Annotated in this window: 58 protein-coding genes (2 of these 58 cut by a window edge); 14 read left to right on the forward strand and 44 right to left on the reverse strand. The window is 42.9% G+C overall.

Annotation, left to right across the window (positions count from 1 at the left end; translation table 11 throughout):
- On the forward strand, nt 1–286 hold the 3' end of the coding sequence (locus BLS16_RS11710) for an MFS transporter (RefSeq protein ID WP_092333412.1). It extends 974 nt beyond the left edge of the window; only the last 286 of its 1,260 coding nucleotides appear in the window; its start codon lies off the left edge, out of view; its stop codon occupies nt 284–286.
- Between the two features lie 349 nt (nt 287–635).
- Here the strand turns inward: BLS16_RS11710 and BLS16_RS11715 are convergent, their stop codons facing one another.
- Nucleotides 636–857, reverse strand: a complete 222-nt coding sequence (locus tag BLS16_RS11715) for a hypothetical protein (protein WP_092333414.1) — start codon at nt 855–857, stop codon at nt 636–638.
- A gap of 189 nt (nt 858–1,046) precedes the next feature.
- Here BLS16_RS11715 and BLS16_RS11720 point away from each other — a divergent pair, with 189 nt between their 5' ends.
- Nucleotides 1,047–2,039 (forward strand): polyprenyl synthetase family protein, encoded by a 993-nt coding sequence (locus tag BLS16_RS11720; protein ID WP_092333416.1) that lies wholly within the window; start codon nt 1,047–1,049, stop codon nt 2,037–2,039.
- 82 nt (nt 2,040–2,121) lie between these two features.
- Here the strand turns inward: BLS16_RS11720 and BLS16_RS11725 are convergent, their stop codons facing one another.
- Nucleotides 2,122–3,192: a tetraprenyl-beta-curcumene synthase family protein gene (locus BLS16_RS11725; protein WP_092333418.1), complete on the reverse strand. Its 1,071-nt coding sequence runs from the start codon at nt 3,190–3,192 to the stop codon at nt 2,122–2,124.
- 237 nt (nt 3,193–3,429) lie between these two features.
- Between BLS16_RS11725 and BLS16_RS11730 the strand changes: the two genes are divergently transcribed.
- Complete coding sequence (locus BLS16_RS11730) at nt 3,430–3,636, forward strand: ferritin family protein (protein ID WP_034597007.1); 207 nt, start codon at nt 3,430–3,432, stop codon at nt 3,634–3,636.
- A 27-nt stretch (nt 3,637–3,663) separates the two neighbouring features.
- Nucleotides 3,664–3,930: a spore coat protein gene (locus BLS16_RS11735; RefSeq protein ID WP_092333420.1), complete on the forward strand. Its 267-nt coding sequence runs from the start codon at nt 3,664–3,666 to the stop codon at nt 3,928–3,930.
- Between the two features lie 56 nt (nt 3,931–3,986).
- Here BLS16_RS11735 and tatA read toward each other — a convergent pair whose 3' ends face one another.
- From tatA to BLS16_RS11775, 8 genes are all read right to left on the reverse strand, one after another.
- Nucleotides 3,987–4,178 (reverse strand): twin-arginine translocase TatA/TatE family subunit, encoded by a 192-nt coding sequence (tatA, locus tag BLS16_RS11740; protein WP_092333422.1) that lies wholly within the window; start codon nt 4,176–4,178, stop codon nt 3,987–3,989.
- Between the two features lie 166 nt (nt 4,179–4,344).
- On the reverse strand, nt 4,345–5,127 hold the full coding sequence (locus tag BLS16_RS11745; RefSeq protein WP_092333424.1) for an SDH family Clp fold serine proteinase: 783 nt from the start codon (nt 5,125–5,127) through the stop codon (nt 4,345–4,347).
- A 191-nt stretch (nt 5,128–5,318) separates the two neighbouring features.
- Nucleotides 5,319–6,194 (reverse strand): ATP-binding protein, encoded by an 876-nt coding sequence (locus tag BLS16_RS11750; RefSeq protein ID WP_092333426.1) that lies wholly within the window; start codon nt 6,192–6,194, stop codon nt 5,319–5,321.
- Nucleotides 6,172–7,029, reverse strand: a complete 858-nt coding sequence (locus BLS16_RS11755; protein ID WP_092333428.1) for a nucleotide-binding protein — start codon at nt 7,027–7,029, stop codon at nt 6,172–6,174. The genes BLS16_RS11750 and BLS16_RS11755 overlap by 23 nt, the downstream gene beginning before the upstream one ends.
- Before the next feature lies 1 nt (nt 7,030).
- Nucleotides 7,031–7,399: a NifB/NifX family molybdenum-iron cluster-binding protein gene (locus BLS16_RS11760; protein WP_092333430.1), complete on the reverse strand. Its 369-nt coding sequence runs from the start codon at nt 7,397–7,399 to the stop codon at nt 7,031–7,033.
- A complete protein-coding gene (locus BLS16_RS11765; RefSeq protein ID WP_282433739.1) occupies nt 7,396–7,788 on the reverse strand; it encodes an iron-sulfur cluster assembly scaffold protein in 393 nt (130 codons plus the stop codon). Before BLS16_RS11765 ends, BLS16_RS11760 begins: the two co-directional genes overlap by 4 nt.
- A gap of 1 nt (nt 7,789) precedes the next feature.
- Nucleotides 7,790–8,170: a DUF134 domain-containing protein gene (locus tag BLS16_RS11770; protein WP_092333432.1), complete on the reverse strand. Its 381-nt coding sequence runs from the start codon at nt 8,168–8,170 to the stop codon at nt 7,790–7,792.
- Between the two features lie 130 nt (nt 8,171–8,300).
- Nucleotides 8,301–8,510, reverse strand: a complete 210-nt coding sequence (locus BLS16_RS11775) for a hypothetical protein (protein WP_014902156.1) — start codon at nt 8,508–8,510, stop codon at nt 8,301–8,303.
- Between the two features lie 300 nt (nt 8,511–8,810).
- Between BLS16_RS11775 and BLS16_RS11780 the strand changes: the two genes are divergently transcribed.
- Nucleotides 8,811–10,427 carry a (Fe-S)-binding protein gene (locus BLS16_RS11780; protein WP_092333434.1) on the forward strand — a complete coding sequence of 539 codons (1,617 nt, stop codon included), beginning with the start codon at nt 8,811–8,813 and terminating at the stop codon, nt 10,425–10,427.
- A 281-nt stretch (nt 10,428–10,708) separates the two neighbouring features.
- Complete coding sequence (locus tag BLS16_RS11785) at nt 10,709–11,881, forward strand: TraB/GumN family protein (protein WP_092333436.1); 1,173 nt, start codon at nt 10,709–10,711, stop codon at nt 11,879–11,881.
- A 76-nt stretch (nt 11,882–11,957) separates the two neighbouring features.
- Here the strand turns inward: BLS16_RS11785 and BLS16_RS11790 are convergent, their stop codons facing one another.
- A complete protein-coding gene (locus tag BLS16_RS11790) occupies nt 11,958–12,956 on the reverse strand; it encodes a DUF4434 domain-containing protein (RefSeq protein WP_092333438.1) in 999 nt (332 codons plus the stop codon).
- A gap of 248 nt (nt 12,957–13,204) precedes the next feature.
- On the opposite strand from BLS16_RS11790, the gene BLS16_RS11795 reads away from it, so the two are divergent.
- Nucleotides 13,205–14,191: an MBL fold metallo-hydrolase gene (locus tag BLS16_RS11795; protein WP_092333440.1), complete on the forward strand. Its 987-nt coding sequence runs from the start codon at nt 13,205–13,207 to the stop codon at nt 14,189–14,191.
- 922 nt (nt 14,192–15,113) lie between these two features.
- On the forward strand, nt 15,114–16,808 hold the full coding sequence (locus BLS16_RS11800; RefSeq protein WP_092333442.1) for a M3 family oligoendopeptidase: 1,695 nt from the start codon (nt 15,114–15,116) through the stop codon (nt 16,806–16,808).
- A gap of 285 nt (nt 16,809–17,093) precedes the next feature.
- On the opposite strand, the gene BLS16_RS11805 is transcribed toward BLS16_RS11800, so the two are convergent.
- The 21 genes from BLS16_RS11805 to speD all read right to left on the reverse strand — a co-directional run bounded on the left by BLS16_RS11805 (nt 17,094) and on the right by speD (nt 36,354).
- A complete protein-coding gene (locus BLS16_RS11805) occupies nt 17,094–17,396 on the reverse strand; it encodes a hypothetical protein (protein ID WP_092333444.1) in 303 nt (100 codons plus the stop codon).
- A 116-nt stretch (nt 17,397–17,512) separates the two neighbouring features.
- The gene (gene hemL / locus BLS16_RS11810) at nt 17,513–18,802 is read right to left on the reverse strand and encodes a glutamate-1-semialdehyde 2,1-aminomutase (protein WP_092333446.1); all 1,290 of its coding nucleotides are present in this window, start codon (nt 18,800–18,802) and stop codon (nt 17,513–17,515) included.
- A 198-nt stretch (nt 18,803–19,000) separates the two neighbouring features.
- Nucleotides 19,001–20,020: a siroheme decarboxylase subunit beta gene (gene ahbB, locus BLS16_RS11815; protein ID WP_092333448.1), complete on the reverse strand. Its 1,020-nt coding sequence runs from the start codon at nt 20,018–20,020 to the stop codon at nt 19,001–19,003.
- Nucleotide 20,021: 1 nt separating this feature from the next.
- Entirely contained in the window at nt 20,022–20,156 is a 135-nt protein-coding gene (locus BLS16_RS24585; RefSeq protein WP_282433740.1) for a hypothetical protein, read from the reverse strand.
- A 2-nt stretch (nt 20,157–20,158) separates the two neighbouring features.
- Nucleotides 20,159–21,136: a porphobilinogen synthase gene (gene hemB / locus BLS16_RS11820; RefSeq protein WP_092333450.1), complete on the reverse strand. Its 978-nt coding sequence runs from the start codon at nt 21,134–21,136 to the stop codon at nt 20,159–20,161.
- A gap of 57 nt (nt 21,137–21,193) precedes the next feature.
- On the reverse strand, nt 21,194–22,369 hold the full coding sequence (gene nirJ1, locus BLS16_RS11825) for a putative heme d1 biosynthesis radical SAM protein NirJ1 (RefSeq protein WP_092333452.1): 1,176 nt from the start codon (nt 22,367–22,369) through the stop codon (nt 21,194–21,196).
- A 4-nt stretch (nt 22,370–22,373) separates the two neighbouring features.
- Entirely contained in the window at nt 22,374–23,879 is a 1,506-nt protein-coding gene (cobA, locus tag BLS16_RS11830; protein ID WP_092333454.1) for a uroporphyrinogen-III C-methyltransferase, read from the reverse strand.
- 246 nt (nt 23,880–24,125) lie between these two features.
- Nucleotides 24,126–25,037, reverse strand: coding sequence for a hydroxymethylbilane synthase (gene hemC, locus BLS16_RS11835; RefSeq protein ID WP_092333456.1), 912 nt, complete (start codon nt 25,035–25,037; stop codon nt 24,126–24,128).
- Nucleotides 25,034–26,368 (reverse strand): glutamyl-tRNA reductase, encoded by a 1,335-nt coding sequence (hemA, locus tag BLS16_RS11840; RefSeq protein ID WP_092333458.1) that lies wholly within the window; start codon nt 26,366–26,368, stop codon nt 25,034–25,036. The genes hemC and hemA overlap by 4 nt, the downstream gene beginning before the upstream one ends.
- Entirely contained in the window at nt 26,344–26,982 is a 639-nt protein-coding gene (locus BLS16_RS11845) for a precorrin-2 dehydrogenase/sirohydrochlorin ferrochelatase family protein (RefSeq protein ID WP_092333460.1), read from the reverse strand. Before BLS16_RS11845 ends, hemA begins: the two co-directional genes overlap by 25 nt.
- A gap of 109 nt (nt 26,983–27,091) precedes the next feature.
- The gene (ccsB, locus tag BLS16_RS11850; RefSeq protein ID WP_092333462.1) at nt 27,092–27,979 is read right to left on the reverse strand and encodes a c-type cytochrome biogenesis protein CcsB; all 888 of its coding nucleotides are present in this window, start codon (nt 27,977–27,979) and stop codon (nt 27,092–27,094) included.
- Complete coding sequence (locus BLS16_RS11855) at nt 27,976–29,295, reverse strand: cytochrome c biogenesis ResB family protein (protein WP_092333464.1); 1,320 nt, start codon at nt 29,293–29,295, stop codon at nt 27,976–27,978. Before BLS16_RS11855 ends, ccsB begins: the two co-directional genes overlap by 4 nt.
- 108 nt (nt 29,296–29,403) lie before the next feature.
- Nucleotides 29,404–30,000 carry a TetR/AcrR family transcriptional regulator gene (locus BLS16_RS11860; protein WP_092333466.1) on the reverse strand — a complete coding sequence of 199 codons (597 nt, stop codon included), beginning with the start codon at nt 29,998–30,000 and terminating at the stop codon, nt 29,404–29,406.
- A gap of 168 nt (nt 30,001–30,168) precedes the next feature.
- Nucleotides 30,169–31,137, reverse strand: coding sequence for a polyprenyl synthetase family protein (locus BLS16_RS11865; RefSeq protein WP_092333468.1), 969 nt, complete (start codon nt 31,135–31,137; stop codon nt 30,169–30,171).
- Nucleotides 31,138–31,144: 7 nt separating this feature from the next.
- Nucleotides 31,145–31,510 (reverse strand): twin-arginine translocase TatA/TatE family subunit, encoded by a 366-nt coding sequence (locus tag BLS16_RS11870; RefSeq protein WP_014902137.1) that lies wholly within the window; start codon nt 31,508–31,510, stop codon nt 31,145–31,147.
- Nucleotides 31,511–31,522: 12 nt separating this feature from the next.
- Nucleotides 31,523–32,290 (reverse strand): twin-arginine translocase subunit TatC, encoded by a 768-nt coding sequence (gene tatC, locus BLS16_RS11875; RefSeq protein WP_092333470.1) that lies wholly within the window; start codon nt 32,288–32,290, stop codon nt 31,523–31,525.
- Nucleotides 32,291–32,293: 3 nt separating this feature from the next.
- Nucleotides 32,294–33,376, reverse strand: a complete 1,083-nt coding sequence (mqnC, locus tag BLS16_RS11880) for a cyclic dehypoxanthinyl futalosine synthase (protein WP_092333472.1) — start codon at nt 33,374–33,376, stop codon at nt 32,294–32,296.
- Between the two features lie 23 nt (nt 33,377–33,399).
- Nucleotides 33,400–34,062, reverse strand: coding sequence for an FO synthase (locus tag BLS16_RS11885; protein ID WP_092333474.1), 663 nt, complete (start codon nt 34,060–34,062; stop codon nt 33,400–33,402).
- A gap of 19 nt (nt 34,063–34,081) precedes the next feature.
- On the reverse strand, nt 34,082–34,936 hold the full coding sequence (locus BLS16_RS11890) for a UbiA-like polyprenyltransferase (RefSeq protein ID WP_092333476.1): 855 nt from the start codon (nt 34,934–34,936) through the stop codon (nt 34,082–34,084).
- A gap of 15 nt (nt 34,937–34,951) precedes the next feature.
- Entirely contained in the window at nt 34,952–35,719 is a 768-nt protein-coding gene (locus tag BLS16_RS11895) for a polyprenyl synthetase family protein (RefSeq protein WP_092333478.1), read from the reverse strand.
- A gap of 257 nt (nt 35,720–35,976) precedes the next feature.
- A complete protein-coding gene (speD, locus tag BLS16_RS11900) occupies nt 35,977–36,354 on the reverse strand; it encodes an adenosylmethionine decarboxylase (RefSeq protein ID WP_092333480.1) in 378 nt (125 codons plus the stop codon).
- A gap of 367 nt (nt 36,355–36,721) precedes the next feature.
- On the opposite strand from speD, the gene BLS16_RS11905 reads away from it, so the two are divergent.
- From BLS16_RS11905 to BLS16_RS11920, 4 genes are all read left to right on the forward strand, one after another.
- The gene (locus tag BLS16_RS11905) at nt 36,722–37,639 is read left to right on the forward strand and encodes a substrate-binding domain-containing protein (protein WP_092333482.1); all 918 of its coding nucleotides are present in this window, start codon (nt 36,722–36,724) and stop codon (nt 37,637–37,639) included.
- 302 nt (nt 37,640–37,941) lie between these two features.
- Nucleotides 37,942–38,832: an ABC transporter substrate-binding protein gene (locus BLS16_RS11910; RefSeq protein WP_092333484.1), complete on the forward strand. Its 891-nt coding sequence runs from the start codon at nt 37,942–37,944 to the stop codon at nt 38,830–38,832.
- Nucleotides 38,833–38,943: 111 nt separating this feature from the next.
- Nucleotides 38,944–39,645, forward strand: a complete 702-nt coding sequence (locus tag BLS16_RS11915; RefSeq protein WP_014902128.1) for an ABC transporter permease — start codon at nt 38,944–38,946, stop codon at nt 39,643–39,645.
- A gap of 1 nt (nt 39,646) precedes the next feature.
- Nucleotides 39,647–40,363, forward strand: coding sequence for an energy-coupling factor ABC transporter ATP-binding protein (locus tag BLS16_RS11920; protein ID WP_092333486.1), 717 nt, complete (start codon nt 39,647–39,649; stop codon nt 40,361–40,363).
- A gap of 205 nt (nt 40,364–40,568) precedes the next feature.
- On the opposite strand, the gene BLS16_RS11925 is transcribed toward BLS16_RS11920, so the two are convergent.
- A complete protein-coding gene (locus BLS16_RS11925) occupies nt 40,569–40,772 on the reverse strand; it encodes a small acid-soluble spore protein Tlp (protein ID WP_092333488.1) in 204 nt (67 codons plus the stop codon).
- A gap of 60 nt (nt 40,773–40,832) precedes the next feature.
- The gene (locus BLS16_RS11930; protein WP_092333490.1) at nt 40,833–41,927 is read right to left on the reverse strand and encodes an XdhC family protein; all 1,095 of its coding nucleotides are present in this window, start codon (nt 41,925–41,927) and stop codon (nt 40,833–40,835) included.
- A 356-nt stretch (nt 41,928–42,283) separates the two neighbouring features.
- Here BLS16_RS11930 and BLS16_RS11935 point away from each other — a divergent pair, with 356 nt between their 5' ends.
- Nucleotides 42,284–43,306: a molybdopterin-binding protein gene (locus BLS16_RS11935; protein ID WP_092333492.1), complete on the forward strand. Its 1,023-nt coding sequence runs from the start codon at nt 42,284–42,286 to the stop codon at nt 43,304–43,306.
- 180 nt (nt 43,307–43,486) lie between these two features.
- Here the strand turns inward: BLS16_RS11935 and BLS16_RS11940 are convergent, their stop codons facing one another.
- From BLS16_RS11940 to BLS16_RS11965, 6 genes are all read right to left on the reverse strand, one after another.
- Complete coding sequence (locus BLS16_RS11940) at nt 43,487–44,647, reverse strand: iron-containing alcohol dehydrogenase (protein ID WP_092333494.1); 1,161 nt, start codon at nt 44,645–44,647, stop codon at nt 43,487–43,489.
- Nucleotides 44,648–44,987: 340 nt separating this feature from the next.
- The gene (locus BLS16_RS11945; RefSeq protein WP_092333496.1) at nt 44,988–46,895 is read right to left on the reverse strand and encodes a molybdopterin biosynthesis protein; all 1,908 of its coding nucleotides are present in this window, start codon (nt 46,893–46,895) and stop codon (nt 44,988–44,990) included.
- Nucleotides 46,896–46,927: 32 nt separating this feature from the next.
- Nucleotides 46,928–48,169: a molybdopterin molybdotransferase MoeA gene (locus BLS16_RS11950; protein ID WP_092333498.1), complete on the reverse strand. Its 1,242-nt coding sequence runs from the start codon at nt 48,167–48,169 to the stop codon at nt 46,928–46,930.
- A 110-nt stretch (nt 48,170–48,279) separates the two neighbouring features.
- Nucleotides 48,280–48,978 (reverse strand): HesA/MoeB/ThiF family protein, encoded by a 699-nt coding sequence (locus tag BLS16_RS11955; RefSeq protein WP_092333500.1) that lies wholly within the window; start codon nt 48,976–48,978, stop codon nt 48,280–48,282.
- Nucleotides 48,979–48,980: 2 nt separating this feature from the next.
- Nucleotides 48,981–49,205, reverse strand: a complete 225-nt coding sequence (locus tag BLS16_RS11960; protein ID WP_092333502.1) for a MoaD/ThiS family protein — start codon at nt 49,203–49,205, stop codon at nt 48,981–48,983.
- 202 nt (nt 49,206–49,407) lie between these two features.
- Nucleotides 49,408–51,201 carry an aldehyde ferredoxin oxidoreductase family protein gene (locus BLS16_RS11965; RefSeq protein ID WP_092333504.1) on the reverse strand — a complete coding sequence of 598 codons (1,794 nt, stop codon included), beginning with the start codon at nt 51,199–51,201 and terminating at the stop codon, nt 49,408–49,410.
- A gap of 426 nt (nt 51,202–51,627) precedes the next feature.
- Here BLS16_RS11965 and BLS16_RS11970 point away from each other — a divergent pair, with 426 nt between their 5' ends.
- The gene (locus BLS16_RS11970) at nt 51,628–53,514 is read left to right on the forward strand and encodes a sigma-54-dependent Fis family transcriptional regulator (protein ID WP_092333506.1); all 1,887 of its coding nucleotides are present in this window, start codon (nt 51,628–51,630) and stop codon (nt 53,512–53,514) included.
- Nucleotides 53,515–53,623: 109 nt separating this feature from the next.
- On the opposite strand, the gene cobC is transcribed toward BLS16_RS11970, so the two are convergent.
- The 4 genes in view from cobC to BLS16_RS11990 are tightly spaced (at most 27 nt apart) and all read right to left on the reverse strand, a layout consistent with a single transcriptional unit that may run on beyond the window.
- Nucleotides 53,624–54,238 carry an alpha-ribazole phosphatase gene (gene cobC, locus BLS16_RS11975; RefSeq protein WP_092333508.1) on the reverse strand — a complete coding sequence of 205 codons (615 nt, stop codon included), beginning with the start codon at nt 54,236–54,238 and terminating at the stop codon, nt 53,624–53,626.
- Between the two features lie 27 nt (nt 54,239–54,265).
- The gene (locus BLS16_RS11980; protein ID WP_092333510.1) at nt 54,266–55,363 is read right to left on the reverse strand and encodes an XdhC family protein; all 1,098 of its coding nucleotides are present in this window, start codon (nt 55,361–55,363) and stop codon (nt 54,266–54,268) included.
- Nucleotides 55,363–56,484 carry a DVU_1551 family NTP transferase gene (locus BLS16_RS11985; RefSeq protein ID WP_092333512.1) on the reverse strand — a complete coding sequence of 374 codons (1,122 nt, stop codon included), beginning with the start codon at nt 56,482–56,484 and terminating at the stop codon, nt 55,363–55,365. Before BLS16_RS11985 ends, BLS16_RS11980 begins: the two co-directional genes overlap by 1 nt.
- A protein-coding gene (locus BLS16_RS11990; RefSeq protein ID WP_092333514.1) for a DVU_1553 family AMP-dependent CoA ligase crosses the window boundary here: on the reverse strand, nt 56,485–57,671 show its 3' portion. Its footprint extends 157 nt past the window's final position; the window shows 1,187 of its 1,344 coding nt (coding positions 158–1,344); its start codon lies off the right edge, out of view; its stop codon occupies nt 56,485–56,487.

The raw sequence follows: 57,671 nt of genomic DNA on the forward strand, positions 1-57,671 counted from the left end.
AATCGTCACAGGAATTTTTAATATTTGGTTTAGTACAACAGCAAACTCCACTCTCCAAATCCATGCTAAAGATGAGTATCGAGGAAGAGTAATGAGCGTTTACTCACTTGTCTTTGCTGGGGCAACCCCCCTTGGGAATATGTTCGCAGGTTATATTGCGGATAGATTTGGAGCTCAAACAGCGTTTTTTCTTACCGGAGCACTATGCCTGTCTTCAATTTTATTACTAACAACCATATTTAAGGTTAGGAGTTATCGCCATAAATCCTCGCCAAAGACAACCTAAGGTAATCACCGCGTTCAGCTAAAGTTGACATCGAGACTTCCGTATTTGGACTCTACACAACCGAAGCAGAATTAGGAACATCCCTTTATAAGAAGTGGGTGTCTCGGGTTTGATTAAAAAAAGATGCTATATAGATAATATACTCCCGCAATACTGGCAGGGATTGCACACGCAATAGTGAAGGCAATAATGGTCGGCTTAATCAGTTCGTTCCAGATTGTTTTTATGATGAATTCACCCCAGAATCAGTTTTCGATTATGCTTCTTATTAAGTGATCCGATATTAAACTCCGACTTGAGTTTATCTGATAAACACAAGTCGGAGTTTATCATTGCTAAATGGTTTGTTTTAGTTAATCTCAGGATTTGAGTTCTTTTGCCCCTGCATAAGCCCTTTGTTATGAAAGACCTCTTTAACTTCTAATGTCAGCATTCCTCCTTTAGCATTCTTAAAGCTATCCTTACCGTACTTTGGTTTTTTATCATCTTCCACTACACTCACTACGCCAGCCGGTTCCCAAGTCTGACGATTTAATTGTGATGCATGTTCTTTGTCATTTTCAATAGTCATTGATTTGCCTCCTCAATGTTTTCTGTTTTACTAATCCTTTTTAGAATCCCCATAGAATTTATTATTAGTCATTTTCCCAATGAATCTGTTCGCATCTTCATTTTTTTACACTTATGGGTATCCAATCATTGCCTTTTAGACATAATATAAAAGCTTAACATTTAAAACTTGAGAACAGAGGCAAATGCAATGAGTATACAACAGAGTTATGTCAATACCGAAACATCTTTTCCAAAGCTCCAATTCACGGAACTGCTCTTTGTCGAGGATCAACTACAGACTGTACTCCAACAAGCCGACGGTCTCATTCGCCAAACCTGTATTAGTTTGCTGGAATCCGGCGGTAAACGAATTCGACCTCTTCTCACACTCTATAGCGGTATGTGCTTTGCTCCCTTAAATCCATTAATGATTGATGCAGCAGTTGCGTCAGAGCTTATTCACATGGCTTCCTTAATTCATGATGATGTCATTGATGAATCAGAAACAAGGCGTGGTAAACCAACCATTGTCTCTGAATATGGTAACCATGCAGCTATATTAACTGGGGATTACCTGTTTGCCGAAGCCTTCAATATCCTTTCACGATCGGAATTATTGACCAGTATGAATTTTCTAGTTAAGGCCATCCAAGCAATGTGCCATGGGGAAGTTCATCAAGCAGACGAACAATTCTCGAGTCAAGTTAGTTTTGAGGAATATTATAAGCGAATTGCTAATAAAACCGGTATTCTTCTTGCCGCCAGCTGTCAATCAGGTGCGGTTCTAGCAGGCGCATCTGCAGCAGAGTTGTCTCTGATGCGAGAATATGGAATGAATCTGGGATATGCCTACCAAATAACCGATGACATCTTAGATATTGAAGGGGATGCTGATTCTCTGGGAAAACCTATTGGGGCTGATCTGGTTAACGGTAATATTACTCTTCCCATGCTTTATCTCTTGGATAAGCCGATCTATGGAAATTGGTTAAGGGAAATTATCAACGTTCGTAGTATTACCCCGCAGGGAGCACTGAGCATTAGAGAGGCTCTCCTTAACACCGGGTGTATTGAAGAGGCTTACCAGACTGCTACCCACTGTATCAATAAGGCAAAAGCGTGTCTTGACAATATTCCAGCCAGCACCTATAAAACCACTCTCCTAGATTTGGCAAATACCATTTTGCATCGTAAAGCCTAACCCCTAAATGAGGTAGAAGGGATCACTTATGTCAATCTAAGTGATCCCTTCTAATATTAAAAAGCTATTCAAACTATCGTCTCTAAATAATTTTTCGTTTTCGCAACTGACGACAGACCCAATAAAGAAGCTTTACTCCTATGCCGCACTTCTCGATAAGCCTCTTCACAATCGACCGAATCTCACCATTCATACTCTTTTCATCGGAGAGATACATTGCTAAAAGTCCCTGAACGACAACTTGATGAAACTTAGCGTATTCCAAGCGTTCTGCTTGCTTTAAGGAGTTCTCCACAAACAATTGTAAACGTTTAAAAACTATTTCTGGGTTTTCATAATAGGCTACAAAATTCAGCTGATTGGTCTCCCGGTCTTCACGGAGATCGATAAAATAGTCTAATAAAATATGGAGACCACAGATCCAAGGAAAATATGTCTGACTTATGGTTTCAACCTGTTTCAGCGCCAATTTAGGATCATGGGCCACGGAAAACAGACAAAAGATCCCCAAGGTCGATCCTGAGGCAGCTGCAAACTCCCAAATTGTTATTTCGGAATCGGCGGCTAAATGCGTGGTAATCCAATCTACCATTTTCCCTTCTCGTTCACTGACGGCCAAATGTTTATAGGTTTGTAAGGAGGCATACAGCTCCGCCAACTTAATGGCTTCTCCTTGAACTGTCTGATAAGACGGTAAATTCCTGAGACTTTCTTGGCAGGTTTGAACTAAATTTTTTAAATACCCGCCATCCTCACGATATGGATAATACAAATAATAATCTGACAGATCCGCCTCTGGATTTAGAGCTTCTTGCATTGCTAAATGCAACTGTGCAAAGGCTTTTTCATCCTGAACTTCAAGACTGTCCACTAAATTATCCAGATAATCGCTCATAGTCTGATAAGCAACAATAAACCGGATTGTTGCTTCTCTTGGAACACCCGGATAAAGGGCATAAATACTCCCTCCTTGACAGTGAAAGGCTTTCCAGCGAATACTCTCTAAGGCTTGTTGACACAAGCGTGCATCAGGCGCTTCTCTGGCCTTTTGTCTCCATTCGTTTAGTTCTCTTTTCACAATCGGAAAGACTTTTGCCACAAATAAATATATCAGCTTTATGCTGTTATAGGTTCTCAAACTTGATCTATTCATTTACTTATTCTCCTTAGAATGAAGACTATTATATGACTCTAGGAAGTATTTTGTAGCTAGAGAGGAATAACCATATTGTAATCGCCTTAACTATTATTACCAAAAAAGGCAAGTTAAAGCCCTTAACCATAGCTATTAAACTTTCATTTCAGCTCTTAAAAACTTAATAAACGTACATAGGTTTTTGTACAATGTGACATCCTAAGTAAGGATAAAATTTTCGAGAGGAGAATGTACATGAATACTGCAAATCCAGAATTAACCTCAAAAAATTTAGCCATTTTGAATGATCAGCTTGGGTCCGAGGCTCTGCTGGTTCATAAGTTCACACAAGCGGCTCAAACCGTTCAAGACCAAGCGATCAGTGCACAGCTTAATTCCTTTGCCCAACAACACCGTAAACACTATGATACCTTGCTCAACTATTTAAATTCCCATCAATAATTTAAGGAAAGGGTGATAAAATTGAACATGCAAAACACCACCATGACTGAACAGGATATTATCACGGATCTGTTAACTTCAGAGAAGCATCATACAAACACTATTAATACTTTTATCACTGAATCGACCTGCGCTAATTTAAGGCAAAACTTAAAGACTATCCTGACGGAAGAACATAGTATTCATGAAAATCTGTATAATGTCATGAACCAAAAGGGATGGTACCCGACGAGTGATGCTCCTTCCCAAGAAGTGCAGAAAACCAAGGATAGGTTTAACTCTCTACAAGTTTAAGGATAGTTTTTAATGAAAAAGACGGAGCTCCTGCTCCGTCTTTAATATACACTTATTTACTCTTTATCAACTTTTACCGTCTTAACTTCTTCTACTTTGTCGTCTTCAGTTGCAGATTTAAATTCTTTGATCCCTTTGCCGAGTGCTTTTCCTAAGTCAGGTAATTTACCGGGGCCAAAAATTACTAATGCTATTACAAGGATAATCCCCGCGGTCATAGGTGTGACAAAGCCAAATGTTGTAAGCATAATAAGCACCTCCAAAACTATCTACTCATTCTCTAATCATATACTTAAAACTATTCAATTGCAAAACCAAGCAATATGATTATCCTACCCTATTAAACGAAATAGCGCAATATGTTTTCAATGGAAAACTGATTAACCCTATTAAATGAAAAAAGACCGAACTCTGTCAGTCTTTTTGTTGTTCTTCGTTGTCCTTTTCCTTAAATAGTTTTTCATACCCCAGATACAGATTCCAAATAACGTCCCACAGCTCTCCATGAGCTTCGGTTACCTTTATTCCTAATTCTTTGGCTTCTCGTCGTCCGATTGGATATCCATGAGAATAGTATCCTTCTGTCAAAGCGTGAGTGACAATCTGAATCTTTTCCGGATTATCTTTAAGCATATATAACGATAATAGGGTTTCGGCATATTGTCTGGAAGCCTTAATTGTTTTTTCATAGTCTCCAATGAGCCATGGGTCAAGTTTACTAAGCATTTGGGCAGCAATCATCGATGAAACTTCCGGGTTGTTACTATTAACAATCGACCTTTGAAAGAAATCCAAGCAATGCCAAACTGCTTGAACCGGTACTAAAACGTCTTTATAGGTTGGATGCTTAACCAACGGATCGATAGGGCCCAGCTCGGAAATCGGTCCCATAACGACTTCATCGGCCCCTAGAACAAGCATGGATGCCGCCGATTTTGCCACAAACGGAACAATAACTGCAAATTCTTCACAGAATTCTCGAATTAGCATTACTACTTTATAAGGTGTATCTACGGCTCCTCCATAACTGTGTAGAACTAAATCGATTTTTTGCGTATGCCCGATTTCCTTTAACTGTTTATAAAGGGGGACTAAAATAGAGTCATCTAATGGTGTATAAGAAAAATAGATTAGAACTTTAGATTTTCTCAATTCTTCAAGTCGCTCAATGTAACCGGCCCGTTCTTCTGCTTTCAACACAATCCCCCCACGCTCTTCCTCGCATTCCATATTATTCCTGTTGGAAGCGCATTGTGATTCAAGAAGGGATATATTTCCATTTTTAATGGTAAATTGCAAACTTTAGAAACGGGGTTCCAGTAGATAACAATTACAATCGCAATTTCTGTAGTTCGTCCTCCATTTTATTAATTAATTCAGAACTTTCATCACAAGACTAAACTCTCATTAAATAGTATTGTAATTGCCTTATCAAAAACCTTCTTTATGGCATACGCTGCTGCTGTGTCAACGTCTACGATACTCTGACCTTTATTGATGGCTTTTATTACTTCTGAATCATAAGGTATTTTTCCAACACAAGGGAGGTAGCTTTGCCGACAAAATGATTCAATCTTTTTGGTGTTTTCAATATTTGTATCGTATTTGTTAATACAAACCGCAGTTCTGGTGTGAAACTTTTCTGCAGTCTTAATAATCCGTTCCATATCACTAATACCGGAAATAGATGGTTCGGCGACGATTAAAACCATATCTACACCACTTAGAGAAGCGATGACCGGACATCCTATCCCCGGAGAACCGTCAATGATGGCCAGACCTGTGTCTATAGGCGCTGACTTCATCTGTTTTTTCACTTCAGTGACAAGTTTTCCGGATGTACCGCTCCCCATTTTTAGCTCTGCTGTTGAGAACACTGAATCATTAACATACAGCATCAAATCTCCGGCTTTAGCAGGTTTAAGAGATATAGCTCCTACCGGACAGACAGCTTCACAAACACCACAACCTTCGCAAGCATATGTATCCACCGTATACTTAACTGTTTCTTCAATTGCTTCAAAGCGGCAGCTTTGTCTGCATAAGTCACATTGGTTACATATATCCGGATCTATCTCTGCCTTAGGCATACCATAATAGTCTGATTGTATAGGTGTAGATGCTTGATTCATGATCAAATGCAAATTTGGTGCATCAACATCACAATCTGCATACATTTTAGCATTTGATAACTTAATAAATGCGCTAACAAGCGTTGTTTTCCCTGTACCGCCTTTGCCACTAAGGATTAGTAACTGTTTCATAAGATCCCTCCTTAGTCACAACCTGCAGGATTGAAGCAAACAGATCATGGTACTTTTTATTCTCTCTGACAGAGATCAGAGCATTAGAATTAAGAGTTCCGAGGCCACCGTCAAAGGGAATCTTGCCTATAACTTTAATATCCTTTTCCAAACAAAATTTTTCGGCAGGATTTTCCCCCTCCACACATTTGTTCAGTATCACACCATGAGGTTTTTTAAACAACTTGACCAGTTCATAAACCAAATTAAGATTGTGAACTCCGAATAAGGTTGGCTCGGCTACTAAAATACAATAATCTGCATCTTTGATACTCTCCATGACAATACAGGCACTGCCGGGTGGACAATCGATAATGATGAGTTCCGGCCCGCTTACAATGTCTTGTAAAAGCTTCTTAATTATGGGTACTCCCGACGATTCTCCAGGATTTAATACTCCTGTCATGACAGTAACATTTTCTGAAACACCGTACTGAACCTTGCCAATCAGCTTGTCTTTTTCCGCAAAAGCTTGCTCCGGACAAAGCAAGATACACCCTCCGCAGGAATGACAAACGTTATCAAAGACGATTACTTTATTGATAATAAAGGCTAAGGCATTGAACTTGCAGAATTCGACACATTTACGGCAGCCACTACACAGCTTTTCATCGGAGAAAGGAATTTTGACCTCAATGCTTTCCGAGGCATAATTCTTCGGCTTGAAAAACAGATGCCCATTGGGCTCTTCTACGTCACAGTCTATATAGAGGGATTCCTTAGCTACTGAGGCCAGATTTACTGATACTAGTGTTTTTCCTGTGCCACCCTTGCCACTTAGCACAGCTACCTTCATACTAGTTGCCTCCATGACCATGAAATCCAGGATGAATATCTTCTAAAATCGGAAGTTTTCCGTCATTTAAGGCACAAATGTTATCTTGAACAGAGAAATTAATGGTCTTATACAATTTTATATTAGCTGTCTTAAGAACTTCTGCGGCATTTTCTCCGCATTGAGGAGTAATTATGGCATTAATATTACTGTCAACAATTGTTTGCGCGGCTTTAATACCTGCCCCGCCCTGGCTGGCTATTGCGCTATTATCTAAAAAAACACTCTTCTTGGAATCGGTATCGTAAATAAGATAATAGGGTGTACGTCCGAAGGATTGAGAGACATTTGTTGACATAGATTTATCATCAACGGGTATGGCAACTTTCATTGAGAATCCTCCTTTAAGCCTATTTTTTGACTTTCATAGAAATTATTAATGGCATTGCGCAATGCACTAACTCCTAGGTTTGAGCAATGTACTTTATTCTCGGGTAAACCATCCAGAGCCCGGACGATATCTTCTTCCGTAATACTTAAAGCATCCTCTAAGCTTTTACCTTTAGCTAATACTGATGTCATACTGGAGGTTGCAATCGATGCACAACAGCCAAAGACTAAATAGCTGATCTCTTGAATGGTATTATCCTGTACCTTAAGGAAAATGATCAGTGCATCTCCGCAAGCAGGATCTCCGTAGACTCCTTGAGCATTGGCATCCGGCATGCTATAGGAATTTTGTGGACACGTAAAGTGTTCCATTACTTTTTCGGAATAAATATTATTCACCCCCATTATCATTTGGCGTAAAACCTCTGTCACATTTATGTCTGAGGCAACCGCCACAACCGCAAGATTTTTCTAATCCGTCACACAGCTGATAATCCCCACCTTCAATTCTCAACACTTTCCCATTTACTAAGGATTCTGCAAGTTTCCTTCGAGCATCATTGTAGATTCGTTGAACAGTGGTACGGGCAATCTTCATTTGGTCAGCACTCTCTTCTTGAGTAAAGCCTTCTAGATCGATAAGCCTTATTGTTTCATATTCATCCACAGTCATAACTACGAAGTGCTCTTGATTTATTTGGTTATTGAGTGGCCCAAAACGGTTACTTTCCGGTAAACAACAGACTTTTCTCCATTTTCTTGGTCTTGGCATTATCCTACTCCTCATTACTCATTATTTCTAATCCTTAACTATCTCCTACTTAGCACAGAAGTCGTGCAGTTATGAAACTGTCATGACTAGTACTAAAAGTAACAGGAGAATTCTCCTGCCACTTTCACTGCTAATTTTGACTCATAATTTGCTTGTTAAGGTCATCAAGTTTTCTTTCCAGCAGCTCTTTTTGCTTTTGTAGCAACTCCTTTTTCTTTTTTGGCTCAATTAGATCATTGGCAAAATTCTTCCCCGGACCTCGTCGGTAGCCTGACCCTAATCCTAAGCCAGTACCATTACCTGATGAGCTGATTGGTCCTGTTCCATCTCTTCTTGGCATTAGCTATTACCTCCTTAGTTATTGACATATGCCCTTAATAACTTGAATTATACTCTGTTTTGAACATATGTCAATAACCACCATGTTCTATTATTCGAATAAATTTGTAATTGACATATGTCCGGTACATAGTATAATTAAATCGAATATGGCATATGTCAATAACTATTTGTACCTATTTTCTTAAATTATAGCATAGTTAAGTTTTTCATTTAAATTCTTTTATCATCGAAACGGGCGTATCCCAAGGAATAACTAACATAATTTTGAAAGTTAACTTGTGGAAGAGGAGAGCTAAATATGATCAATGAAAAAGATTTGCGTCCCCAAGATATGGGACGACGGGATGAACAACTGATTAAACTCGAAACAGACAAACTCATGCCTTTACTGCCCCCTTATAATAAGCCCGGAATGGAACCCCCTCTAACTGATCCTAAGCCCGCTTGGCAAGAAAAATTCTGTACATCTCTAGATGGCTATGTTGGTATTGATACCTTAATTCGTCCGAAAACCCAGGACGAAGAAGATGAGTTCGTACGCAAATTCATATTTGGCCTAGAAAAAAGCTTTTCGGATGCCAACAATGGAGTGCTCCAACCCTTCCTGTTATCCTTCGAATACTGCGCAAAATGTGATACTTGTTCTGCCGCCTGCCATATCTACGAAGCGTCCGGAAAAAACGAATTATATCGTCCTATTTTCCGCTCGGAAGTCCTCAGGAAAATTGCTAAGAAGTACTTCACTCTAAGCGGAAAACTGCTGGGTGGTTTCGTCGGAGCTGATATCGATGTGAACTGGGAGACCATAGCCCGGCTCGGGGAATTAGCATATCGCTGTAATCTATGTCGGCGTTGTGCCCAGACTTGCCCCTTAGGCTTAGACAATGCTATCCTCACTAAAGAGATTCGTAAGATCTTCAGCCAAGAAATGGGCATAGCCCCTCTTCCCTTACATACCAAAGGTACCGTTCTTCAACTAAAGACAGGATCCTCGACAGGCATTACCAAACCGGCTTTTCTGGACACGATTGAGTTTTTGGAAGAGGAAATCGAAGAGAAATATGGTCGGAAGATTAAGTTCCCGATTGATAAAAAAGGCGCAGATATTCTGCTCTTACATAATGCCGGCGAGTACATGGCTTGGCCTGAAAACCCCATTGCTTTTGCAATTCTTTTCGAAGAAGCTGGTCTAGACTGGACTCTTAGCAGTGAAATCACCGGCTATGATAATGTCAATTATGGCATCTGGTACGATGATTTCCAAGCCAAGACCCTGGCCGTTAAGCAAATGAAGGTGGCCAAAGAATTAGGAGTCAATCGTATAGTTATTGCAGAGTGCGGTCATGCCCACAAAGCTTCGGCGATTGTAGGAGATCGGATGGTTTATGGGGATGCAAAAGTTCCCGTTGAAAGTTGTCTCCCTCTCCTTTGGGATATGGTTAGGGATAAACGGTTAAGGCTAGATCCCAGTAAGAATAATTTTCCCGTAACCCTTCACGATCCTTGCAATTATGTCCGAGGGATGGGAATCGTCGAACCACAGCGCAATGTACTAAAAGTGATTAGTCCTCAATTTAGAGAAATGACACCTCATGGAGTTGACAATTACTGTTGCGGCGGAGGCGGCGGTTTCGCCATTACGAATTCGATGAATTTCTCCGAATGGAGAAATAAGATAAGCACTCGGATGAAGTTTAACCAGATCCTTGGAGCCTTCCAGGACAGCATGGAAAATATTTCAATCCCCAAATATGTTTGTGCACCTTGTTCAAATTGTAAAGGAGCTATTCGTGATATTCTGGAGTTCTATGAAGCAACCGAGAAATTTAATGTTCAATATGGTGGTTTAGTAGAACTAATGGTCAACGCACTAGTTGGTATGGATAAACCTTTCCTGGAGTTTTTAGAAGATTAGATTTAATGTTATTGGTTTATTCTCCAAGGCGGTTAAAATGTTGGAAGTGCCTTCTTTAAACAGTATCCTCCGGCTGTTTGAGAAGAAAACCTCCATAATATAATCATGAAAGCACGTTGAACTGGACACTCAACGTGCTTTCACTGTTTTGGCTCCCCTGGGGAGCTTTTTTCCAAAGTTTTTCTGCCGGAACAAATTTGTAGTACAGGGGGAAATTAGAGTACAATAAACTTTGAGAAAAGATGTCAAGGCAGTAAGATTAAAGCTAAAGGAAGGTAATTATGTTCGAAGAAAACGAAAGCATTTCTAGAATCGATCTATATGGTAAAGAGTTCATTTTAATCGGAACTGCTCACGTATCCAAGCAAAGTGCGGAACTTGTGAAGGAAGTTATTGAAGCGGAAAGGCCTGACTCGGTTTGTATAGAATTAGACGAGCCTCGCTATCAAACAATCATCGAAGGTAATAAGTGGAAGGAAACTGATATTTTTAAGATTATTAAAGAAAAGAAGGCTACTTTACTGCTAATAAATCTTGTGATCTCTTCTTTTCAAAAGCGTCTCGCCAAACAATTTGGAATTAATGCCGGTCAAGAGATGATTCAAGGGGCTGAGTCCGCCAAAGAAATAGGTGCCAACCTTGTACTGGCAGATAGAAACATTCAAATTACCTTTTCACGGATTTGGCAAGGTGTAGGGTTCTGGGGAAAAGTTAAGCTGCTCACGGGCATTTTCTTTAGTATTTTTGATGATGAAGACATTTCTGAAGAGGATCTGGAGAAGATGAAATCACAGGATATGCTTAATTCGATACTTAATGAATTTACCGTAAGCTTCCCAAAGTTAAAACTTCCTTTGATAGATGAGCGAGATCAGTATTTAGCGCAAAAAATTAAAGATGCTCCGGGAAGCAAAGTTGTGGCAGTCTTAGGTGCTGCCCACGTCCCCGGAATCAAAGAAGAACTAAAAAGGGAGCACGATTTAGCAAAGCTCTCTGAAGTACCGGCACAATCAAAAACCCTCAAAATTATTGGTTGGTCTATTCCCCTTCTAATCCTGGCAGTTATGGTGTATACCTTTATTGCCAATCCTGCCGCTGGAATTCAGCAAACTATAAGTTGGGTACTATGGACAGGATCCTTTGCTGCCTTGGGAACAGCACTTGCTTTTGGTCATCCTCTGACAATTCTTACATCCTTTGTCGTAGCCCCCATAACTACCTTACACCCTCTGATTGCAGCCGGATGGTTTGCCGGAATTGTTCAAGCCTATCTCCGCCGCCCCAGTGTTAGAGATTTTGAGAATCTTTCCGAGGATGTTTTTAGCCTTAAAGGTTTTTGGAATAATAAGGTAACTAGAATTCTGATTATTGTTACCTTAGCCAACTTAGGCGGCACGATTGGAACTATAATTGGCGGAGCGGATGTTGTCCGTCTATTCCTCGAGAACTTATAGTATTAGAGGCCATAAGTGAACACGTGGAAATCACAACATTCACTTACAAGAAGTGGGTGTTGCGGAATTTATAATCTTACTGTTTGTGTTCGAGATAGTAGTTATAGTAATCCTTATAACCAGTTGCCTTGGCAGCCTCTTTAGGATTCTGATAGTGGTTGATGCTAAAAGCTACGAACCCTCTTACATAAGCAGATTCTCTGGCCAGTTGCTCACTAATTCGATGTTGTTGAGCCGGTAAATATTCCGTGTCATTGACCTCAAAAGTTTCTGTGACGGCATAGAGAGTCATTCCGATCTCGTCGGTAGCCTTTCTTGTATAGGCATAAATTTCATCTAAATGATTCAGGGAGTTAAACCCTGCCCCAATACTATCCTGCAAGGCAAGAATATCGATCCCTGTATCATATAGAATATGATGCACACTGTAGGCCCAAGATGCCAAGGTAATATTCCAGGTCAACTGAGCTTTATAATAGGGGGCAACCATGATATCTTGGGAACTGTTAGCCTTGATAGTGTTGGCAATCTCTTTAAAAAACCTATTCAGATCTGCCTGTTGGACAATACTCAGGGCTGTTAGCGGATGAAACTCATAAGGAATATACCAACCTTTTAGTGCTTTATGTCCCCCATACATCCTAACAATCTCTATTACAATTTGCTTGTTGACTTCAGCCTCATCCTCCAGCCAGGCATGCTCGTAAATTTCGTTAGACCACCAGTCTTGGCTATACCCTAGACCAATACGCACATTCATGCCTATACTATCGGCGGCACTCAAGGCAGTTTCAACCATATCGATACTATTACAGGTGTATCCTTCCATCTTCGTTGGATAAACCGCGTACTGGGATTTAGTATCAGCAATGTTCTGAAGGATTATTTCACTAATTCCTATCTTTTGCAACATTTGATACTCTTCCAGCCAACGATCAAAGTCCCAGTTTTGACAGTACCAATATTGAATAAACGTGCTGCCAAAGGCTGGTTGAATTTTAGCTTTCTTAGGGGATCTTCGGCAAAAGTAGTAAATCCACTTCCACCAATTACAAAGCACCCGCCATATTCTCATAGGTCACGCCCCTTTTTGCTTGGATTCTTTTTGTTGTTCCCTCTTTTTGTTTGTTCTCTTTTCACTTGCTCTCTTTTTGCTTCACCGGCGTACAGTATATTCCATCTACATAGTTTATGAAATCTTTCTATGGATTTCTCAGAAAACCAGATAATTGCATTTGGATATATTCACCAAATACTAAATATAATCTTAAAATGTAAAGTGGAGCTTCTAATATTCCTGAAGGTTCATACAGGGGTGATAGTTTGAAAGATAAGGACGATTTGTTGGACTCAGAGTTACCTAGGGCCCCCCAGAATCAATATACACGGCGTAGATTTATTAGCCTTGGACTGTTAGGTACTCTTGGCTTGACTGGAGGTTATATTGCCATTAATAATGTCGTAGCTGCCGAAGATCAGAACAAATTAATAATACCGAAGCATATCCCAACTCCACAAAAATGGTCAAACTCTGAAGTTACTGTAGCCTGGCTGGGTCATGCCAGTTTTTTGATTAACTTTTTCGGAACAAGAATTCTTATTGACCCCGCTTTATATTCACACATTGGTATTACTCCTGTAGGGAACCTGACAATAGGCCCCAGTCGTTACATCGCTTCGCCTTTGAGCAGTGATGAAGTTGGTCCAATAGATTTGATGCTGGTATCCCACGCTCATACAGACCACTTTGATTATCCAACTTTACGCAAGTTCCAATCAGCAAATACTTTTGCTGTTACTGCCAAAAACACTCTCCCCTTGTGGAACGGTATGAAGTACAAATCTATTGAAGAACTACACTGGCAAGAAACTACCTGCTTGGCTGGAGTCACCGTTAAGGCCATCGAAGGTAAACACTGGGGAGCCAGAATACCCTGGAAGAAAGGTATGGAAGCCAACAGTCTCTTGTTATCTAAAAACGGTATAAATATTTTCTTCGGAGCCGACACAGGTTATACGGAATTAATCAAACAACAACTGAATGGGATTCCCATCGACTTAGCGATCCTGGGTATTGGGGCATATTCACCAAAGTCTTTTGAGGATAAGCATGCTACTCCTGAACAGGCCTGGAAAATGGGCGAAGAGATGTCAGCAAAATGGGTTATCCCCATGCATTGGGGGGCTTTCAAACTGTCCAGAGAGCCCATGGATGAACCTATCCTGCGTTTCCGCCAAGCGGCAGCGGGACAAATTGAAAAAGTGGCTATCCAAGAGACAGGAGTGACTTGGGTATTGCCTCGTTCGTAGAGTAACCACCCGGCCACTGAATCTTGGGTCGCTTGGGGCAGGGCGGCTTCGTCCACATCCTGCAAGAAAGCTAATTCGTGCGAAGACAGTGTCTTCGGCACCCAGCACTCCGAGGCTCGCCTACTCGCTTGCGTGGGAGCTCCACCAAACCTCTGGGCAATACCTGGAGTGAACCGTGGCTCCGCTTTCCCACGCAAGCTTTGTAGGCCTTACCGCCTCTCCATGCAATGGGTTCACTCCTGTTGGACGAAGCCGCCCTGTCTTTCGGGTCTTTATTCTTTAAGAATGATTTGGAGCTTTTACAGGGTTGCCTTTCATACCGCTACCGCAGCACCAGCTAAGGATGAAAATAGGGTCACTCGGGTCAGTGAGGCTTCGCTAAACCTCCGAGGAATACCTGAAGTAAACCCGTGGCACCGTTTCCACACTTAGCCTTTGGAGGCTTAACCGCCTCTCCATTCAATGAGTCCACTTCTGTGGATCGATGCCGCTTGTCTTTCGGGTCATTATTGTTAAGAATGCTTTGGGGATGTTTTCAGAGTGGCCTCCCTTGCCGCTATGTAGCACCAGTAGACGATGTAAACTAAAGGTCTGTCTTCCTAACACGCTAAAGGTTCTGCGAAGCCTTAAACTGAGTCCCCCGAAGCACTGCTTACACTCCCAACAAACTGGCAGAAGGAGCGCTTGTCTGCTAAGCGGATGCGTCAGTGGAGCCGCGCTAAGGCGAGTGCCGACGGTTCGCGTCCTCGTAGCGCGCCGCAGGTTCACATGCAGAAATACCCGGAGGTTCGGACGCGCTCGCGAACCGTCCAGCGAGCCAGCGGCGGAACTCGCAGACGCGTGCAGACAAGCGCTCCGCCTCAAATGCAGACAGAAGAATCGACCCCAAGCGCTCAAAAAACTTTAATAGAGGTGACTCTCAATGAAATTCAAAGAATATCCCTACGTAAGACCCAACATTACCGAACTGCAGTCAGAATTTAATACCCTTCTCGATAAGTTTCGCCAAGCTCCTTCATACTCGGAACAAAATACCGCCCTGACCCAGATCAACCTCTTGCGAAGCCAGTTCGATTCAATGTCCCAACTCGTCTCAATCCGCCATTCCGTGGATACGACAGATTCCTATTACGAAAAAGAGCAGGAATACTTCGATGACACAACACCCATCTATCAAGGATTGATTTCCGAATTCTACCAAGCACTGCTTGCTTCCCCTTACCGTGAAGAGTTAGAAGGACAATGGGGCAAACAATTGTTTAATATCGCGGAATTAACCCTTAAAACCTTTAAGCCTGAGATTGTTGAAGAGCTGCAGTTGGAAAACAAATTGTCCACGGAGTACACGAAGCTGATTGCTTCTGCCAGAATTCTGTTCGAAGGAGAAGAACGCAATCTTTCAGGCTTAGGGCCCTTCTTACAGTCCGAAAATCGTGAGCTGCGAAAGCGCGCCAACGAGGCAAAATATGGCTTCTACAAAGAACAGGAAGCAAAGCTTGACCAGATCTTTGCAGAGCTTGTCGAGGTTAGAACTAAAATCGCCCAGAAACTAGGCTTTTCCAATTATATCGAGCTAGGATATGCTCGTATGCTTCGTTCCGATTACACCCCGGAGATGGTTGCTAATTTCAGAAAGCAAGTGGAAGAGCAGATTGTTCCTGTAGCAACGAAGCTTCGAGAACGGCAACAAAACCGCCTCGGTTTGGCTGAACTCTTATATTATGATGAGAAGTTTAGCTTCCTTAGCGGCAATGCTAAGCCTCAAGGAGATGCGGACTGGATCATTGGAAATGGGCGTCGTATGTACCAAGAACTTTCTCCGGAGACTCATGAGTTTTTCAGCTATATGCTGGAAAATGATCTGATGGATCTGGTCACTAAAAAGGGCAAGGCCGGGGGCGGGTATTGTACCTATATCAGCAAATACCAAGCACCCTTTATCTTTTCCAATTTTAATGGGACTTCCGGAGATGTTGACGTACTTACCCATGAAGCAGGGCACGCCTTTCAGGTTTATTCCAGCAGAAGTCATACCTTACCGGAATATCAATGGCCGACTTATGAATCCTGTGAAATTCACTCTATGAGCATGGAATTCTTTGCCTGGCCATGGATGGAGCTATTCTTCAAAGATGCTGCCAACAAATATCGCTTTACTCACCTAAGTGAAGCTCTCCTCTTTATCCCTTATGGTGTGACTGTCGATGAGTATCAGCATTATGTATACTCTCATCCCCAAGCGTCACCTTCTGAAAGGAAAGCCGCCTGGCGTTCAATTGAGAGAAAGTATCTGCCCCACCGCAACTACTCAGATAATGAGTACTTAGAACAGGGCGGTTACTGGCATCAGCAAGGGCATATCTTTAACGCTCCCTTTTATTATATTGACTATACTTTAGCTCAACTTTGTGCCTTCCAGTTTTGGAAAAGGTCTCAAGAAGAGCGGGAGAGCGCTTGGCAGGATTATCTAACTCTTTGTAAAGCGGGTGGCTGCAAGTCCTTTCTTGAATTAGTCAAACTTGCCCACTTAATTTCTCCCTTTGAAGAGGGAGCAGTACAATCGGTTATTGGTGAGATAGAAGGATGGCTGGCTGGGATCGATGATTCAAAGCTTTAGTAATTTCTCATGTAATATGCTCAGGTAGCGAACATCGTCCAGATTAACAATCATAGTATTTACCTTCATCGATAAAAAAACTAGGGCTTGAAATCGTGCAAAAATCACAATTCTTAAGCCCTAGTTTTTTTACGTTAAAACGTGGATTTATGTATGCCAAATACTTTTCCGTGAATATCATAGAATATATACTGTATAGCAAAATAAGAGCAAAAATCAAATGGTGCACCGGTGCACCATTTGGCCTCTCGGTTTGGACAAATGCTTCCCTACATCAAGCCCAAACTATTTATCAGCTGGCTTTTGCGGTATCTCAACCTTCACACCAGATTGGTCATGACAGCTTTGGCAATAGGCTTCGCCGCCCAGTCCTTGTTCTACATGACATTCATAACACTGTTTCCACGGTTGCTGGTTATTCATAACAGCATATCCGTGTCCTTTCGGTCCATGAATCCAAGTTTCTCTAGGTACCGTGGAATGCGGGTTTTTAGGATCAGCGTCACGAGAAAAATAGAGCACAGCGATTAAGGCTGCTAATAAGCTAATCGTAATGAGGGTTCTTATGACGCGCTTTTTGCGTTCCATCCGGCAAGTCCCCCCTGTCATAATGGTATGTTTAGATCCGGTAAATTAGTTGGCTATAGATCTAAACTAATTAATCTAACTTTGTTTTTTTCAAGCACACTGTTTTCTAAAACCTTCTAAAGAGTTTTAAGCACGATTCGAGCTTGCTCTAAGGTTTTGTCAATGTCCGAATCTGTATGTGCCGTGGATAAAAAGACGGCTTCAAATTGACTGGGGGCTAAGTAAATGCCGCCCTCTAACATGCCGCGAAAGAACTTGGCAAATTGCTCTACATCGGATGAACAGGCACTGGCATAATCTCTGACGGGAGTGTCTGTAAAGAAGGCCGAAAACATAGCACCAATAGAATTAACCCAAATTGGAAGCCCGGCTTCTTGGGCAAGCTCTTTTAAGCCATTAGAAAGCCGTGCAGTCATGGCTTGCAATTTCTGATAAGTTCCCGTTTGCTGCAACAATTTTAAGGTCGCTAACCCTGCGTTCATAGCTAAGGGATTACCTGAGAGAGTTCCGGCTTGATAAATCGGACCGCTGGGAGCGATCCGGGACATATATTCTCGTTTTCCGCCGTAAGCCCCAACCGGGAGTCCCCCTCCGATTACCTTACCTAGACAGGTCAAATCGGGATCAATCCCAAAATGAGCCTGGGCACCCCCGTAGCTTACTCTGAAACCAGTCATTACTTCATCAAATATTAACAAAGCCCCGTACTCTTTGGTTAAACGTCTCAGCCCCTGTAAAAATTCTTCCTCAGGCAAGACAACTCCCATGTTCCCTGCTACCGGTTCCAAAATTACACAAGCAATTTCCTCACCTTCACGTTTGAAGATCTCAGTCAAACCTTCAAGATCATTGAACTGGGCGGAAATTGTAGTAGCTGCTGTTTGAGTCGGAACCCCAGGAGATGTGGGCACGCCAAAGGTAAGGGCACCACTTCCGGCTTTAATTAAAAGTTGATCGGCATGACCATGATAGCAGCCCTCAAACTTTACGATCTTTGATCTGCCTGTAGCCCCTCGGGCTAAACGCAAAGCACTCATGGTCGCTTCTGTTCCGGAATTGACCATACGTACCATTTCCATGGAAGGATAAGCTTTCAGGACTTCTTCTGCTAAGATGGTCTCAACTTCGGTAGGGGCACCGTAACTCGTTCCTCGTTCAGCCACTTGCTTAATCACTGCAACCACATCCGGGTGAGCATGTCCAAGGATTAAAGGACCCCATGATCCTACATAATCAATGTATTGATTGCCATCAATATCCCAAATATAAGCCCCTGCACCCCGGTCGATAAACACCGGATCCCGTCCGACGGATTTAAAAGCCCTGACCGGTGAATTAACACCTCCGGGAATCACCACCTGGGCTTTAGCAAATGCTTGACGGCTTTTTTCATCGACGAAACTCAATAACCTATCTCCTTTCTAAATGGATTCCTCTAATCAAGTGATTCTTAGCTTCAGATGGAGTTTGCCTAAGAGGAATACTTACTCCATCTGAAGCTTAGAAGAACTTATCCAGGGACGTAGCAGCCGTTATCTCTTCCTCACCACCCACACCCGGGTTTTCGTCACCGGATGCCTTCGTACTTATAGAAGATGCGAGTCTTACGGCTGGTAGTCATCGGAGAAATACTGCATGCTGCTCTTTTTTAATTCGGCCACGCTAAAAAGCATAGAATATGTCTTAACTCCCGTTGCCTGGGCAATCCTCTTCATTATTTCTTCACAATCATCTGCAGAACGTCCGTGAATCATGGTAAATAGGTTATAAGGCCAATCCTCAAGTGTCGGTCTCTGGTAACAATGACTTACTTCTTTAAAACGGGCCATTATTTTTCCGACCTTTTCCGTCTGGTCCTGATCTACCTGCCAAACACCCATAGCATTAGCTACAAAGCCGGCCTTTTGATGACGGAGAACTGCCCCAAAACGGCGCAGTATTTTCATTTCCAGTAAGTGACTGGCAACTTGAATAACTTTGTCAGTAGGCCATTGCAGGCTTTCGGCCAGATCAATAAACGGCGTCGGAGAATCCGGCAAATTACCTTGGATAACTCGAATAAGACTTATTTCATCATTGGTTAATTCATAAGGAGGAATCTCTTGCTTTTGGCTGGGAGAGGCATACTCCCCTAAAGGATTTTGTCCGTCATCTTGCTCCAGGTCATCTAAGGATGTATCAAAATCAAAATTGACATTGATTTTAAAAACTCGAGATGCGGGCAGAGTAAAGATCTCCGACACTCCTGTCTCCTCACGAATCCTATGGAGGATGCCTTCCGCTACCGCATGTGAGCGGGCTATTAAGGTAAACCAAACATTGTAGTCATGGTCACGAATATAGTTGTGAGTCACCCCGGAAATTTCGTCCAAAAGTTTAGCTAACACAGGTATTTTATCTTCGGGTACCTTACCGGCACATAAGGTACTGTAATAACCTAACCGCCGGGAATCAAAGACTCCCCCTAAACGGCGAATTATCCCTTCCTGACGGAGATTTTGAATTCGTTTAAAAGCCTCATCTTCCGTAATACCTACTGCTTCACTTAAGATCCAATAGGGATGAACCGCTATTGGAAAATTATTTTGGATGGCATTTAGTAAGGCTCTGTCCGTTGCATCCATACTAAACCCCCTTCCTCCCGTGGTACAAGCACCAAGGTTCCTCAGCCATGTAATCTCCCTCATTGTAGTAGGCATCACGATAACAATGATCACAGAACATATTGCAATCATTGGTTGTATTCCAAGAAACGATCATATTTAGCCCTCCTCTCTAAGCCAGCGGGCCACATCTAAGGCATGATAGGTGATCAGCAAATCCGCTCCTGCACGTTTCATACTCAGCAGAGCCTCCAAAACTATGCGTTTCTCATCAATCCAGCCGTTAGCTGCAGCAGCTTTGACCATGGCATATTCTCCGCTGACATTATAAGCTGCCACCGGTACGCCGTAGCGCTCTTTGGTCCGATAAATAATATCTCCATAGGACATTGCCGGCTTGACGATAACCATGTCTGCCCCTTCTTCAATGTCTAAATCCGTCTCGAGCATAGCTTCATTGCCATTGGCAGGATCCATCTGATAAGTTCTGCGATCTCCAAATTGCGGGGTTGATCCTGCTGCCTCGCGAAAAGGCCCGTAAAATCCGGATGCGAACTTTGCTGAGTATGCCATAATTGGAATGTTAGTGAAGCCCTCTAGGTCTAACATTTCTCTGATTGCTGCCACACGCCCATCCATCATGTCCGAAGGAGCAACCATATCTGCTCCCGCTTTGACCTGGGAAAGTGCTGTCTTGGCAAGCAGGTCAAGGGTTGGGTCATTCAAAACCTGACCCTTTTCTATCAAGCCGCAATGTCCATGATCCGTGTATTCACACAAGCAGACATCCGTAATGATGTAAAGATTGGGGTAATGTTCCTTGGCTAGACGTACAGCTTGTTGGACAATTCCTTGCTCGTGGTAAGCCCCTGATCCCACACTATCTTTGCTCTCCGGGATACCAAAGAGCAGCACCGAGGGAATTCCAAGTGCTACAACTTCCTTAAGAGCAAGGATAAATTCATCGAGGGAATAGTTATATACTCCCGGCATTGAGGATATTTCAACCTTTTTCTTTTCGCCGGGCATCACAAACATGGGATAAATCAAATTCTCTTCTCTAAGATGATTTTCTCGTACCATATTTCGGATTGTCTCGTTAACCCGTAAACGGCGGGGACGCCTGATTAGTTCCATTTCTCAAGAACCTCCTCCTGTAGTTAAACCCTCATCCCAACTTCATTGCTGTATCTTTTACTTGATTCCGATCTCTTCATCGGTAAGATAGCAAGCCGGGTCTGACTCCCAGAAGTCTCCCGAAACCGCTTCAGCCCGAGTGCGGAAATTCCCGTTACACATATCCAGGTATTGACATTTAGAACATCGTCCTTTTAATAAAGCTTTGCGGTCTTTAAGTCCTGCCATCAGAGGATGAGTAACATCTGTCCAAATATCAGATATTTTACGTTCTCGGACATTTCCAAAGGTGATATGTTGAGTGAACTGGTCGGGATGCACATAGCCCAGGGGGTCCACTTCTCCAAAGGCAATACCGGAACGATTTCCACCATTAAAACCAATCAGATCCTTAATCTTTTGTGCTCTGGCAGGATCCTCTTTTAAGGCTTGAATGTACATGTAAACCCCGTCACAGTGATTATCAACGGTTAGAATTTCCTTTTTTAAGCCTCGCGCTTCAAAGTCTCGCGTTCTGCGAATAATTATATCCATGGCTTGCCGGGATTCCTCTGGCGTCACATCTTCTGCAATCATTTTGTTCCCTCGACCTGAATAGACCAGGTGGTAGAAACAAACCCGATCGATGTTCTCTTCTTCAATAAAATCAAAGATCTTATCCAGTTCTTTAATATTATGACTGTTAATAGTAAACCGCAGCCCTACTCGCTGATCCACGGCTACGCAGTTTTGGATTCCTTGCATTGCCGCCTTAAAGGCTCCCTCTTTACCTCTAAACTTGTCATTAACATCTGCCAGACCATCAAGAGAGATTCCCACATAGGAAATCCCGATGTCTTTGATGCGGCGGGCAACTTCAGGGGTAATCAGAGTACCATTTGTCGATAGGGTCGCCCGAAGACCTTTAGAAATGGCATATTCCGCCAATTCAAAGAAGTCCGGACGAATAAGAGGCTCTCCGCCGGAAAAAAGCAAAACGGGAGATTTGAATTCGGCGAGATCATCAATAAATCTCTTCGCCTCTTCAGTGGTCATTTCTCCCTCGTAGTTTTGAGCTTCAGACTCCATATAACAATGGGCACATTTTAAATTACAGGTCTTGGTGGAATTCCAAACCACCACCGGCCCGGAAAGAGTGGTTGTTCCGTTTCGGGCACCATGAGAGTCTTTATTGTATCTCAGAGAGTCTCCGAAGTACTCTGTATCAAATAAGAGCTTTGTGACACTAATCATACTCTCACTCCTCCATTAAGGCATTAACTAGTCCGGGAATCGTATACTCTTTCGCCTCTTTATAAATAGTCAATCCCAGCTTTCGAGCTGTAGCGCTGGTGATCGGACCGATTGAGTAAAGCAAGACACCATTCAGCAGCGATATTTCTCCATCCAAAAGTTCCATAAAATTTCGTACCGTTGATGAGCTGGTAAAGGTAACCTTATGAATCTCCTGCTCAGCCAGCATTCGTTTCAATTCCCCACTATTTGCTCCCCCCAGAACTGTCTTATAGACTGGGACATCCCAGACCTCCAGACCCATAGCCTTAAGAGATACAGGCAGAACATCTCTAGCTTCTTCGGCCCTGGCCAGCAATACCTTTTGCCCTTTGGAGACTCTGCTTGTCAGGCCTTCTACAATTTTCTCAGCTTTATACTCTTCTGGAACATAAGCAGCACGAAGTCCCCTTTTCTCCAACGAAGCTTGGGTAGCTGGGCCTATGGCAACTATCTCTAAGCCGATAAGCTCCCGCACATCTCGTTCTTGCATGCTTAACTCGTCGAAGAAAGCCTCTACCCCATTAACACTGGTAAAAATAAGCCACTGGAATTCTCTTAGATTTTTGATAGCATTAATTAAGGCTGAGTTATCAGTGGGAGGTGCGATATCAATCGTTGGGAATTCCCAAGCCTCTCCGCCTAAGGCTTCAATTTCTTGCGTTAGTACGCTTGCCTGGTGGCGTGCACGAGTAACAACGATTCTTTGGCCAAACAATGGCTTCTTTTCGAACCATTGGAGTTTCTCCCTAAGGGATACAACCTCTCCAACAATTATGATTGAAGGATTAGTGAAGTTCTGTTTTTTAACCTCTTCGGCAATAGTATCCAGTTGCCCAACCAAAGTCCTTTGTTCCGGCCTTGTCCCCCATTGAATAATTCCCACAGGAGTCGTCGGCTTCTTCCCATTTTCCATTAACTTTTGGGCAATCAAGGGGAGATTTTCCATGCCCATTAGGAAAACCAAGGTACCATGGGACTGGGCAAGATGATCCCAATGAATACTGGTCTCATTCTTGGTAGGATCTTCGTGCCCTGTTATAACTGCGAAAGAAGATGTGAGATCACGATGAGTTACCGGAATCCCTGCATAAGCGGGAACCGCAATGGCCGAGGTGATGCCGGGAACTACTTCAAATTGAATCCCTGCCTTGAGCAAAGCTTCCGCTTCCTCGCCTCCCCTGCCAAAAACAAAAGGATCTCCACCTTTAAGACGGGTCACGATTTTTCCCTCTAAGCCTTTATCAACAAGAACTTGATTAATTTCTTCCTGCCGAAGTGTGTGGCGATCCGGCGATTTCCCCACATAGATGAGCTCACAATCCGGACGAGCTAACGTCAAAAGGCGCCGAGAAGCTAACCGATCATAAACTAACACATCTGCTTTGGCTATACACTCCGACCCCTTAATGGTAATTAACTTAGGGTCTCCCGGACCGGCACCCACCAAATATACATATCCCTTGCTCAAAACCAAACACTCCTATCAATCAGCTTACGAAAGCTTAATTTATATATACTAAATTGCAAATATTTCTCAAATAACAACGAATCGGAACACGAAATGTTCCCTCGTTTTCAAGGAAACTCTCATACTACTCCCGTTCCCAGTTCCAAGCCCGAGACTCAGTGTTACACAGGCCCGACGTCTTTACGTAAGCAGAATAGCAAACTCTGTGAAAGCCACCGATCCCGAACGGGGCAGCGCACAAGTCCCCTAGCGAATTTCCTCTAATATTGAAGCAGCCCCCATCTCAATCAGACGATTAGCCACTTCGATGCCCACCTTTTCTGGATCTGTACCTTTTACTTCTGCCTTAAGTATGCGAACACCATCCAAACTTGCCACCATTCCTTGCAGGATTATCTCCCCTTCAACCACCTGCCCCAAAGCTCCAATAGGAACTTGACAGCCTCCTTCAAGTTTGCGCATTAATGTACGTTCAGCCCGTACGGCTCTTTCAGTTTCCGGATGATTTAAACGAGCTAAAAGTTCGGCAATATCAGAACGTTTCTCATCAATTTCAATGGCGATAGATCCTTGCCCGACTGCTGACAACATAATATCTTCCGGTAAGATCTGAGTGATGCGATCTGCCCAGCCCAGTCGTTTAACACCGGCAGCAGCCAGGACAATACCCACCATGTCAGATTCTTGCAACTTCCGCCAACGGGTTTGCAGATTACCTCTTAAGTCTGTGAAATTTAGATCCGGCCGATAATGTTTGAGCTGAGACTTACGACGCAAACTACTTGTTCCAATCAGAGCCCCTGGAGGCAGCTCCTCGAGTTTTACTCCATTCTTGCTTAAGAAAACGTCTCTGGGTTCTTCCCTCTCACAAAAAGCACTAATGATTAGGCCTGGGGGTAATTGGGTAGGCATATCTTTAAGACTATGAACAGCCATGTCAAGTTCGTCATTTAAGAGACCGTGTTCCAATTCCTTAGTGAATAATCCCTTATCTCCGATCTTAGAAAGTGGAACATCTAAAATCTTATCCCCTTTGGTTTTCATAGGGACAAGCACAAAATTGAGATCCGGATATAGCTTAGTTAGTTGAGATTGAACCCACTCAGCTTGCCACATTGCTAATTGGCTATCCCGAGTTCCAATGCGTATACTCTTCATTCTGCCCTCCTATGATACCCCTGCGCATGACTCTTCTTGGTCATGTTTCGACGAGCACCTTCATCACCGACATTTAAATCAAATATGTTTTGAAAAACTTCCGCATAGAGATGTCCTTGGCTTGTATTGGCATACTCTTTGAGATTGATAATCGGAATATGCAGGAGATGATTAACGATAGAATTAGCCATTGACCGGATTACCTTTTCCTGTTTAGGAGTTAATCCGCTAAAATGCTCCAAGGCACGCTCAACTTGCAGATCTCTGATTTGTTCTCCTTTTTTCTGCAGGGCTAAAATTGTTGGTACAACAGACTGGGTGTTATGCCATTTTAAAAACAATTCCATTTCTTCATCAATAATCTTTTCAGCTTTAATTGCTGCCAGCTCTCGCTCTTGATGATGTCGATCGACAACTCCCCGCAAATCATCAATATCAAACAGAGTAATTTCAGGGATATTCCCAACCTCAGGGTGAATATCCCGTGGAACCGCAATATCAATAAGCAGTATAGGACGATTTTTTCTTATTTTCATAATTTCTTGCATGCGCTCCGGCATCAAAACAAAATGCTTCGAGGCGGTGGCCGAAATAACTATGTCTACTTCCGCCAGATACTGATCTACGTCATCCAGTCGAACGGCACGACCGGCGCATTCTTGAGCCAATATAACTGCTTTATCATAGGATCGATTAGAAACTAACACAGTTGTGGCTCCGGCGGAAACTAAATGTTTGGCAGTCAGGGTACTCATTTCTCCGGCACCCATAATTAGAATACCTTTTCCTTCTAATTCTCCAAATTGCTGCTTAGCCAGCTCTACAGCTGTATAACTGATGGACACTGGATGCTGGTCAATCATTGTATCGGTACGCACACGTTTCCCCACTGCTAAGGCAGTCTGAAAAAAGACATTGATCACCTTATTAGTAACCCCTGCATCGCTGGCTTGCTGATAAGCATTGCTGACTTGTCCAAGGATTTGGGTTTCTCCCCGAACCAGCGAATCCAGTCCAGAAACTACTCGAAATAAATGGCGGACGGCATCATATAGGGTATGGGAATACAAATATTGCTCCAGAATTTTTTCCTCTATTCCATGATGATTGGAAAAAAAGTCTTTAATTGAGCGTATTCCTGTTTCTACATCCATTGTGGCAGCATATACCTCGGTACGGTTGCAGGTACTAAGGATCACGGCACCCTGAATCCCCGGACATTCTTTTAATTCTTTAAGAGCCTTCAGCATTTGAGATGGGTGAAAGCTCATTCTTTCCCTAATTTCTACAGGTGCAGTACGGTGATTTAACCCAATAGCGACAGGAAACATTTTTCTAGCACTCCTTTCGCTTCGGTCAAACGTTGAGCTTTAATAAGTTCTCTGATTTCTCCATCTGTAGCACGATTCCAAAAAACAGTGCGTTTTTCCGGAGGTAATTCAGACTTGACTCTACTTCTCCAATTTTTAAGTAACTTCAGATATTCAGCCATCTCCTGGCCGTACAAATCTTCCAATTCCCCTCGAACTTGCCTAGCTACAATGGGGCTGCTGCCTCCGGTGGACACAGCAATTTTTAGATCACCTTTTTCCATAATAGAAGGTACTATAAAACTACATTTTTCAGGATCATCCACAACATTCACGAGACGATGCTTCCCTTTAGCATCCTGTGAGACTTGGGCATTGATCTCCTCTAGTTCAGTACATGAATAAACCAACATTGAATCTTGAATATCCTCCGCGGAATATTCCTTTTCCCTCCAGAAACATGTCTTTCCATCGATTAGCTCCTTGAGTTCAGGTACGAGGCGAGGAGAAACTATCCTGACTAAAGATCCGTGATGTAAAAGGGTTTGAACTTTTCGTAAAGCTACCTTTCCTCCTCCGACAACCAAAACCGGCAGAGCGTGTAAGTCTATAAATATCGGATAATACTGGGACATATACAATAGTCACCTTCTCTAACTTTTCTCCTAGTTCTTACGTTCTTTAATATTAGACATTTTTCCTGCAAAACCTTTAACTCTCTAATTATCTAATCTAAAGTCAAATTTAAGCAATTATAATGTTTTGACTGACAGCATATGAATGTAGACCCGGCAAAAAATAATTAACTCCAAAAAACGTGAATAGAACCGCTGCAAAACCAAATATGGTCATCCAGGCCGCTCTTTTCCCTTTCCATCCATACATCAAACGGGCATGTAAGTAAGCAGCATAGATTATCCAAGTAATCAGAGACCAGGTCTCTTTCGGATCCCAAGACCAGTATGTGCCCCAAGCGTAATTCGCCCAGATTGCACCGGTAATTATGCAGAGAGTCAGGAGGGGAAAGGCAAAGCCAATTACCTTATAGGATAGCTCATCGATTGTTTCCAAATCAGGAAACCGGGAGATAATTCCCGCCCCTTGAGACTTAGCTGTTTTTCCGTTTGTTTCTCTACTTAATTTAAGCAAATACATAATCCCCAGGCCGAAAGAAATTGCAAATGCTCCGTAGGAAAACATTGCTGTAACCACGTGAAAGGTTATCCATTTACTTTTAAGTGCCGGAGGTATGGATTGAGCAATTCTTTCCTCAGCTCCCATACTCATAATAATGAACATTAAAATCATGAAAGAAATGGGCATGACAAAAGCACCTAAAGCTTTCAGCTTATAACGAAATTCGACAAACAGATACACAGAGGTAATTCCCCAAACGAAGGTCAGCAAAAACTCATAAGAATTGGAAAGCGGCGGACGACCTGCAATGATCATTCTTAAAATAATTGCTGCAGTATTAGCGACTAAGCCAACAATGGTAAGATATGTTGCAAAGCGGCCCATTAGATCTCTTTTAGTTCCAATCCAAGCCCAGTAAAATAGCATAGAGAGGGTGTAGGCCATTAACATGATATAAAAGGATGAAGTTTCCAGGTTTTGTAATCCCTGATTCACAGTGCGCCCTCCCTTTTCGATTGAATTCCCAGAATTAAACGGTCAAACTCTTGCTGGAGGCCACCTGTTACTTTACCGGCTCTGGCGCCTATGGTCAGTTCACCATTTGAATCCTGTCCGGATTTGAACACTCCCGATACTACTACAGTACGCCAGTAAAAAGACAAGATAAGTCCCAGCAGCAATAAAGCGCACCCTAGCCAAATAACCGTTACACCAGGGTCTTCTTTGACTTGTAAGCCGGTAAATCCCGCATTACCCTCCAGGGTTAGCTTATATTCACCTTGTACGTCAATGGTTTGTCCTAGGTTAATTTGGCCTTTTTGCACAGGGTCTACACCTGTTCCTCTATAGACTTGATAAAGCATAGCCGGTTCCTTTGGGTCACTCTTAATGGCTGCGGCGAGCAGATAGAGGTCAGTTCCCGGTGCTTGAAAATAATTACCCCCGTGATCTTGCAAAACAACCGGTATCTTTTGATCCTTCAGATCAACGGTTAGTCGAGCCCCATTGGCAAAACTTGCCTGATAAAAAGTCACCCCTTGATAGGTTAGGGGATGATTGACAGAGATTGTCTGGCGCAGTACTTCCTGTCCGTTCTCGATGATTGCCATATCAGTATACCAGTTATCTCGGTCTCCATTTTCCAAAAAGCGATCCTCAGCCGAATAAATATGTACATCAAAATCTTGCTTGACGCTTCCCTTGGATAAATTAATGGAACTTAGAGGCACGGTTGTCCCGGCACTAGGCATCATAAAGCCTTTAAAGCCCAGGGTTGTACCTAGGATCGCTCCGATGACCAGAACAACAAAAGAAATATGGGAAATCAGTGAGCCCCAGTTTCCCAGGCGACGTTTAACGGCTATAAAACTCCAGTCTTTGTCAATTTCTTGACTGGTAACTTTAAACCCACTTCGTTGCAGGAGATCTTGAACGGAACTCTTGAGAGGCTCTCTTTCTCCTTTTAATTTAGCTTGAATTTTATTAGGCACACTCGTAACGTTTTCTGGTGGTTTTAGGGCAAAGGTTTGCTTATAAATCCCCTGAAAACGCTGGATACTGCATACAATTAAATTAATGCATAACAATCCCATCAGTAAACGAAACAAAGTCGAACCATAAATATTAGTAAAACCAAGTGTTTGCCATAGTTCACTGACAGCTTTTGCTCCTTCAGGGTCTAAGTTTTCTTGTGGAAAAACCGTACCTATTCCCGCGACGAGAGCTACTAATCCTAAGAGTATCAGCCCTAACTTCATTGAGCTGAAAAACCGCCAAATATCCTCTACAATGCCCTCGTGTTGTTCCTTCACTAAATCGCCCCTTCTCTAGATAGTCTTTCATTATTATGGAAAAAATCTTTACGCGTTATTATACCCCAAAAAAGTATTGCTATGAAGATGGAAAGAAGGGGTAGCTAGTTAGCCCTTCTTATTAATTACACCTTCTAATAACAGAGAATGCTTATAGCTAATGTTATCCATAAAAGAAAATCCCAGATTGCTATTCAATGTAGACTTAAGAATACCGGAAAACATCTCATTAATAATTTCCGGTGGAATATCATTTCTGAACTCATTTTTGGCTTGGCCTTCAATAATAATACTGGTTAGAATCTCTTCAAATCGAGCCCCATGGGGTGGCTTTTGCTCAACCTTGTCAGGATTACGACTAAATTTGACATATAACCCTATCATCTGCTGATTGTCATCATGAGTTTTGGATATAACTTTTAGGATTTGATGCAATTTTTCCGTAGCATTTAAGTCCGAAGTTTGTATATCTTCACAGGTTTGTTTGGCACAATCTATTCTTTCAGCCAGACAGTATTTTAGTATCGCTTCTTTAGTTTCGAAGTAATTGTAAAAAGTACCCGTACCCAGAGCCGCTTTTTCCATGATCTCTGCTATAGTAGTTTCCTCTAAACCTTTGGTGGAAAACAGTTTTAGAGCTATTTCTGATATGGTCTTTTTGGTCTGAAGCTTCTTTTTCTCGCGCCTACTCATTTCCTGATGCATTAGTATCCCTCCAGAGAATTCCCCTCAGTGCAAAAAATGAATCTATTCATTTTTCATTATATTTGTAGACCTTATTATTGTCAATTAAAAATGAACCTATTCATAAATCCATAAGATAAAGCCCTGCAGACAATGCTACAGGGCTTAACTATTGGTGTGAGCTATTAACTAAAACTTGCGAGTCCGTATAAATTCAGCGAGCTCTTCCAAGGCTTTGCGAGTTGGAATCTTAGGCAGATCCTGCAAATGTTTTTTAGCTTTTTCAATATAGATGTCCACAAGCTGCATGGACTGATCAATTGCTCCGGAGGACTTAATCATGGCTATTGTTTCCCAGACCTCTTCATCCGTTTTGTCCTTTTTCTCGAGCAATTCTCTTAACTCAGAAGACTGTGGCGTTGATTTAAGAGCGAGAATCATGGGTAAGGTCATTATTCCCTGGCGCAAGTCCCCCCCAATTGGCTTCCCAAATTCAGAGGGCTTAGCTGTAATATCTAAAACATCGTCAACAATTTGAAAGGCCATACCCAAGGAATGACCATAGGCACCTAACGCCCACACTTGACGCTTAGGAGCACCTGAAACCAGTGCGCCCAATTTGCAGCAAGCAGAGATTAACAAGGCAGTTTTACGTTTTATTCGATAATAGTATTGCTTTAAGGTTTGCTCAACATCAAATGTACATTTGATCTGTTGAATCTCTCCTTGGCACATTTCAACACTGATCTCAGCTAGAATTCGCGACACTTCGGGATTATCAATCTTCGAGATAAGCATCAGTGATTTTGCTAGTAGGTAATCCCCCGTTTCAACAGAAACGATATTTCCCCATTTAGCTTTAACTGTTGCTCGTCCTCTTCGAGTCATCGAAGCATCTACTACATCATCATGAACAAGTGAAGACATATGTATGAGTTCTAAAGCCATTGCAACAGGCATTAATTTTTCCAGCGGATAACCATAGAATTTTCCTGCTAAGAGCGTAAAAGCCGGGCGCAATCGCTTTCCTCCTGCAGCCAACAAATGGATTGCAGAATCTTGAAGAATTGGATAACCCGTCTCCACGAATTTAGTCAGTTCTTTTTCAACCCGTTGCAAATCTGAATTTATTTGATTAAAGAGCCAGAGTTGTTTCAAAACCGATTCACCTGCTCGCACCCTTTTCTTCATAAGATACCATATCTGATGGCAGTTCCGCCAGTGGATTCTTCGGGATTTCATCCTCATACGTCAAAAGTTCTTCTTCTTCTGATTTAAGATCTTCCGACTCAGCTGAGGGTGACTCCGTATCCTTTTCCACAACCCGTGGCGAAGTAGTCTGTTCAAAGGCTTTGTTAATAACATTTGCCGGCGTTTCTATTGTACTTTGAAATTCCTTAGTTAATTCATTGGTAGCTTTACGAATTTCAAAAACCAGTTTACCAAGCGACCTCGCTATAACCGGCAGATCCTCTGGACCAAATAAAATAAGTACAACAACTAAAATCAAGAGGATTTCACTTAATCCCATCGGTTCCCCCCCTTACTTTAAAGCCAACTCTTTTTCTCTGCTACGCGCAACGAGATACCCCAACCAAATGCTAATTTCATAGAGAAGATACATTGGCCCCGCCATGAGGAGTTGAGTCAATAAATCGGGCGTCGGGGACACTACTACAGCTATAATTACGATAATCAGTACTGCCCAACGTCTTTTTGATGCTAAGACCTGAGGGCTTAGAACACCTATCCTAATCAGAATTAATAAGACAATAGGCATTTGAAAAACCAAACCAAAGGTTAAAAACATGGTGGTTAGGAATCCGAAATATGAGGCCTTAGTTAGTAACGGAGTGTAGGAGGTTATTGCATCACCACCTACAAAAAGCAGAAACTTCAACCCTATTGGCAGTACTACGAAAAAACATAATCCAACTCCACTGAGAAAGAGGATTACAGAGCTAGGCACTATAAAGTACAAATATTTCCGTTCATTTTGCTTTAAGGCAGGCAAGACGAAGCTCCAGATCTGCCAGATTACAATAGGGAGAGATAATACTATCCCAATCAGCAAAGCTACCTTAACTTTAACTAACATCGGTTCCATGGGTGTCGTAGTAATAAACGTAATACCTTGCAATCGAATTACGGGATCTGCAAGATAAGCAAAGATTCGATCACTGAAAAACCATCCGATAATCGTACCAATTAATATAGCATACGCAGATATTATCAGCACTTTGCGTAAGGCTTTTAAGTGATCCGTTAAAGGCAAATTTGCCTCATCGTGCTTACGCTGTCGCCTGCGCATCCATTACACTTCCTTCCTGTAGACCTTTAGATATTCGTAATGGGTATTGCGTTGCACAGCTTGATAGCCAGCATCTTCAATACAGCGAATAATCTCTTGCAACGGGACACGTGTTTGAACACCTGCAGCTCGAACCACATTTTCCTCTAACATGGTACTACCAAAATCATTGGCTCCAAAACTTAAAGCAACTTGGGCCATCTTAGCACCTTGAGTCACCCATGATGCTTGAATGTTAGGGACATTATCCAGCATTAAACGAGCCACGGCCAGAGTCCTCAAATACTCTACTCCCGTACTGCCCTCTCCACCAAGTAATGTGTTTGTAGGAGCGAAACTCCAAGGGATAAAAGCAGTAAATCCGCCCGTTTGATCTTGCGCTTCTCGAACACGAGCCATATGTAAAATTCGTTCTTCAAAGGTCTCGACATGCCCAAACATCATTGTCGCAGTAGTTTTCAGTCCGTGCTTATGGGCAGTCGTCATAACCTCCATCCACTTCTGCCAGCCGATCTTATTCGGACTTATTAAATGGCGTACACGGTCATCGAGGATTTCCGCGCCTCCTCCGGGAATCGAATCCAGCCCGGCATTACGGAGACGTATGATAACTTCCTCAATTGACAAATTAGATTTATCCGCCAGATCCCATATTTCCGGAGGGCTAAAGGAGTGAATGTGAATAGGGTAATGAGTTTTGATATCTTGCAGCAGGTTCTCAAAGTACTCCAAATTCAAATCAGGATGCAGTCCCCCTTGAATCAAGAGCTGAGTTCCTCCTACTGCTAGGGTCTCTTCAATTTTAGCACGTAATACGTCTTGTGACAAAATATATCCTTGGGGATCACCCGGCTTACAATAAAATGCGCAGAACTTACATTGACAAGAACACACATTTGTATAATTAATATTTCGGTCAATCACAAATGTCACTACCTTTTCAGGATGCATTTGTTGTCTAACAAGATTTGCTCCTTGTCCCAAAGAAAGAAGATCAGCATTTTGTAACAGTTCAATTCCATCAGAGATGGACAACCGTTCACCCGCTAAACGTTTCTCGATGATCTTCAAGGTTTCCGTCTGCAATGCCCTTATCCTCCTTCTAAAGCTTAGTCCCTTTCGACAGCCTCTCGCCCTGCCTTTTGTATTAAGTGGATCAAGGCACCCTTGCTCATACTGAGGCTTGCCCCAGAGATGGGCGTACCCTGTTCCTCGAGAACAGTACCATCTAAATCATCGACTCCGAAGGCCAAGGAAACTTGAGCTAATTTTTGCCCTAATAACATCCAATAAGCTCTAACATGGGAAAAATTATCGAGAAGAATTCTCGAAATTGCCAGCATCTTTAAATCTTCATTACCGGTTGTATTTCCGACACCCATACTTCCTTCAAATTGTTGTTCCTTTGCATAATAAGGAACCGGACTGAAGGTGCTGAATTGATTAGCTTGGTCTTGTTGGTTTCGAAGTCGCATCAGACTGTCAATGAACCCTTCTTGGGATATTGGGCTGCCATAGCTCATTAAGGCGGTTGAGAATCTTTCCTTTTCAGTGAGAGACCCTCCAATATCAGCGAAGTCAATCGGACGATTAACCTTATAATAGGTTTTATTGCCGTTTTTCTGTTCGCGCACGAGATTAGCCATATATCCCAGGGTCAATATCTCTTGAGTTTTCAGCAAACGTACGCCGTCATCAAGATCTAAACGTTGACCGTTTTCAATTTTATCTACCAGATCCTTAAGTTCGCTTAGGGCAAACAGTGAGGGCATAGTTTACCTCCCTTTAGATTCAGTGCAGTAAGGTTAAATCCAGAACCGAGAAAACAAAAAGTAAGATGCTTAAATAACCATTCAGGTCAAAAAAGGCAACTCCAATCTTGGAAAAGTCGTCTGCCGAAACAAGATGATGTTGTCGAAAAAGTAAGACGATGGCAATTCCGACCCCTAAGTAATAAAGCCAACTTAATGACATAACTACTCCTACTAAAATGAAGAGTATTGGTGCCAGAATATGTAGAAATGATGATATTTCTAAGGCTCTCTTCAAGCCAAAAACTGCCGGTATCGAATGCAGTCCTTCCTTACGGTCAAACTCAACATCCTGGCAGGCATAAACAACATCAAAACCTGCAACCCAGGTCATGACTCCAAGCCCTAAGAGGACGGGTGCTAAAGCCCAATGACCCGTTATCCCTATCCAAGCTCCTGCAGGAGCTAAACCCAAGGAAATTCCCAGTACTAAATGACAGGCCCAAGTAAACCTTTTAGTATAGGAATATAACACCAGAAAAAATACAGCAATCGGCATCAACCACAAGGCCAACAAATTAAGATTGTACGCTGATATACCCAGAAGCAGAAATGATAATACAGTATATACATAAACCTCATTGACTCTAAGCTGACCGGCAGGCAGTGCCCTAAGTGCCGTCCGAGGGTTACGTGCATCAATATGCCTATCAACCAGTCTATTTAAAGACATTGCAGCCGTTCGAGCTCCAATCATGGCTAGAGTTATCCACAAAAGTTTCATTCCGGAGGGAACACCCCCTGCTGCCAAAAAGGCTCCTAAGTAGGCAAAAGGAAGAGCAAAAATAGTATGCTCAAACTTGATCATTTCGAAAAAAACTTTTAATTTATCCATAATTCACCCCGTTCGTTAAGACCCTATCTCTGAAGCTTTATACCCTACATTCAGTTGTCCTGATATGTATTGATAAACTTCTCTCAGAGGACGAAGCTCAAGTTGTGATTCAGCCGAAATTTCTTCTAAAATGTCATTAGCTCTACGAAGAATAGACTGAATAACAGAAGTCGCCAAACCTTCTTTCCAAGCTCCCCAAGCCAAGCCTAGCTCCCACCCAAAAGATTCAAGTTTTTTCTGCAGGGGAATTGAGACCCCCGCAAGTTCAGCACTAAGTCGAGCTGCTGTCCCAGTTAACGATGCACTCTCTAGTGCAATTATTTTAAGCAGCTCATCCCCACTTAAATCTTTATCCCGGGAAAGCCAGCGAGAAATACCTCCTTGACTCATTGTACCCATCACTTGAGCCAGAGGGTCTAAGTAAAGCAACAATTTCTCACGACAAAGCTCCAGAAAAAACTTTCCATAGAGCAAGTCTCCAACAAGCACCGGAAACTGCCTGCGTTCTTCTGGGAGATCCTCATCATCCTTCATCAGTTTATGTACCTTATTTGCCATAAAAATAAATTGAATAATGCCAGCTAATGCTTCTGATTTATCGTTATCCTCTGTACATGAACCACTTACTGCTAAAACAATGGCCGGACTCACAGTGTGATCCAGTTCATTCATTTCCAGGTGTACCAGTTCTTCAAATCCAGCTGGCTTAAAATTAATCTCTTTGCGCAAATGCGCCTGTACGTTGTTCAGTTTCCCTCGGAAGCTGAAATCTACGGGAACCATGTAATCGCTCCTTGTCTTCCATTCGGACATTAACCTATTATGTATTCGATATATTTATTCAAACTCCTGCCCTATTTATGCAATATACTCTGATAATATGACATTATTATCGAAAGAATATGTGTATTTTCTTAAAAATGTAATAGACCCTGCAACTTTACTCATAAGTTACAAGGTCTATTAGGTACCAGTAGTAAAAAAGAACCTGTCTTCTCCATCCGTACTTGACTTAGTCCGGAATAAAATAAATATCCCTCCTATATATTTACCGCTTCCTTTGATTCGTCAACAATACCACGCTTCATTTCCGTTGCTGTCATATGCCCTGCTTCGAAATGGTCGGTTAAATAATTGCAGGCATCCCAGGGATTGACACTGTCCCCGCACGTGAAGACGTCTACTGCCGCGTATCCGAGTTCTGGCCACGTATGGATGGCTAGGTGTGATTCAGAAATCACTACAACACCACTCACCCCTTGAGGACTAAACTTATGGAATACTACCTCACGAACTTCGGCACCAGCTTCTAAAGCTGCGTTGACCATTAGTGCTTCGACCTGCTCACGATCATTTAAAATGTCGAAACTACACCCATAGATTTCAGCCAACACATGACGTCCAAGAGAATTTGCCAATTGTGATCTTTGCCCCCTTTTCTTACTAAAAAACATGAAAAGAATCTGGGTGGATCTTCGATTTCCTCAGATCATCTCCAAATTTCCATCACGTTAAATTCTAGCATAAAGTACCGTCTTGTCAATAAAATTTTATTTTTGTATCAGATCATTTTACGTTTCCTTACTCCAAGATGTGTAGAGAATACTCTTATATATTTTTCAGCCTTATTCAGTCATTGATTTCCCTAACAACTTAACAAGAACAAAGCTTAGGATAACCCAACTTAAACATATTAAAACTAAGTAGATCCTTCTAATCTATTGACTTGCCTCCATAGCTAATCTACACTTAAAATCATGAGATATAAGAGAGAGGTGAGTCTATTTGAGCCTAACTTTAACAGCTGCAGAAGCAGCGAAAATTCTTAAGGTTTCCAAGTACACTCTTTATGAACTTGTAAAACGGGGAGAAATACCCGCTCACCATATCGGGCGCCAGCTTCGCATTGATCCTGCTGTTCTAGATCAATACTTACGCGGAACCCTTGGTATTAATGATCCCCCTCCCAAACCTATCTCAACTCCCCCACTTGTATCACCTACCCTTCGCTTCATCGGAAGCCACGATCCAGTCGTTGAACTACTGTTCGAATTTCTCAGACACACTCCCCTTCCCATTGAATCCTCTATCTCCTTTAGAGGAAGCATGGACGGACTTATCTCTCTATATAGAGGAGATGCTGATATCTCAGGGATACATCTATGGGACGATGTCTCCAAGGATTATAATATTTCCTTTGTCAAACATGTAATTCCCGGTGAATCCGTTTGTATTGTCAATTTAGTCCAACGTGAGCAAGGTTTTATTGTGGCACCGGGGAATCCCTTTAATCTTCAGACATGGGAAGATATCACCATCGAGGGTCTGAATTTTATCAATCGTCAAAAAGGGTCTGGAACACGCCTCCGTCTCGATGCCTATTTAAAAGCTGCAAACATCTCACCTGCACGAATATTGGGATATGAGCATGAAGAATCTACCCATTCCGGGGTGGCATGTCACGTCGCCAACGGGCAAGCCGACGTCGGAGTCGGGGTTAAAGCTGCCGCCCAACGCTTAGGTCTCGATTTTATCCCTTTGTTCCAAGAACGGTATGACCTAGTGTGTATGGGAAAAACCACCAAAACTCCCGTTTGGCATCAACTCTTAAGTGTTTTAAAATCCCCTGGATTTATCCAAGCCGTTCATCAGCAAAAAGGGTATGATACTTCCTTGACCGGGAAAATCCTTCTTAATACATAGGCAGCGTTGGGTAAAGAGTAAGAAGTTGATTTAAAATTAATATATTTTAGCAAACATTTCAATTGCTCTTACTTGGATTTATGGTTTGATGCCTAGTAATTTTTCTAGACATCAAATTGTCTTGGCATGATATATGCATATATGTTATTTATGTCAACACAGTCAGTAAAGCAAACCAGGGACGGTTCCTGGCCTGTATATCCTCTGGATTAAGCTGAACTAGTGTTAGGGATCCCTATCAGAGTGTCTTTATGTATGATAGCTGATCCAGCAAATAATTTTTAAAGAGGAGGAAATAATTAATGAAGAAGAATATTTTCAACCGTCTTACATTCAGTTTTGTCCTATTTGCATTTGCCATTATGTTAACCCTTGTTGGGTGCGGGAAAACTGAGACACCGGTTCCAACACCTTCCACACCTCAAGCTGAAACTCCAAAGCCTGAAAGACCTGATATTATCCTCGCTACTACTACCAGTACCCAAGACAGCGGTTTACTGGACGTTCTGATACCGGATTTCGAGAAAAAAACCGGGTATAAAGTTAAAACCATTGCTGTTGGCACTGGCGCTGCTTTAGCAATGGGTGAAAAAGGGGATGCTGACGTTTTATTAGTCCATGCCCCCTCTTCTGAAAAAAAATTAGTTGATAATCAAACCGCGATCAATTACCAATTGGTAATGCATAATGATTTTGTGATTGTTGGGCCTTCCGCAGATCCGGCCAAAGTAAAGGAAACTAAAGCTGTTGTAGACGCCTTTAAAGGGATTGCTGCCACTTCCTCAATTTTTGTTACCCGTGGAGATGATTCCGGAACCGATAAAATGGAAAAAGCCTTGTGGGTAAAGGCCAATGTCAAACCGGCAGCAGATAAATATCAATCAACTGGTCAGGGTATGGGCCAGACTCTCACTATCGCCTCTGAAAAAGCCGGGTATACTTTAACCGATCGCGCTACCTACTTAGCTACCAAGAAGAATTTAAAACTCGATATTCTTCTCCAGGGAGATGCGGCCCTTTTAAATATTTATCACGTCATGCAGGTCAATCCAGAGAAATTCCCCAAAGTCAACGCCGATGGTGCGAAGGCCTTTGTTGAATATATGATCAATCCAGATACTCAAGCCACTATTGGTTCATTTGGCAAAGATAAATTTGGAGAAGCTCTTTTCTTCGCTGATGCAGGCAAGTAATTAAGAACAAATTAGTTATTTAATTCAGACAGAAGAACCGTCCCTCTGTCTGAATTTCTGTCTGAATCCGTTTATCCCTTTGTTTATTACCATGAAAGGGAAATAAAACCTATGGAAATGATCTGGCAAGGAATTTTAGCGGCTCTCCGCCTTCTCATAACAGGGGATCCCGAGGTGATGGAAATTACCCTTCTCACCCTTAGGGTTTCTACTATCGGAACTTTAATAAGTCTTTTAATCGGGATTCCATTTGGCACAGTTTTAGCTCTCAAAGCCTTTCCCGGACGTCGAGTTGTCTTAAGCATTGTGAATACCGGAATGGGATTGCCTCCGGTAGTCGTGGGGCTTTGGGTCTCGATATTCCTTTGGCGTTCAGGTCCTTTTGGCTTTTTGAACATTATGTATACCCCAACGGCCATCATCATTGCTCAGGCAATTATTGCTTCCCCAATAGTAGCTGCTTTAACTTGCGCAGCTCTTCAACAAACCAACCCCAAATTGAGGTTACAAATCAAAGCACTGGGAGCAACTCGCTTACAATATGTTTGGCTGCTCCTTAAAGAGGTTAGGTATTCTCTACTTGCGGCAATTATTGCCGGCTTTGGGGCAATCGTTTCAGAAATTGGTGCTTCCATGGCTGTTGGGGGAAATATTCAAGGCCAAACTCGAGTTTTAACAACAGCAACAGTCTTAGAGGTCTCCAAAGGTAACTTCGATATCGCTATTGCCTTAAGTATTATTTTATGCTTACTTGCTTATGGGGCCACATTATGCTTGACTCTACTTCAACAGAAACAGCAAGGGGGAGCTTAGTGTGCTCGAAGCTAAAGAGATAAGTTGGCTTCAGGGCCAAAAGACCATTTTGCACAAGATTAATTTTCAACTATCGGCAGGAGAATGTGTTGGGCTAATCGGTCCAAACGGTTCAGGTAAAAGCAGCATGTTGAAAATTCTCGCTTTTTTGGAGCCCCCAACCTCTGGGCAGCTCTTTTTCCAAGGAAATCCAATGCCTACAGCAGTTCCACTTGCAATTAGGCGTAGAATAGCAATTGTCTTCCAAGAATCACTATTACTAAACACAAAGGTTTTTGACAATGTTGCCCTGGGGCTAAAAATCCGAGGACTCCCCCCTAAAAAAATTCGGGAGCAGGTAGATTTTTGGCTGGAACAATTTGGTGTGGCTCATCTTTCCAAACAATCTGCACGGTCGCTCTCCGGAGGGGAAGCCCAGCGAGTAAGCTTAGCCAGAGCCTTTGCTATTGAGCCTGACATCTTATTCCTTGACGAACCCTTCTCGGCCCTAGATGCGCCTACTAAAGAAGCACTACGGGGCGATCTGGCAAAAGTTTTTAAATCTACCCAAACCACTACACTTATAGTAAGTCACGATTTCAAAGACATTCTCCATTTAACCAAGAGAGCCTTGATCCTTCTAAATGGGAAAGTAGTAACGGAAGGTTCTCCCGCTCAACTTCTGAAGGAAAAACACAATGAAGAAGTTGACCGTTTTCTCTCTCATTTTTCAGCCTAACCAAAAAAAGGGTTGTCTCATTATGAGTGTCCTCAGACATTCATAATAAGACAACCCTTTTGGGTGTACCTAATAGTAGTAATTGTACAATCACAGACACTTGTTTAACTCTAAAAAAAGCACCCCTCATCCTGAGCATGTCCCAGATTCGTCACCGGTGACGAATCTGGGACAGCTTAATTGTCTGTAGATGGCCCCCCAGGTCTTAGCTATTTTTCCCTAACGTGAAACCTTTGATGCTTTCTTTGCGCCGCTCATTTTGATCTTCTATGAGATGTCTTTTAGCAGCAGTCAACTCACCGGCGTGCTTTTCTAAGTAATCTTCGGCTTCTTTCAAATTAGCTACCGTGTTGTCCATATGTTCTTGCAGATGAGCCTTATAGTCCGCTTCGTTATCCGTCTTAGTCAACCTTTAATCACTCCCATTCGATCATGATTTCCTTTTTAGGATGACCTAAAGGGTAAGAAGTTATGTGTCAAGTTCCCTTTGAACTTTGATCAGCTCAGCAAGTATACAGACTGCAATTTCTTCAGGGGTCTCAGCCCCAATTTTTAAGCCTATAGGAGAATACACTTTTTGCAAAGCTTCACGGGTAATACCTTCAGTCTCCAAATCCAAAATTAGGGATTTAACCCTTTTTCGACTACCGATCATCCCAATATAAGCGGCAGGTTTGTTGATCACTTTCCTTAAACACACTTTATCATAACGATGCCCCCGGGTAATGATCACAACAAAGGTTTGTGGGCTGATCTCGATGCTCTCTAACGCTCGTTGAAAGTCGTTGCAAATCACTCTATCTACCGTACTAAATCGATGTGTATTCGCAAAGGATGGACGGTCATCCACCACTGTTACCTCATAGCCAACAATTTTGGCCATAGTTGCCAGGGGGACTGCAATGTGACCGGCCCCAAGAATCAATAATTGAACCACTGTCGTCGCCGGCTCTACCAGCAATCGATAAGCTAATTCAGGAGAAAAGCTCTCACAGGGTTCAAACTCAGAGCTCAAACATATAATGGAAGGTTGACATCTTCGTCCACCTTTTTTGCCTTTCTCCAAGGCTATCTTATTTAATTCATTGCTGCCCAAATCTCCGAGAATATTAAGATTTTCAATCGAGAGCTTATTTCCCAATAATTCATTATTTTGGGCTTGGATTACCGTCACGAGAATTGGGTGGTTTTTACTCTCAAGAGCCGCTAGATAATCCTTATAGAAGTCTATCTTTTCTGCAGAACTCTGAGTATCAACATACTCGATGAATAATTCCATAATACCACCGCAGACCATCCCCTCTTCTTGAGCAATATCTGCGGTCATATTCAAACTATATATTTTAGATTTATGTGCTGTTATAACATCGAGAGCCTCGCGCCTGCCTTCTGCTTCGCCACACCCACCTCCAATAGTTCCAACCGTCGACCCATCGGCAAAAACTAACATCTGGGCTCCGGGTTTACGGGGGGTGGATCCCAATACACTTGTTACAGTAATTAAAGCTGCTTCTGATTTAAGTTCTAATGCCCTTTTAAGTCCCAGATACACCTGTTTATCCATAGTTCGATCTCCCTAGAAACTGCCTTTACGGTTGAAAGGCAGCCTTAATTAATTACTTTCATACTCAGATTATATCAGTATAACATACTTAAGGCGAATCTTCTCTCGCAGGGGACGGGGGTGTTGTGGGGACGGTTCTTTTAACACACTATAGTGTGTTAAAAGGACCGTCCCCACAACACGCCCACATTCAACCTTGGAAGATATCACCTGGCTTAACAAGCTTGACCTCCCGCTGAGAATGCGATACCATCATGTATACAAGTATATTATGTACAGGGAATTCGCTGCTCCTTATCTTTTTAAGCTATACAGACGTGACAATTTCACTTATATAAGTATTGGAGGCTATCCCCATGGAAAAAATTAAAGTTCGAGATTCTGTTGGTGCAACCCTCATTCATGACATGACTCAAATTATCCCGGGTGTCGTTAAGGGCCCCAGGTTCCGCAAAGGTCATGTTATCCGTGAAGAGGATATTCCCGTTCTGCTAAGCATGGGTAAAGAGCATATTTACGTTTGGGATCAAAAGCCAGGCCTGATTCACGAGAACGAGGCCGCCGAGAGACTTGCTCAGGCAGTAGCCGGTTCCGGACTTATCCTTGATGAACCTAAAGAAGGGAAAATCACACTTACCGCTGCCTACGACGGACTGCTTTACTCTTCGGAAGAAGGGGTTTTAGCTCTGAATACTTTAGAAGGGGTTATTCTCTCTACTCGTCACAACCATTATCCGGTCAAAAAGGATGACAAAATTGCCGGAACTCGTGTTGTTCCTTTAATGATTGAAGAAAAAATAATCCTGGAGGCCGAAGAAACTGTTAAGGCTTTCTCATCTCCCATTCTTGAAGTGCGGCCCCTTAAGCCTTTTAAGGTAGGACTTATTATAACCGGAAGTGAAGTCTTTCATGGGCGAATTAAAGATAAATTTGGCCCCGTACTACGTTCTAAAGTTGAAAACTGGGGATCAACTATCCTTGATCAAAAATTTGCCAATGATGATGTTGCAATGATCCAAAGCAGTATCCAAGATCAGTTGGCACTGGGTGCCGAAATGATCTTAGTCAGCGGCGGAATGTCCGTAGATCCTGATGACGTCACTCCCACAGCAATCAAAGAAATGGGGGCTGAACTCGTTACCTATGGAGCCCCGGTATTACCCGGTGCCATGTTTTTGTTAGCCTATATTGGAAATGTTCCTATTATGGGCTTACCCGGGTGCGTTATGTATGCTAAGACTACTGCCTTTGATTTAATTGCTCCCCGAATTCTCACCGGTGAAAGACTGACACGCCACGATATTGTAAAACTTGGTAGTGGCGGACTTTGCCTTGAATGCCCGATTTGCACCTATCCCCACTGCTCATTCGGAAAATAATCGATCAGCTCGTCCAATGATAGTTCAGCTATTGGTTCTATCCACTGATGCCAAGTAAAGGGGTACCCTCTGGTGCCCCTTTACTTATACATTCTGATATATTAAAAAAGCTCGCAGGGAGTAAAAAATCCCAAGCGAGCTTTCTGGCGTTTTATTACCTTACTCTAGACAATGCCTAAATTACATAGCATCTTTATAAATTTGAATTACTTGTTCAAGAGTCGCTGTGCGAGGATTAGTAGCTTGACATGCATCTAACTTAGCATTACCAGCCATCAGTTCAAAGTCTTCTTCTTTAACATTTAGGGCAGACAATCCGGTAGGGATTCCAACATCTTGAGATAAGGTACTGATTGCGCTAAAGCATTTTTCTGCTGCATCTCTCGCAGAAAGCCCTGTAATGTTTTCACCCATTGCTTCAGCAATCTCCCCATAACGCTCCATATTACCAATCATGTTAAAGCGTGAAACATGAGGAAGAAGAATTGCGTTACATACCCCATGAGGCAGATTATAGAATCCTCCTAATTGATGAGCCATTGCATGGACATAGCCGAGGCTGGCATTATTGAAAGCCATACCTGCTAGGAATTGGGCATAAGCCATTTGTTCACGAGCTTGGAAGTCATCACCGTTGGCAACTGCACGGCGTAAATATTTACTGATTAATTTAAAGGTCATCAGAGCAGCTGAATCTGTAACCGGTGTTGCGGCTGTGGATACATAGGCCTCAACAGCATGAGTCAGAGCGTCCATTCCGGTAGCAGCGGTTAAGCTAGGTGGTTGTTTCATCATTAGTAAAGGATCATTAATCGACACGTTTGGAGTAACATGCCAGTCAACAATGGCCATTTTTATATGTCGAGCAACATCTGTGATAATACAGAATCTTGTCATTTCTGCAGCTGTACCTGCGGTAGTGTTGATAGCGATCATTGGAGCCATCGGTTTCGGGGATTGATCAACGCCTTCATAGTCGTTAATTCTTCCACCATTACCTGCAACCAGTCCGATTCCTTTGGCACAATCATGGGCAGATCCTCCACCTACGGAAACAATTAGATCACATTCTTCTTTATTGAAAATCTCTAATCCATCATGTACGTTTTTATCCGTCGGATTCGGTTCTGCGCCCCCATATATAGTAACTTTAAGGCCTTCTTTGGCAATGATGTCAGCAATTTCTTGAGCCATACCAATTTTTTCGAGATAAGCATCGGTTACCAATAGTACACTTTTTCCGCCTAATAGTTTCGCTTGTTTACCGGTTTCTTGGGCTGCTCCTGCACCCATAAGGTTAACTGTTGGCATAAAATACCCGTACACTTGATAATTTGACATATTCGTTTCCTCCTATTCATTCTTCCGTGTTTCTCTGAAATATGTTATCGCCGTTAATGTTTAATTTATATTGCAAGACTCATGCCAAAAGTCTGAAATATTTGATTTATCAATTCCGAGTGCCTGTTTGTAGGCTATATTCTTTATTTTTCAAATAATTTAAAGACTCATTATAATTTTAATTAATTATTTATTGCTCTACTTTGGCACACTTGTTTTGAGAAAAGCACCATATTTGAACACTTAATTCTTAGATATTTACCCGTCAAATAAAAAAACGACAAACACTAAAAGCATTTGTCGCTCTAAAATATAAAATTTACTAACTGCAAATTAACTGTTAAATGTAAAAAACTCCTGTCTCTCTCACATCATATCCGCCCAAGGCCAACACTTCGTCTTGGAATTCTTTGCTTTGAATCACGGAAATCATGGCCTTCATGCGCGGTTCCTCAAGATACTCACGAGGAATTGCCAAGTCATACCGTTCTTCTCCAACGAAAATATAGTCTAAACCCAAGGCTTCCGCGGCGCTTTGAATACCCAGGCCCACATCAGCGGCACCCGAGGCTACTGCGATAGCAACGGCTAAATGGGTAAATTCTTCTCGCTCATACCCTAAAATTTGCTCCTTGCTTAGTCCTTGCTGCTGGAGCAAGTAGTCAAACAGCACTCGAGTTCCGGATCCCCCCTGCCGATTAACAAATCGAACACCGGGCTTAGTAAAATCCGCCAGGGTCTTTATATTTAGAGGGTTTCCTTTGGGTACGATAAGCACTTGAGTCCTATAAACCAAGTTCATTAAAGCCATATCTCTTCCCGGTAAGAAACGTTTTAAGTAGGCATGATTATACTCCCCTGTCTCAGGATCGAGTAAGTGGATACCGGCAAAATGAGCTTCCTCTTTGCGCAAGGACAGGATCCCGGCCAGACTCCCTACATGTGCCGATGCAATCCCCCCGAAGCCGCCTCTGGCTTTCATATGGCTGCTTAAAACGTCTAGGGTAAGATCATGAGATCCAATGCAAACAAGGGTTTCTTCTAACTCTGAAACCGGACGCAGCAGCTCAATAGGAACTGTTTCACCCTCATGAAAGCCTTCTTGTAAGCGTGGTACTCGCAAAATCCCATCAGCTCGTACTAGACTCATGGTCACACCGGCTCCTCGGCTTAAAGGGGCGGCAACCCAACGCTCTCCGACTTTTCCAACTTTGACCCGAACGAACTCTTCACTACCCAATGAAGAAAATACTTTTTTACTGATTACCGCGTCCAGACTAGTCTGGGAATCTTTACTTAAGCCTTGATAATGCTTTACCCATGGTTCTAAGAACAAGTGGGCGGTCAAATAAGCGGAAACTGGATATCCCGGGATTCCAATCGTTGGCTTATCTTGAACTTCACCTAAGACCACTGGCTTTCCCGGTTTAATAGCTACTCCATGAAGATAAAGATTCCCATGCTTACTAACTAAACTCGATGTATAGTCATCCCGCCCTTGGGATGATCCGGCAATGATGACTAAAATATCTTGTGATGCTGCCATTTCTAGAATCGCTGCTTCCAGCAATTCCGGTTTATCCGGCGTAATCGGCCATATGGTTGCTGATCCGCCCCATTCTTCAACAAGGGAAGCCAGCACTGTGGAATTACTGTCGACAATATCTCCTACCTGAAGGTTTGCCTCCACGGGACGTATTTCATCCCCTGTTGGTAAAATGCCAACTCGGGGTTTACGTCGTACTTCCACCTCTAACACTCCCGCCGCCAGTAATGCCCCTTGATCTTGAGGCCTAATGCGGTGGTGAATGGGCAAAAGCACCTCCCCTTCAACCATGTCTTCTCCCACAGGCCGCACATGATTCCAAGGTACAATAGGAGCTTGGAGCAGAATTCCTTGCTCACCCAATTCCAAAACATCTTCCAGCATGACGACGGCATCCATTCCCTCCGGAAGCGGGTCTCCTGTATCTACTTGAATGGCTTGCACTCCCAGCTTTAACCAACGGGGCTCTCTCTCAGAGATTCCATGAGTATCCCTAGCCCTAAGAGCATAACCATCCATGGCTGAAGCCGCAAAATGAGGCGAACTCTTTTTAGCCCGAACAATTGCCCCTGTAATTCTATGCAATGCTGAGCGCACATCGATAAATTCGTTTTTTGGAATACAACGCACTGCAAGCTTGTCCATCATCAGCTTGAGTCCATCCTGCCAAGTTGTATTTTCAAGATATATTTGGCGTTCCACCTTATTAAGCCTCCCCTTATAGCAGATATTTTTTAACGCAAAAGCCGGAAAGAGACCTCTTTCCCTGCTTCGATACCTTCTGTGTCTAATCCTATATGTACTATGGCATCAGCTAATACCATCGTGCGTATTAACCCCGATTTTCCGCGAACCGGCTCAACTTGCCAACCTTCGGTATGGGGTACCAGCTTAACTCTTACATACTCTTCACGTCCGCTTCCCGAATATAGGTTTTGGGATAAAACTCCTTGAGGCAGAGGATCGACTTGTGGATTTATGGCTGATCCGTCTATCCAAGGACGAACCAGTGCATCAAAAACCACCATTGCTGAGGCGGGGTGCCCGGGAAGTCCGAAGATTAATTTCCCATCTACTACACCACCAATTGTTGGCTTGCCCGGCCTTAAGGCCAAGCCATGGAAAAGCAGCCCCGGCTCTCCTAATTCGCTGATAAGTTGAGCTGATAAATCTCGCAGTCCAACGGAACTCCCGCCTGAGAGCAAAACAATATCATTTTCCTTCAACATCTGGGCCAGTACTAAACGTAGCTCTTCAAGATTATCTTTGACAATGCCATAATGGCGAGCATCCGCACCACTTGCTAAGGCCTGCCCAAGCAAGGTGTAGCCGTTAATATCTCTTGACTGACCGGGAAGAGGTTTTTGTTCCGGAGGAATAATTTCATCCCCAGTGGAAAGGATTCCAACCTGAAACCGGGGCCAGACAGGAACATCGTTCATCCCCAGAGATGCTAAAAGCCCCATCTCCTGAGCTCGTATTTTTGTGAACCTTGATAATAATACTTCCCCTTCAGTAAAATCTTCCCCAATCTCAATAAGATTCTCCCCCGGGGCAACGGCTTTTGTCACACCATAAAGTGTTTCTCCAAAATGTTCAAGGCGTTCAACCATAACCACAGAATCTGCTCCCTCAGGCAGCATTCCCCCTGTGGGTATTAGTATTCCTTCTCCTTTTGCTAAAGATTTCGTAGGAGCCTCACCCATTCTTATCTCACCAAGACACTCCAGCAAAGCCGGCATACTTTCGCTGGCTCCAAAAGTATCTGCCGCCCGTACAGCCATCCCGTCCATCGTAGATTTACGGAAATTAGGCACAGCGCATGTCGCCGGAATATCCTTGGTAAGAATACGCCCCAAAGATTCCTCTAAGGGTATCTGCTCCACCCGCTCATAAAAGGAAAGAACATATGGCTTTAAAGAGTCGATCGCTTCAGATAATGTATGAACTTTAAATAATTCACTACTACTTCCCATGCTCTAATTACACCTTTCAGCGACTTATTTTCGTATTCTGGTTTTTCTGGTTTTTGTGATTATCTTTAATGTTTTGGCGATTAATCTCCAATAACATTATTCTCAACCATTTATATAGACTCAAAACTAGGCAATTCAAAACGCTCAAATTCCATAGTTAATAAATCCACTTGCAGCCAGGCCCGGCGCAAGGCAGGTATACGACCAATCAATAGTTTTACCCCTTCTGCAACACTCAGGCTTGCTAAGACGGCAGGAGTAAAAGCCGGATTCCCCCATTTACTCTCTACTCCCCGATCCCCATGACCGTATAAACGCAAAACGCTAAAATCACCGGGTAAACTCACTCCAATTTGACCATACCATCCGGCAATACTGGCAAAAACCAAAGGTAGCTTAAGCTGGTGACAAACTCGTTCTAATACAACTCTTGTAGCTAAAGAGTCAAGAGCATCAAAGACCAAGTCGACTTCGGAAAAGAAATCTGTTCCTCTCTCCTCTGCAAACCACTCTTTAATAATCTCAACTTTAACCTCAGAATTTACCCTCTGCAATCTATCCCGGGCAGCCTCTACCTTCCACTGCCCAATAGATGCTTCCGTTGCCATAATCTGCCGATTAAGATTACTGACTTCCAGACGGTCTCCATCTATCAGCACTAATCGCCTGACCCCGATTCGGGCAAGTTCCTCAGCTATATAACCGCCAAGCCCTCCACACCCTACTATTGCCACAGAGGAAGCTAGCAGCTTGTTCTGATCCTGATCCGTTAAAGTTTCTTGATTACGTACATAACGACCTTCCAGCATGTTTAGCCCCCTCCGACAGGTGGAAAAAGGGCAATAGTATCTCCATCCTTTAGAAGGTGCTGGGCATTTACATCTCGTCCATTAACGAGACAAATAGCTACTTCCTCAGGTTTAATGTTTAACGGTTCGAGAATATTTAAAACTTTGCTTTCTTCCTGAAGTTCACGCTCTTCAACCTTAAAACGGCCATCTCGAAATGTGGCAAATAGTTTAACCGTTACACGCACTCCAACTACCCCCTCCGTTTTAATAGTAATGGTTTAATTATTAGGCATTCCTAGACTATTATACCATGGTACTAGAAGGGGAGACCCTTAATAGAGTCCCCCCCTTTAACATTTTCTTTCTTAATTAAGCATTTTATCAAGTACCCTTTAAAATCCAATCTGAATTTTAAAGAGTAAGTACTAACTGTCCAACTGCATTAGATTACATTCCTAGTTTTGTCAGGCACTCAGGGGTAGGCACACCTGCTTCGTCCCAGCCACGCTCAGCGTAGTACTTAGGCAGAAGCTCTGCCAATTTGAGGACTTGGCCTTTGGAAGGACCATCTACAATTGGGTCTTGTATTAAACGTTTCGGGAGGGTGTCCTCAGCAGCAGAGTATCCGACGCGCAAATTATGCAAGCGTTCATTATTCCAGATTCGTTCTCCACAAGCTAAGAGTTCTTCATCTGTATAATTGGCACCTGTCACTGCATTTACAAGGGCAGCATAATCCGAAAGACCTAAGGCAAAGGAGGAGAATAAACATAGTCCCAGGGAGTCGATAACAGCTGTAAGGTCTTGGAATATCTTAACCCAAGTTGCTTTTCCCTCTAATGAAGTACGGTCAAGCTTCTCTGGTAATCCTAAAATTTCCGGAGAAATCATATACCCACGAACATGACAGCCCCCACGATTACTGGTAGCAAATTGAAGTCCCTGACCTTGTACTCCCCTTGGATCATAGGCTGGAATTTCTAACTTTTTGACAGTCATGGACAGTTCAGGAGCACCATAGCTTTCAGCTAAACGATAAGAACCTAAAGCCATTTTAGCCCCTAAGCCTTCAGCATAGCCAATTTTGCGAACCCACTCAACCATTCCCGCAGCATTGCCGAACTCAAGGGGTGTACCATCAAGTTCTTCAGGCTTAATATAGCCTCTCTGCACTAATTCCATACCGGCAGCAATTGTAGCTCCAACGGAAATTGTGTCTAAACCTAATTTGTTACACAAATCATTGGCTTTATGAATTGCATCAAAGTCGTGAATACCTGAGTTCGAACCGAATACCCACACTGTTTCGTACTCCGGACCGGCACCTTCGCCGCCCTCCCATTTGCTATAACGTCCACAGGCAATGGGACAGCGATAGCAAGGGTCTTTTTTAATCAAATGATTTGCAGTCATGGTTTCACCACTGATTAAATCCGCCTCAGAATCATAGGATTCCTGGAAGTTCTTAACCGGATAAATACCACTTTCATTGATAATATTAACAAGAACTGCCGTTCCATAAGTGGGAAGTCCTTGACCTGTTACACCATTTTCTCTAAGTTTGCCCAAGGCTGAGCTTAAGACAGTTTTCATTACATCCGGATTGGCATTTTCTACTTTACCCGTTCCACGAACCAAAATTGCCTTAACATTTTTGGAACCCATAACAGCACCAACGCCACTGCGTCCTGCAGCTCTGTAAAGATCGTTCATGACAGCAGATATTAATGAAAGGTTCTCACCGGCAGGACCTATGGATAAGACTTTAACCTTGTCATCTCCAAATTCCTTTTTTAAGGTATCAGTTGTGGCATAGACATCTTTGCCCCAAACGTGAGCCGCATCCTTAATCTCTACTACATCATCATGAATGCTTAGATAAACGGGCCGGTCAGCCTTGCCTTCTAAGATGACCATATCATAACCGGCAAATTTCATATGAGCGCCCCATTGTCCTCCTGAGTTTGAAGAGGCCACTACACCATTTAAGGGAGACTTTGTCACTACTACATAACGACCTGAAGTTGGAGCATTGGTTCCTGTAAGAGCACCGGCAGCAATAAATATCTTGTTCTCAGGAGAAAGGGCATCAACGTCTGAAGCTACCTCATCTGTAAACATTTTCCCGGCAAGACCACGTCCACTTAAATACTTCTTTGCAAGTTCCATGTTTAAAGGTTCAGTACTGATTTTTCCTTCCGTGAGATTAACACGTAATATTTTTCCGATATACCCACCCATGAATCTTCCTCCTCGTAAATTTTATTCTTCTTCTTTACATCCCCAGATGGTTGAATCTTATAAACTACCCGTCCACTATGGGATCTTAATCATAATTATATAGCAATTAATGTGCCATATGTTAAAAACTTTTAAATAAAAACAAATATTCTAATACATCGAATTGTTCCAATTAAAAACTAACTATATTAAACTAAATCAAACTAAACCAAACAACATTTAATTGATATAAAATTACACAAATTTTATTTAAAACTTCAGTTATTACTATTTGCTCCGCATCCGTGCATTTTGTGTGCAAGTTATGTTCCATTATTGAACACTTGTCGAAAGTTGTTTTCTCTAATCTTGTTGTTTGATTAAAACAGATATGTTATTCTGTCAATTGTAAGGACAATATTCCGAGAGAGGGAGGCAAAAAGAGTCATGGATAATCAGTGGAAGCGTTTTATTAAAGGCGAAAGTGTTGAGTCGGAAGTAACTCCTACCATTTATCGATCTTGGCAGAGAAGCTTAGATTATCATGTAGATCACACGCTAGTTTCTAACCAGGACATTCTGACAACATCCCGCCTCAGCGAGCGCCGTGACTCTCAAGAATCCTTGATCCGAGCTAGTGAGCCTGTTTTGCCTTATATATTTAATTTATTGGGAAGCACAAATTATACGGTTTTGTTGGGTGATAATGATGGTTACATTATTGAAGCCGTTGGAGACACGCACTTTATGAGCAAGGCTCAAAAAGTTAATTTAAGTCCCGGAGCCAGCTGGCGTGAAGAAATTCGAGGGACTAATGCCATTGGAACTGCCTTACGAGACAATTCTCCCATATCGGTTTTTGGGTGGGAGCACTTCGTTCACGATAATCATTTTTTGGCCTGTTGGGCTGCCCCAATCCAAAACAGTCAAGGTATCCCCCTTGGAGTTATAGATATAAGCGGCGAAGCTAATCCGGATCGCCAAAAGATATTGAACATCGCTATGATGGGCGCAAGTATGATCGAGAAAAACTTACGACTTTTTGAGTTGGAAAACCAATTGAAGTTTTACCAAGAAGGTTCGAAGTTAGCTTCTTCATTGTTACAACAAGGATTTCTGGCCATTGACCACAATGGCATCATAACTAACATCAATGCTTACGGGGCAGGATTGCTTGGCCGCAGACAAGAAGAAATCATAGGACAACACGCAGGAGATGTTTTTAGCACTCCAAAAGGATGGATGTTAAATGGACACTCATTGAATCTCCATTTAAAAGATCGTTCAGGTAAAGAAATTACCTCTCACCTAAATCAAGTTGTCAATAACTCCGGAAAAACATTGGGTGCCGTAGGAACTCTAAACATCTCTAAAGCAACTTCTCTATCTAATACAATGTGGATTGGGAATAGCGTTCTATCGCAACGAATGCTGGCACGAGTTTCTAAAATTGCTTCCACCCGCTCTTCTGTGCTTATTAATGGAGAGAGTGGAACAGGTAAGGAAATAATTTCCCGTACAATCCATCAACTCAGCTCTCGAAGCGAAGGACCCTTTGTCGCCTTGAATTGCGCCTCACTTCCTGCCACACTTATAGAAAGTGAATTGTTTGGTTATGTTGATGGTGCTTTCACGGGAGCACGCCGTGGTGGAAAGCCCGGCAAATTTGAATTAGCTAATAACGGGACAATATTCCTTGATGAAATTGGAGATATGCCCTTGAATGTTCAAGTAGCACTTCTTCGAGTGCTTCAAGAAAAGGAAGTTTCTCGGATTGGGGATACAAAAGCTTTAAAAATAGATGTTCGTGTCATTGCTGCTACTCATAAGGATCTCTCCGCCCTAGTAACTGAGGAAAAATTCCGCTTAGATTTATACTATCGCCTTAAAGTCATTACTTTAGAATTACCTCCCCTCCGGGAACGTACAGAGGATATTCCTGACTTAGTTCGTTATTTTATTGACAAAACATGTAATTCCCTGGAACTTCCGCTGCTGGGAATCCAAGAAGAAGTCTTTTCATATCTATCCTCCCATTCCTGGCCTGGTAATGTCCGAGAATTAGAGAATTGTATTGAAAGCATGGTTGCTTTAGCAGAAGGTCCCGTTCTAACCGTTGAAGATTTACCGGATGAAATTCGGCAGTCCGGGAAAAACAAATCAGTAACCAAAGCCGAAGCCGAACCCGAACCCCTGCTTAATCAACAAACTAAACAGGCTATTCTTTACGCCCTTAACCAAACTAACGGGAAGATAGCTCCAGCCGCTAAGCTCCTTGGCATCGGGAGAAATACTCTCTATCGGAAGATGAAAGATCTGGGTGTTAATATTTAGCACGGCATGTAAAGGGGGTAGATCCTTTAACACAATAATTGTGTTAAAGGATCTACCCCTTTACCCGTGTGTGAGAGGCGGTCCAGCTTTCGTGCCCCTTTAATAATCTTTAGAGAGATTCAGGTGACAGCATATAGTTTAAATAGTTCAAGCGATATTCTGAACCCTCTTTGCTGATTAGATTAACACATCCGTAACTTTGCTCAAAACGAAAGAGGTTTTCTAAGGGCATACCCAGTACATGGCACAATATTACTCTATTTACACCTGCATGCCCAACAATTGCGATGGTCGTTTCGTTGGATTTTGGCAGGTTTTTCAGGACAGGAATCACTCTTTGGTAACAATCAGAGAAACTTTCCCCCCGTGGCGGCGAGTAATTGGTGATATCTTCTCCACGTTCTCGAAATTCCTTAGGATACTTAGTTCTGATCTCCGAGAAGAGCTGCCCCTCCCAATCCCCCATCCTTATTTCCCGTAATTCCCGGCGAACTATGGGTTTTATTTGATGAACCAACCCAATTATATCGGCAGTTTGTTGTGCTCTCGCTAAATCGCTGCAGTATATGCTATCGAAGGGTACCCGACTTAACTTCTCCTGTAATATGCTTGCTTGCTGCAGGCCAAGGACACTTAGGGGCAAGTCCGTTTGACTAATATAGCGTTTCTCTTTACTAAGGCCGATATCCCCGTGCCTAAGTAAATAAATAAATTTTTTACTCATGATTCTTTATGCTCATTTCAATTCACCTTACCTTTGATCCAACTCCCTTTGAACTTTTATGAGCTCGCCGAGAATGCTTACGGCAATTTCTTCAGGGGTTTCCGCCCCGATTTTAAGGCCGATGGGGGAATACAGCTTTTGCAGCTCTTCTCTGGAAATTCCCTCCTCCTCGAGTTCGGCAAGCAAGGCTTTCACCCTTTTACGACTGCCAATCATGCCGATATAAGAAGCTGGCTGATTGACGACTTTACGAAGACAGAGCTTGTCATAGCGATGTCCGCGGGTAATAATCACCACAAAAGTTTGGGGATTGATGGTTATCTTATCTATAGCAAGTTCAAACTCATCGCACAGAATCCTATCAGCCGTTGGAAATCGGTAAGCATTGGCAAAGGATAAGCGATCGTCTACCACTGTAACCTCATACCCTACCATCTTAGCCATGGCCGCCAGGGGGAGGGCAATATGTCCCGCACCTAGAATTAACAGCTGCACCACCGTCTGGGGCGACTCCACCAAAAAACGATAGGCTGGTTTCTTAACTGAAGTATCGCAGGGCTCAAGTTCCAAGTCCAAACTCACCAAAACCGGCTGACAGCGTTTAGCCCCGATTTTGGCATTTTCCAAAGCAATTCGAGTTAACTCTTCTGAGCCTAGATCCCCTTTGATCTCTCCATTGTCTAGGATGACTATTTTTTTTCCTACTAATTTCTGATTATGGGCCTCTATAACAGTGACAAGAACAGGTTTAGCCTTTTCTAAGTCAGTCAAATACTCCTGCATGATTTCCAGGTGTTCCTCCGGACTATAGGGACCGAGATAATCAATGAATAATCCCATAATCCCTCCACAAACCATACCCTCATCTGAGGCCAGGTCTGCAGTCATATTAAGGTAGTGTATCTTCGAGGTATGAGCAGCGATAACATTAAGAGCTTCTGTTCTTCCCTCTGCTTCCCCACATCCGCCGCCAATGGTTCCTAGGGTTGTTCCATCAGCAAAAACCAACATTTTTGCTCCTGGCTTACGGGGAGTTGAGCCTAATACGTTGGTTACTGTAATCAGTGCTGCTTCCATTGTTTCTGCGATGGCCTTTTTAAGGCCAAGAATTATTTCCTTATCCATTAGCCCTTTCCTCCTAGCTCAACTTTCCATATGTCCGGCAATGGCATCTTAACGATCTCTTCAATTTTGCCCTGGATTTTTTCTGCGTTGCTAAGTCTGAGGATAATCTTACTGGACACCTCAACATTGTTCTTGTACTTTTCCAAGAGTCCGGAGAATCTAGCCTGGAGTGAAATAATTTGATCCTCTTGGACAAGTTTATCTGCCAAATAGACGATTTCCGTTTCAGTTAAAGATTGGTCAGTTGATCCCAAATATATATCCATGTGTTCGGCGACAATTTGAGCCACTTGCGGATATTTGCAAAGCATTTTGGCACCCACACAGGCATGGTCGGCTTCCCCTTTGGCTAAGTCATGCAGCAGAGCGGCTGCCTTGATAAGTTCCAAGTTCAACGGGCATCCACACCTAACTAAATAACTTCCCAGGACACTACTTACCTGTGCTACCTGCTGGCAATGATTTACCACCTGTGGAGAAGTGTTAGAACTTTTCAGGATAGCGTAACACTCTTTTTCCGAAGGTATCTGGGAATGCCCGCAATAGTTCAGCATTTCTAGATAGTCTTCCGGCGTGTCCATATCCAGCAGAATTCCGGGGTCTTCCACCTCGACCTCCAAAGCGTCCTGTTCATATTGTTCTAAGAAAGCCTTCATTCCCCCCGGTTTATCCCAAGACATTACTTCTTTCCCATAGCGGCAGGAAATTAGAGGAGGGTGCCCCCTAGTGCCTTGATAAGTTGGGTAGATAATACCGAATCTTGTGGTCAAGAAGGTACTCTGCAGCTTCTTGATACTGTCCGGCCTGATGATTGGATTATCGACGGGTAGCAGAAAAAATCCTTGCACCTCCGGTGACAAGCTTTTAACTCCGGCCGTCACTGAAGAGAACATACCCTCGGAAAAATTCGGGTTGACAATTGTCTGAACTTCCAGTTTCTCTAAAATAGGATACATTTCGTTGGCTCGATGCCCCACTACCACGCGAATATCCCTTATCCCGCCCTTTAAGAAGCTTTCCACAGCTTTTTCTAAGACTGTGCCCTCGCCTAAAGATAAAAGGGGTTTGAAGTGTTTCATGCGAAAAGAGTAGCCGGCGGCAACTATGATTGCTGTTAACAACTAGTCACTCCCTCTCTTGTCCAGAATTTGTCGTTTAGCTGTGCTTTTTCGAACAATTAGTTCTGTGCTGGAGATGAGCAAAAGCATTACCTTCAGTTGACCCAGCTGTCTGGCATTCCTGATGGCAGAGATTTTGTCTAAGGTGTCACTAAGATCATTCTGGGTTGCCAAGGAAAAGGAACCCTTCAACTGAACTCTGAGCTGTAAATAGCTTTCCTTTCCCACTCCCCCCTTTGTAAGAGTTACTTCAAAATCCATAACCTTAGGCAAAGCAAACAAGACCTCGTCAAAGTCCGCCATAGTAAGGCACTCCGTCTCGGTCAGGTAAACCCGCTCTCTGGACTTCAGCAGTTCCAGTCTCTTTAATACCGTCCCGCAAACGCAAGGTTCTGGGATAAATCTGGACAAATCACCTGTTCGATAGCGGATCAAAGGCATCCCCCTCCGAGTCAAAGTGGTTAAGACGATCTCTCCTCGCTGTCCCTCCTCGACAGGCAGCCCGGAGCGGGGATCGATGATTTCGAGATAGAGATCCGCTTCCCTGAGATGGTAACCGCAGAAGCCTTCACATTCTAGGCCTCCTCCCAGTCCCATCTCAGTCATTCCGTAGTGATTAAATACTTTGCAACCCCATGTCTTTTCCAGTTCTTGCGCTATAGCTAGGGGTACGTAATCCGTACTTAACAAAACCCTACTCAAGCTCAAAGGGACTGGGCGTCCTTGGGAATCTTTAAAACGGGCCAAGCTCAGGACTTGAGTAGGAATTCCTACTAAAGCATTGATCTTATTCTCTTGAATCTGCTCTAAAGTTGACTCCAGATTGCTGACCAGACCATGAACAATCCCTGTTATACCCGCTCTATCTAAACCTAAGCGCAGCAAATCTCCGACGCTGCCCGGGGTACCTCCAGGCAGCATTATCAAGACTCTGTCCCCGGGCTTTACCAGGGTTAACATACCATGATGAAAGAAATCGATGGTTAATTCCTGATCTGCCTCAGTAAAAAACAAGCGTTTGGGTTTGCCGGTTGTGCCCGAACTCTGTAAAGTCACGATTCTGTTGATCTCATTTTGAGAGACACAGAGGAAATCCAGAGGATTCTGTCTTAAATCTTCAGGGGTGGTAAAGGGCAACTGTAATAAGTCCTTAAGTGTGCCCATCTCACAAGCCAGGCCGGAATATAACT

This window comes from Desulfosporosinus hippei DSM 8344 (assembly GCF_900100785.1).
In the GTDB taxonomy this organism is placed as follows: Bacteria; Bacillota; Desulfitobacteriia; order Desulfitobacteriales; family Desulfitobacteriaceae; genus Desulfosporosinus; species Desulfosporosinus hippei.

What these genes read in the sequence shown, in the direction of transcription:
- BLS16_RS11715 (WP_092333414.1), bottom strand. Translation starts at nt 857, where the DNA reads ATGACTATTGAAAATGACAAAGAACATGCATCACAATTAAATCGTCAG.
- BLS16_RS11720 (WP_092333416.1), top strand. Translation starts at nt 1,047, where the DNA reads ATGAGTATACAACAGAGTTATGTCAATACCGAAACATCTTTTCCAAAG.
- BLS16_RS11725 (WP_092333418.1), bottom strand. Translation starts at nt 3,192, where the DNA reads ATGAATAGATCAAGTTTGAGAACCTATAACAGCATAAAGCTGATATAT.
- BLS16_RS11730 (WP_034597007.1), top strand. Translation starts at nt 3,430, where the DNA reads ATGAATACTGCAAATCCAGAATTAACCTCAAAAAATTTAGCCATTTTG.
- BLS16_RS11735 (WP_092333420.1), top strand. Translation starts at nt 3,664, where the DNA reads ATGCAAAACACCACCATGACTGAACAGGATATTATCACGGATCTGTTA.
- tatA (WP_092333422.1), bottom strand. Translation starts at nt 4,178, where the DNA reads ATGCTTACAACATTTGGCTTTGTCACACCTATGACCGCGGGGATTATC.
- BLS16_RS11750 (WP_092333426.1), bottom strand. Translation starts at nt 6,194, where the DNA reads ATGAAACAGTTACTAATCCTTAGTGGCAAAGGCGGTACAGGGAAAACA.
- BLS16_RS11755 (WP_092333428.1), bottom strand. Translation starts at nt 7,029, where the DNA reads ATGAAGGTAGCTGTGCTAAGTGGCAAGGGTGGCACAGGAAAAACACTA.
- BLS16_RS11760 (WP_092333430.1), bottom strand. Translation starts at nt 7,399, where the DNA reads ATGAAAGTTGCCATACCCGTTGATGATAAATCTATGTCAACAAATGTC.
- BLS16_RS11770 (WP_092333432.1), bottom strand. Translation starts at nt 8,170, where the DNA reads ATGCCAAGACCAAGAAAATGGAGAAAAGTCTGTTGTTTACCGGAAAGT.
- BLS16_RS11775 (WP_014902156.1), bottom strand. Translation starts at nt 8,510, where the DNA reads ATGCCAAGAAGAGATGGAACAGGACCAATCAGCTCATCAGGTAATGGT.
- BLS16_RS11780 (WP_092333434.1), top strand. Translation starts at nt 8,811, where the DNA reads ATGATCAATGAAAAAGATTTGCGTCCCCAAGATATGGGACGACGGGAT.
- BLS16_RS11785 (WP_092333436.1), top strand. Translation starts at nt 10,709, where the DNA reads ATGTTCGAAGAAAACGAAAGCATTTCTAGAATCGATCTATATGGTAAA.
- BLS16_RS11790 (WP_092333438.1), bottom strand. Translation starts at nt 12,956, where the DNA reads ATGAGAATATGGCGGGTGCTTTGTAATTGGTGGAAGTGGATTTACTAC.
- BLS16_RS11800 (WP_092333442.1), top strand. Translation starts at nt 15,114, where the DNA reads ATGAAATTCAAAGAATATCCCTACGTAAGACCCAACATTACCGAACTG.
- BLS16_RS11805 (WP_092333444.1), bottom strand. Translation starts at nt 17,396, where the DNA reads ATGGAACGCAAAAAGCGCGTCATAAGAACCCTCATTACGATTAGCTTA.
- ahbB (WP_092333448.1), bottom strand. Translation starts at nt 20,020, where the DNA reads ATGGATGCAACGGACAGAGCCTTACTAAATGCCATCCAAAATAATTTT.
- BLS16_RS24585 (WP_282433740.1), bottom strand. Translation starts at nt 20,156, where the DNA reads ATGATCGTTTCTTGGAATACAACCAATGATTGCAATATGTTCTGTGAT.
- hemB (WP_092333450.1), bottom strand. Translation starts at nt 21,136, where the DNA reads ATGGAACTAATCAGGCGTCCCCGCCGTTTACGGGTTAACGAGACAATC.
- nirJ1 (WP_092333452.1), bottom strand. Translation starts at nt 22,369, where the DNA reads ATGATTAGTGTCACAAAGCTCTTATTTGATACAGAGTACTTCGGAGAC.
- hemC (WP_092333456.1), bottom strand. Translation starts at nt 25,037, where the DNA reads ATGAAGAGTATACGCATTGGAACTCGGGATAGCCAATTAGCAATGTGG.
- hemA (WP_092333458.1), bottom strand. Translation starts at nt 26,368, where the DNA reads ATGTTTCCTGTCGCTATTGGGTTAAATCACCGTACTGCACCTGTAGAA.
- BLS16_RS11845 (WP_092333460.1), bottom strand. Translation starts at nt 26,982, where the DNA reads ATGTCCCAGTATTATCCGATATTTATAGACTTACACGCTCTGCCGGTT.
- BLS16_RS11860 (WP_092333466.1), bottom strand. Translation starts at nt 30,000, where the DNA reads ATGCATCAGGAAATGAGTAGGCGCGAGAAAAAGAAGCTTCAGACCAAA.
- BLS16_RS11870 (WP_014902137.1), bottom strand. Translation starts at nt 31,510, where the DNA reads ATGGGATTAAGTGAAATCCTCTTGATTTTAGTTGTTGTACTTATTTTA.
- tatC (WP_092333470.1), bottom strand. Translation starts at nt 32,290, where the DNA reads ATGCGCAGGCGACAGCGTAAGCACGATGAGGCAAATTTGCCTTTAACG.
- BLS16_RS11885 (WP_092333474.1), bottom strand. Translation starts at nt 34,062, where the DNA reads ATGCCCTCACTGTTTGCCCTAAGCGAACTTAAGGATCTGGTAGATAAA.
- BLS16_RS11890 (WP_092333476.1), bottom strand. Translation starts at nt 34,936, where the DNA reads ATGGATAAATTAAAAGTTTTTTTCGAAATGATCAAGTTTGAGCATACT.
- BLS16_RS11895 (WP_092333478.1), bottom strand. Translation starts at nt 35,719, where the DNA reads ATGGTTCCCGTAGATTTCAGCTTCCGAGGGAAACTGAACAACGTACAG.
- BLS16_RS11910 (WP_092333484.1), top strand. Translation starts at nt 37,942, where the DNA reads ATGAAGAAGAATATTTTCAACCGTCTTACATTCAGTTTTGTCCTATTT.
- BLS16_RS11915 (WP_014902128.1), top strand. Translation starts at nt 38,944, where the DNA reads ATGGAAATGATCTGGCAAGGAATTTTAGCGGCTCTCCGCCTTCTCATA.
- BLS16_RS11930 (WP_092333490.1), bottom strand. Translation starts at nt 41,927, where the DNA reads ATGGATAAACAGGTGTATCTGGGACTTAAAAGGGCATTAGAACTTAAA.
- BLS16_RS11935 (WP_092333492.1), top strand. Translation starts at nt 42,284, where the DNA reads ATGGAAAAAATTAAAGTTCGAGATTCTGTTGGTGCAACCCTCATTCAT.
- BLS16_RS11940 (WP_092333494.1), bottom strand. Translation starts at nt 44,647, where the DNA reads ATGTCAAATTATCAAGTGTACGGGTATTTTATGCCAACAGTTAACCTT.
- BLS16_RS11950 (WP_092333498.1), bottom strand. Translation starts at nt 48,169, where the DNA reads ATGGGAAGTAGTAGTGAATTATTTAAAGTTCATACATTATCTGAAGCG.
- BLS16_RS11955 (WP_092333500.1), bottom strand. Translation starts at nt 48,978, where the DNA reads ATGCTGGAAGGTCGTTATGTACGTAATCAAGAAACTTTAACGGATCAG.
- BLS16_RS11965 (WP_092333504.1), bottom strand. Translation starts at nt 51,201, where the DNA reads ATGGGTGGGTATATCGGAAAAATATTACGTGTTAATCTCACGGAAGGA.
- BLS16_RS11970 (WP_092333506.1), top strand. Translation starts at nt 51,628, where the DNA reads ATGGATAATCAGTGGAAGCGTTTTATTAAAGGCGAAAGTGTTGAGTCG.
- cobC (WP_092333508.1), bottom strand. Translation starts at nt 54,238, where the DNA reads ATGAGTAAAAAATTTATTTATTTACTTAGGCACGGGGATATCGGCCTT.
- BLS16_RS11980 (WP_092333510.1), bottom strand. Translation starts at nt 55,363, where the DNA reads ATGGATAAGGAAATAATTCTTGGCCTTAAAAAGGCCATCGCAGAAACA.